General features: G+C 68.1%; 53 protein-coding genes and 2 tRNA genes (2 of these 55 running past the window's edge). 33 read left to right on the top strand and 22 right to left on the bottom strand.

Going from position 1 to position 55,987, the window contains the following annotated elements:
• From BU28_RS0102815 to mdh, 6 genes are all read right to left on the bottom strand, one after another.
• Nucleotides 1–1,334: the start of a 2-oxoglutarate dehydrogenase E1 component gene (locus tag BU28_RS0102815; protein WP_028718096.1), read on the bottom strand. 1,633 nt of this gene lie to the left of the window's left edge; 1,334 of the gene's 2,967 nt are visible here — the first part of the coding sequence; its start codon is at nt 1,332–1,334; the stop codon falls past the left edge of the window.
• Between the two features lie 101 nt (nt 1,335–1,435).
• Nucleotides 1,436–1,816 (bottom strand): hypothetical protein, encoded by a 381-nt coding sequence (locus BU28_RS0102810; protein WP_143809691.1) that lies wholly within the window; start codon nt 1,814–1,816, stop codon nt 1,436–1,438.
• Between the two features lie 103 nt (nt 1,817–1,919).
• Nucleotides 1,920–2,804 carry a succinate--CoA ligase subunit alpha gene (gene sucD / locus BU28_RS0102805; RefSeq protein ID WP_028718094.1) on the bottom strand — a complete coding sequence of 295 codons (885 nt, stop codon included), beginning with the start codon at nt 2,802–2,804 and terminating at the stop codon, nt 1,920–1,922.
• A 58-nt stretch (nt 2,805–2,862) separates the two neighbouring features.
• Entirely contained in the window at nt 2,863–3,363 is a 501-nt protein-coding gene (locus BU28_RS0102800) for a hypothetical protein (RefSeq protein ID WP_028718093.1), read from the bottom strand.
• Between the two features lies 1 nt (nt 3,364).
• A complete protein-coding gene (gene sucC, locus BU28_RS0102795; RefSeq protein ID WP_028718092.1) occupies nt 3,365–4,558 on the bottom strand; it encodes an ADP-forming succinate--CoA ligase subunit beta in 1,194 nt (397 codons plus the stop codon).
• A 250-nt stretch (nt 4,559–4,808) separates the two neighbouring features.
• On the bottom strand, nt 4,809–5,771 hold the full coding sequence (gene mdh, locus BU28_RS0102790; RefSeq protein ID WP_028718091.1) for a malate dehydrogenase: 963 nt from the start codon (nt 5,769–5,771) through the stop codon (nt 4,809–4,811).
• A gap of 224 nt (nt 5,772–5,995) precedes the next feature.
• Here mdh and BU28_RS0102785 point away from each other — a divergent pair, with 224 nt between their 5' ends.
• A complete protein-coding gene (locus BU28_RS0102785; RefSeq protein ID WP_028718090.1) occupies nt 5,996–6,730 on the top strand; it encodes a sulfite exporter TauE/SafE family protein in 735 nt (244 codons plus the stop codon).
• On the opposite strand, the gene BU28_RS0102780 is transcribed toward BU28_RS0102785, so the two are convergent.
• Entirely contained in the window at nt 6,727–7,719 is a 993-nt protein-coding gene (locus BU28_RS0102780) for a glycosyltransferase family 2 protein (protein ID WP_028718089.1), read from the bottom strand. The two genes, BU28_RS0102785 and BU28_RS0102780, sit on opposite strands and share 4 nt — an antisense overlap.
• Before the next feature lie 175 nt (nt 7,720–7,894).
• Here BU28_RS0102780 and BU28_RS0102775 point away from each other — a divergent pair, with 175 nt between their 5' ends.
• From BU28_RS0102775 to BU28_RS0102720, 12 genes are all read left to right on the top strand, one after another.
• A complete protein-coding gene (locus tag BU28_RS0102775; protein ID WP_028718088.1) occupies nt 7,895–8,734 on the top strand; it encodes an HpcH/HpaI aldolase/citrate lyase family protein in 840 nt (279 codons plus the stop codon).
• Between the two features lie 41 nt (nt 8,735–8,775).
• On the top strand, nt 8,776–9,327 hold the full coding sequence (locus BU28_RS0102770) for an NnrU family protein (protein ID WP_028718087.1): 552 nt from the start codon (nt 8,776–8,778) through the stop codon (nt 9,325–9,327).
• A gap of 1 nt (nt 9,328) precedes the next feature.
• Nucleotides 9,329–9,535, top strand: coding sequence for a DUF1737 domain-containing protein (locus tag BU28_RS0102765; RefSeq protein WP_028718086.1), 207 nt, complete (start codon nt 9,329–9,331; stop codon nt 9,533–9,535).
• A complete protein-coding gene (locus BU28_RS0102760; RefSeq protein ID WP_028718085.1) occupies nt 9,532–10,566 on the top strand; it encodes a MaoC family dehydratase in 1,035 nt (344 codons plus the stop codon). Before BU28_RS0102765 ends, BU28_RS0102760 begins: the two co-directional genes overlap by 4 nt.
• Before the next feature lie 275 nt (nt 10,567–10,841).
• Nucleotides 10,842–11,234: a succinate dehydrogenase, cytochrome b556 subunit gene (gene sdhC / locus BU28_RS0102755; RefSeq protein WP_028718084.1), complete on the top strand. Its 393-nt coding sequence runs from the start codon at nt 10,842–10,844 to the stop codon at nt 11,232–11,234.
• A gap of 10 nt (nt 11,235–11,244) precedes the next feature.
• Nucleotides 11,245–11,634: a succinate dehydrogenase, hydrophobic membrane anchor protein gene (locus BU28_RS0102750; protein WP_028718083.1), complete on the top strand. Its 390-nt coding sequence runs from the start codon at nt 11,245–11,247 to the stop codon at nt 11,632–11,634.
• An 8-nt stretch (nt 11,635–11,642) separates the two neighbouring features.
• Nucleotides 11,643–13,445: a succinate dehydrogenase flavoprotein subunit gene (gene sdhA / locus BU28_RS0102745; protein WP_028718082.1), complete on the top strand. Its 1,803-nt coding sequence runs from the start codon at nt 11,643–11,645 to the stop codon at nt 13,443–13,445.
• On the top strand, nt 13,445–13,807 hold the full coding sequence (locus BU28_RS0102740; RefSeq protein WP_223251978.1) for a hypothetical protein: 363 nt from the start codon (nt 13,445–13,447) through the stop codon (nt 13,805–13,807). Before sdhA ends, BU28_RS0102740 begins: the two co-directional genes overlap by 1 nt.
• Nucleotides 13,807–14,112, top strand: coding sequence for a hypothetical protein (locus tag BU28_RS0102735; protein WP_028718080.1), 306 nt, complete (start codon nt 13,807–13,809; stop codon nt 14,110–14,112). The genes BU28_RS0102740 and BU28_RS0102735 overlap by 1 nt, the downstream gene beginning before the upstream one ends.
• Nucleotides 14,113–14,183: 71 nt before the next feature.
• Nucleotides 14,184–14,966 carry a succinate dehydrogenase iron-sulfur subunit gene (locus BU28_RS0102730; RefSeq protein ID WP_028718079.1) on the top strand — a complete coding sequence of 261 codons (783 nt, stop codon included), beginning with the start codon at nt 14,184–14,186 and terminating at the stop codon, nt 14,964–14,966.
• 132 nt (nt 14,967–15,098) lie between these two features.
• Complete coding sequence (locus BU28_RS25230; protein WP_155992515.1) at nt 15,099–15,254, top strand: hypothetical protein; 156 nt, start codon at nt 15,099–15,101, stop codon at nt 15,252–15,254.
• A 159-nt stretch (nt 15,255–15,413) separates the two neighbouring features.
• Nucleotides 15,414–16,247: an urea carboxylase-associated family protein gene (locus tag BU28_RS0102720; protein WP_028718078.1), complete on the top strand. Its 834-nt coding sequence runs from the start codon at nt 15,414–15,416 to the stop codon at nt 16,245–16,247.
• On the opposite strand, the gene BU28_RS0102715 is transcribed toward BU28_RS0102720, so the two are convergent.
• Nucleotides 16,244–16,936: a metal-dependent hydrolase gene (locus tag BU28_RS0102715; protein WP_028718077.1), complete on the bottom strand. Its 693-nt coding sequence runs from the start codon at nt 16,934–16,936 to the stop codon at nt 16,244–16,246. The genes BU28_RS0102720 and BU28_RS0102715 overlap by 4 nt on opposite strands.
• Before the next feature lie 125 nt (nt 16,937–17,061).
• On the opposite strand from BU28_RS0102715, the gene gatC reads away from it, so the two are divergent.
• From gatC to BU28_RS21870, 4 genes are read left to right on the top strand one after another with little or no spacing between them, the layout of a single operon-like run.
• Nucleotides 17,062–17,349, top strand: coding sequence for an Asp-tRNA(Asn)/Glu-tRNA(Gln) amidotransferase subunit GatC (gatC, locus tag BU28_RS0102710; protein WP_028718076.1), 288 nt, complete (start codon nt 17,062–17,064; stop codon nt 17,347–17,349).
• A complete protein-coding gene (gene gatA, locus BU28_RS0102705) occupies nt 17,346–18,830 on the top strand; it encodes an Asp-tRNA(Asn)/Glu-tRNA(Gln) amidotransferase subunit GatA (protein ID WP_028718075.1) in 1,485 nt (494 codons plus the stop codon). The genes gatC and gatA overlap by 4 nt, the downstream gene beginning before the upstream one ends.
• Before the next feature lie 22 nt (nt 18,831–18,852).
• On the top strand, nt 18,853–19,401 hold the full coding sequence (locus tag BU28_RS0102700; protein WP_028718074.1) for a hypothetical protein: 549 nt from the start codon (nt 18,853–18,855) through the stop codon (nt 19,399–19,401).
• A 10-nt stretch (nt 19,402–19,411) separates the two neighbouring features.
• Entirely contained in the window at nt 19,412–20,080 is a 669-nt protein-coding gene (locus BU28_RS21870; protein WP_088239164.1) for an N-acetylmuramoyl-L-alanine amidase, read from the top strand.
• Here BU28_RS21870 and rlmJ read toward each other — a convergent pair.
• Complete coding sequence (rlmJ, locus tag BU28_RS0102690) at nt 20,026–20,802, bottom strand: 23S rRNA (adenine(2030)-N(6))-methyltransferase RlmJ (protein WP_028718073.1); 777 nt, start codon at nt 20,800–20,802, stop codon at nt 20,026–20,028. The genes BU28_RS21870 and rlmJ overlap by 55 nt on opposite strands.
• 620 nt (nt 20,803–21,422) lie before the next feature.
• On the bottom strand, nt 21,423–21,647 hold the full coding sequence (locus BU28_RS0102685) for a DUF1127 domain-containing protein (protein ID WP_080621828.1): 225 nt from the start codon (nt 21,645–21,647) through the stop codon (nt 21,423–21,425).
• A gap of 317 nt (nt 21,648–21,964) precedes the next feature.
• Between BU28_RS0102685 and BU28_RS0102680 the strand changes: the two genes are divergently transcribed.
• The 9 genes from BU28_RS0102680 to murD all read left to right on the top strand — a co-directional run bounded on the left by BU28_RS0102680 (nt 21,965) and on the right by murD (nt 32,824).
• Entirely contained in the window at nt 21,965–23,068 is a 1,104-nt protein-coding gene (locus tag BU28_RS0102680) for an Mrp/NBP35 family ATP-binding protein (protein WP_028718071.1), read from the top strand.
• 650 nt (nt 23,069–23,718) lie between these two features.
• Nucleotides 23,719–24,225 (top strand): division/cell wall cluster transcriptional repressor MraZ, encoded by a 507-nt coding sequence (mraZ, locus tag BU28_RS0102675; protein WP_028718070.1) that lies wholly within the window; start codon nt 23,719–23,721, stop codon nt 24,223–24,225.
• Complete coding sequence (gene rsmH, locus BU28_RS0102670) at nt 24,226–25,197, top strand: 16S rRNA (cytosine(1402)-N(4))-methyltransferase RsmH (RefSeq protein WP_028718069.1); 972 nt, start codon at nt 24,226–24,228, stop codon at nt 25,195–25,197.
• Complete coding sequence (gene ftsL / locus BU28_RS21865) at nt 25,197–25,580, top strand: cell division protein FtsL (RefSeq protein ID WP_036761814.1); 384 nt, start codon at nt 25,197–25,199, stop codon at nt 25,578–25,580. Before rsmH ends, ftsL begins: the two co-directional genes overlap by 1 nt.
• Nucleotides 25,577–27,382 (top strand): peptidoglycan D,D-transpeptidase FtsI family protein, encoded by a 1,806-nt coding sequence (locus tag BU28_RS0102660; RefSeq protein WP_028718068.1) that lies wholly within the window; start codon nt 25,577–25,579, stop codon nt 27,380–27,382. The genes ftsL and BU28_RS0102660 overlap by 4 nt, the downstream gene beginning before the upstream one ends.
• A gap of 29 nt (nt 27,383–27,411) precedes the next feature.
• On the top strand, nt 27,412–28,881 hold the full coding sequence (locus BU28_RS0102655) for a UDP-N-acetylmuramoyl-L-alanyl-D-glutamate--2,6-diaminopimelate ligase (RefSeq protein WP_036761813.1): 1,470 nt from the start codon (nt 27,412–27,414) through the stop codon (nt 28,879–28,881).
• Nucleotides 28,878–30,263: a UDP-N-acetylmuramoyl-tripeptide--D-alanyl-D-alanine ligase gene (locus tag BU28_RS0102650; protein WP_028718066.1), complete on the top strand. Its 1,386-nt coding sequence runs from the start codon at nt 28,878–28,880 to the stop codon at nt 30,261–30,263. Before BU28_RS0102655 ends, BU28_RS0102650 begins: the two co-directional genes overlap by 4 nt.
• Nucleotides 30,263–31,345: a phospho-N-acetylmuramoyl-pentapeptide-transferase gene (mraY, locus tag BU28_RS0102645; RefSeq protein ID WP_028718065.1), complete on the top strand. Its 1,083-nt coding sequence runs from the start codon at nt 30,263–30,265 to the stop codon at nt 31,343–31,345. The genes BU28_RS0102650 and mraY overlap by 1 nt, the downstream gene beginning before the upstream one ends.
• Before the next feature lie 78 nt (nt 31,346–31,423).
• The gene (gene murD, locus BU28_RS0102640; RefSeq protein WP_028718064.1) at nt 31,424–32,824 is read left to right on the top strand and encodes a UDP-N-acetylmuramoyl-L-alanine--D-glutamate ligase; all 1,401 of its coding nucleotides are present in this window, start codon (nt 31,424–31,426) and stop codon (nt 32,822–32,824) included.
• Between the two features lie 133 nt (nt 32,825–32,957).
• On the opposite strand, the gene BU28_RS0102635 is transcribed toward murD, so the two are convergent.
• The 5 genes from BU28_RS0102635 to glgB form a co-directional block, all read right to left on the bottom strand.
• Nucleotides 32,958–35,360: a glycogen/starch/alpha-glucan phosphorylase gene (locus tag BU28_RS0102635; protein ID WP_028718063.1), complete on the bottom strand. Its 2,403-nt coding sequence runs from the start codon at nt 35,358–35,360 to the stop codon at nt 32,958–32,960.
• Nucleotides 35,361–35,533: 173 nt separating this feature from the next.
• On the bottom strand, nt 35,534–37,612 hold the full coding sequence (glgX, locus tag BU28_RS21860; RefSeq protein ID WP_081791257.1) for a glycogen debranching protein GlgX: 2,079 nt from the start codon (nt 37,610–37,612) through the stop codon (nt 35,534–35,536).
• A complete protein-coding gene (gene glgA / locus BU28_RS0102625) occupies nt 37,609–39,039 on the bottom strand; it encodes a glycogen synthase GlgA (protein ID WP_028718062.1) in 1,431 nt (476 codons plus the stop codon). Before glgA ends, glgX begins: the two co-directional genes overlap by 4 nt.
• 88 nt (nt 39,040–39,127) lie before the next feature.
• Nucleotides 39,128–40,387: a glucose-1-phosphate adenylyltransferase gene (gene glgC / locus BU28_RS0102620; protein WP_036761811.1), complete on the bottom strand. Its 1,260-nt coding sequence runs from the start codon at nt 40,385–40,387 to the stop codon at nt 39,128–39,130.
• Between the two features lie 25 nt (nt 40,388–40,412).
• Nucleotides 40,413–42,584: a 1,4-alpha-glucan branching protein GlgB gene (gene glgB, locus BU28_RS0102615; protein ID WP_028718060.1), complete on the bottom strand. Its 2,172-nt coding sequence runs from the start codon at nt 42,582–42,584 to the stop codon at nt 40,413–40,415.
• Nucleotides 42,585–42,724: 140 nt separating this feature from the next.
• On the opposite strand from glgB, the gene BU28_RS0102610 reads away from it, so the two are divergent.
• Nucleotides 42,725–44,326: an alpha-glucosidase family protein gene (locus BU28_RS0102610; protein ID WP_028718059.1), complete on the top strand. Its 1,602-nt coding sequence runs from the start codon at nt 42,725–42,727 to the stop codon at nt 44,324–44,326.
• Nucleotides 44,327–44,584: 258 nt separating this feature from the next.
• On the opposite strand, the gene BU28_RS21855 is transcribed toward BU28_RS0102610, so the two are convergent.
• The 4 genes from BU28_RS21855 to gltX form a co-directional block, all read right to left on the bottom strand.
• Nucleotides 44,585–45,730 (bottom strand): calcium-binding protein, encoded by a 1,146-nt coding sequence (locus tag BU28_RS21855; protein WP_158212775.1) that lies wholly within the window; start codon nt 45,728–45,730, stop codon nt 44,585–44,587.
• Between the two features lie 233 nt (nt 45,731–45,963).
• Nucleotides 45,964–46,040, bottom strand: a tRNA-Met gene (locus tag BU28_RS0102595).
• Between the two features lie 80 nt (nt 46,041–46,120).
• Complete coding sequence (locus BU28_RS0102590; RefSeq protein WP_028718057.1) at nt 46,121–46,678, bottom strand: DUF1003 domain-containing protein; 558 nt, start codon at nt 46,676–46,678, stop codon at nt 46,121–46,123.
• 66 nt (nt 46,679–46,744) lie between these two features.
• Nucleotides 46,745–48,070, bottom strand: a complete 1,326-nt coding sequence (gltX, locus tag BU28_RS0102585) for a glutamate--tRNA ligase (protein WP_028718056.1) — start codon at nt 48,068–48,070, stop codon at nt 46,745–46,747.
• A gap of 78 nt (nt 48,071–48,148) precedes the next feature.
• On the opposite strand from gltX, the gene BU28_RS0102580 reads away from it, so the two are divergent.
• Nucleotides 48,149–48,556, top strand: coding sequence for a metallopeptidase family protein (locus BU28_RS0102580; RefSeq protein WP_028718055.1), 408 nt, complete (start codon nt 48,149–48,151; stop codon nt 48,554–48,556).
• 7 nt (nt 48,557–48,563) lie between these two features.
• On the opposite strand, the gene BU28_RS0102575 is transcribed toward BU28_RS0102580, so the two are convergent.
• A complete protein-coding gene (locus BU28_RS0102575) occupies nt 48,564–50,444 on the bottom strand; it encodes a bifunctional sugar phosphate isomerase/epimerase/4-hydroxyphenylpyruvate dioxygenase family protein (protein WP_028718054.1) in 1,881 nt (626 codons plus the stop codon).
• Nucleotides 50,445–50,566: 122 nt separating this feature from the next.
• On the opposite strand from BU28_RS0102575, the gene BU28_RS0102570 reads away from it, so the two are divergent.
• From BU28_RS0102570 to BU28_RS0102550, 5 genes are all read left to right on the top strand, one after another.
• Nucleotides 50,567–52,258 (top strand): FAD-dependent oxidoreductase, encoded by a 1,692-nt coding sequence (locus BU28_RS0102570; protein ID WP_028718053.1) that lies wholly within the window; start codon nt 50,567–50,569, stop codon nt 52,256–52,258.
• Nucleotides 52,255–53,079 (top strand): sugar phosphate isomerase/epimerase family protein, encoded by an 825-nt coding sequence (locus BU28_RS0102565; RefSeq protein ID WP_028718052.1) that lies wholly within the window; start codon nt 52,255–52,257, stop codon nt 53,077–53,079. The genes BU28_RS0102570 and BU28_RS0102565 overlap by 4 nt, the downstream gene beginning before the upstream one ends.
• 395 nt (nt 53,080–53,474) lie before the next feature.
• Nucleotides 53,475–53,876 (top strand): DUF2946 family protein, encoded by a 402-nt coding sequence (locus BU28_RS24090; RefSeq protein WP_051577687.1) that lies wholly within the window; start codon nt 53,475–53,477, stop codon nt 53,874–53,876.
• Between the two features lie 60 nt (nt 53,877–53,936).
• The gene (locus BU28_RS0102555; RefSeq protein WP_051577686.1) at nt 53,937–54,902 is read left to right on the top strand and encodes a DUF1775 domain-containing protein; all 966 of its coding nucleotides are present in this window, start codon (nt 53,937–53,939) and stop codon (nt 54,900–54,902) included.
• Nucleotides 54,889–55,506 (top strand): SCO family protein, encoded by a 618-nt coding sequence (locus BU28_RS0102550; RefSeq protein ID WP_028718050.1) that lies wholly within the window; start codon nt 54,889–54,891, stop codon nt 55,504–55,506. Before BU28_RS0102555 ends, BU28_RS0102550 begins: the two co-directional genes overlap by 14 nt.
• An 82-nt stretch (nt 55,507–55,588) precedes the next feature.
• Here the strand turns inward: BU28_RS0102550 and BU28_RS0102545 are convergent.
• A tRNA-Arg gene (locus tag BU28_RS0102545) sits at nt 55,589–55,665 on the bottom strand.
• Nucleotides 55,666–55,760: 95 nt separating this feature from the next.
• Nucleotides 55,761–55,987, bottom strand: the 3' end of a protein-coding gene (locus tag BU28_RS0102540) for a sensor histidine kinase (RefSeq protein WP_028718049.1). Its footprint extends 1,210 nt past the window's final position; the window shows 227 of its 1,437 coding nt (coding positions 1,211–1,437); its start codon lies beyond the right edge, outside the window; it ends in the stop codon at nt 55,761–55,763.

Raw genomic sequence — 55,987 nt, 5'->3', positions numbered from 1 at the left:
GGCGAGGTGCGGCTGAAATGCGGCGCCGTGGTAAAGCCGATCTGGTTGTTCACAACGATATGGATGGTGCCGCCGGTGCGGTGGCCGCGGATGCCCGAAAGCTGCAGGCATTCTGCCACGACCCCCTGGCCCGCAAAGGCCGCGTCGCCGTGCAGCAGGATCGGCAGGACCGAGGTGCGGTGCGTCTGGTCGGACAGCTGGTCCTGCTTGGCGCGGACCTTGCCCAGCACGACCGGGTTCACCGCCTCGAGGTGCGAGGGGTTCGCGGTCAGCGACAGGTGCACGGTGTTGTCGTCGAAGGTCCGGTCCGAGGAGGCGCCGAGGTGGTATTTCACGTCGCCCGAGCCGTCCACGTCGTCGGGCTTGTAGCTGCCGCCCTGGAATTCGTGGAAGATCGCCCGATAGGGCTTGTTCAGCACGTTCGCCAGCACCGACAGGCGGCCGCGGTGCGGCATGCCGATCACCACCTCCTTGACGCCAAGCGCGCCGCCACGCTTGATGATCTGCTCCATCGCGGGGATCAGCGCCTCGCCGCCGTCCAGGCCAAAGCGCTTGGTGCCCATGTACTTGACATGCAGGAACTTTTCAAAGCCCTCGGCCTCGACCAGCTTGTTCAGGATGGCGCGGCGCCCCTCGCGGGTGAAGGCGATCTCCTTGCCGTAACCCTCGATCCGCTCCTTCAGCCAGGCCGCTTCCTCGGGGTTCGAGATGTGCATGAACTGGATGGCGAAGGTGCCGCAATAGGTGCGCTTCATCAGATCCACGATCTGGCGGATCGAGGCGACCTGCAGGCCCAGCACGTTGTCGATGAAGATCGGCCGGTCCATGTCGGCGTCGGTGAAGCCGTAGGTTTCGGGCTTCAGTTCGCCGTGGTCGGGGATCTCGCGCATGCCCAGCGGGTCAAGGTCGGCATGCAGGTGGCCGCGGATGCGGAAGGCGCGGATCAGCATGATGGCGCGCACGCTGTCCAGCACCGCGCGCTTCAGCTGGTCGTCGCTCAGGCTGACGCCCTTTTCGGCGGCCTTGCCGGCGATCTTGTCCAGCGCCGCCTTGGCTTCGGCCTTGGGCAGCATCGGCCATTCGCCGGTCAGCGCCGAGGTGGTCTCGTCGCTGGGCGCGGGCGGCCAGTCGGCCCGGCGCCAGCTGGCGCCCTTGGCTTCGCGCGTGACGGTCGTCTCGTCATCGCCCAGGCTGCGGAAGAAGGCATCCCAGGCCGCGTCCACCGCCGAGGGGTCCTTGGCCCACTGGCCATAGAGCTGCTCGACATAGACCGCGTTCTGGCCCTGGAGAAAGCTGGAGTCGTGGAAGGTCGCGTTGGGGGATTGATCGTTCATTTCTGATCGTCCAGTTGCTTGCCGTCGCGCTCTGGCGGCTGGTGAAGGTGCAGAATGGCCATCTGCGGGTCGGCGGGTCGTGCGGGCGGGGTCATGGTCCGTCACGCACAAAGAATATCGATCTTGGCGGCACCCGGGTCGTCGAAGGGCGCATCCAGGGGCAGCCGCACGATCTGCGCGACGGCCCGGCGTTCCAGGGCGCAAAGCGCGCGGGCGGCCTGCTGGTCGGCGTCCGGCGGCGCATTGCCGGGGTGATAGATCAGCCGCCAGCCCGTGTCGTTGCGGTTGACGGTGCGCACCGCGTGCGGCGGCAGGCCGGTGGTCCGGTGCAGGTCGGTGCGGGCCGGCACTCCGCCGCGCAACACGTCCTCAGTCGGGCCACGGCCGCAGGCCGCGACCAGCAGCGCCGTCAGCAAAAGGACGCAAGCCGCGCCCCTGCGGGGGGGCGAGCCAAGGTCCGAACTGGCGATCCTGCGATCCAACACATCACCTGCGGTTGCTCTGTGGCCCCAAGGTAGGCAGGGGCCACAGCTAAGTCAAAAGTCCTACGAAGACGTTACCGTTCCCCCGAAAAGGGGGCGCGGCCTAGCGCCCGATGGCCTTCAGCACCGCTTCGCCCAGACCCGCCGGGCTGTCGGCGACGATGATTCCGGCCGATTTCATGGCCTCGATCTTGCTTTCCGCGTCGCCCTTGCCGCCCGAGACGATGGCGCCGGCATGGCCCATGCGGCGGCCCTTCGGCGCGGTGCGGCCCGCGATGAAGCCGGCGGTCGGCTTCCACTTGCCCTTGCGCTTCTGCTCGGCCAGGAACTCGGCGGCCTCTTCCTCGGCCGAGCCGCCGATCTCGCCGATCATGATGATCGACTCGGTCTCGGGGTCGTCCAGGAACATCTGCAGCACGTCGATATGCTCCATGCCCTTGATCGGGTCGCCGCCGATGCCGACGGCCGAGGACTGGCCCAGGCCCACGTCCGAGGTCTGCTTCACCGCCTCATAGGTCAGGGTGCCGGAACGCGACACGACGCCGACCGAGCCGCGCTTGAAGATGGAGCCCGGCATGATGCCGATCTTGCATTCGTCGGGGGTCATGATGCCGGGACAGTTCGGGCCGATCAGCCGCGACTGGCTGCCCTGCAGGGCGCGCTTGACCTTCATCATGTCAAGGACCGGGATGCCTTCGGTGATGCAGACGATCAGCGGGATTTCCGCGTCGATGGCTTCCAGGATCGAGTCGGCCGCGAAGGGCGGCGGGACATAGATCACGCTGGCGTTGGCGCCGGTTTTCGCCACGGCCTCGTGGACCGAGTTGAACACGGGCAGGCCCAGGTGCTCGGACCCGCCCTTGCCCGGCGTCACGCCGCCGACCATCTGGGTGCCGTAGGCGATCGCCTGTTCGGTGTGGAACGTCCCCTGCGAGCCGGTCAGGCCCTGGCAGATGACTTTGGTGTCTTTGTTGACGAGAACGGCCATAATGGCTCCCTCTAGTTCATATGTCGCATGCTGGTCGCGAGGCTCGCGACCATGGGGCTCAGTCGGCTTTTCTGATCGAGAAAGTGTTCGTTCCGTCGGATCTCGTTCCATAGAAATTCATCTTCACGCCATTGGCGACAAAGCTGAAACTGGACGGATTGCTGCTCGTGTTCTGGTAGCCTGCGGCCTCGAGGGCGCGCACCCAGACCTGGCCGGTCTCTTGCAGGCCGCCCATGGCAACACCGGAGATGCCGTCGTGGTCCGCGAAGCAACCTTTCCCGGGAACCAGCTTGATGCCCTCTTTGCTGAGAAGGCCCTTGCCGGCCGGTGCGAGATAGACTCCGGAACCGATCATGGCATTGCGCTGGGTATAGCCCAGTGCCCGGATCGCCGCGTAATTCGGCTGTTTGCCCGAAGCAGCGGCAATGCATTCCGGAATGAAGGTGTTCACCACCGGACGGTATTCACAGTCAAGCTTGCTGCTTTGCTCGGGAGACAGGCTCATCGAACAGGCGGCAAGCAGGACCGTAAGCGATGCAATGACGGAACGCCCTTTCATCTCAGCCCTTCACCGCCTTGACGATCTTCTGCGCCGCGTCCGACAGGTCGTCCGCCGCGATCACGTTCAGGCCGGATTCACCGATGATCTGTTTGCCCAGATCGACGTTGGTGCCCTCAAGCCGCACGACCAGCGGGACCTGCAGGCCGACTTCCTTCACGGCGGCGATGATGCCTTCCGCGATGATGTCGCAGCGCATGATGCCGCCGAAGATGTTGACCAGGATGCCTTTGACGTTCGGGTCCGAGGTGATGATCTTGAACGCCTCGGTGACCTTTTCCTTGGTGGCGCCGCCACCGACGTCAAGGAAGTTCGCGGGCTCGGCGCCGAACAGCTTGATGATGTCCATGGTCGCCATGGCCAGACCGGCGCCGTTCACCATGCAGCCGATCTCGCCGTCCAGCGCGATGTAGTTCAGGTCGAACTTCGAGGCGGCCAGTTCCTTCGGGTCTTCCTCGGTCTCGTCGCGCAGCGCCATGATGTCGGGCTGGCGATAAAGCGCGTTGTTGTCGAAGCCCATCTTGGCGTCGAGGCACTTGAGGTTGCCTTCCTTGGTCACGATCAGCGGGTTGATCTCCAGCATCTCCATGTCCTTCTCGATGAACATGCGATACAGGTTCTTGATCAGCGCCACGCATTGCTTGACCTGGCCGCCCGTCAGGCCCAGGGCAAAGGCCACGCGGCGGCCGTGGAAATCCGACAGCCCCGAGGCGGGGTCGACGCTGAAGCTGACGATCTTTTCGGGCGTCGAGGCCGCGACTTCCTCGATGTCCATGCCGCCTTCGGTCGAGGCGACGAAGCTGATGCGCGAGGTGCCGCGGTCGACCAGCAGCGCCAGATACAACTCGCGCTCGATGTCGCTGCCGTCCTCGATGTAGATGCGGTTGACCTGCTTGCCGGCCTCGCCGGTCTGGTGCGTGACCAGGGTGCGGCCCAGCATCTGGCGGGTCAGTTCCTCGGCCTCGGCCACGGATTTCGCCAGGCGGACGCCGCCCTTTTCACCGGCTGCGGCTTCCTTGAAATGGCCCTTGCCGCGGCCACCGGCGTGGATCTGCGCCTTGACGACCCAGAGCGGCCCGTCGAGTTCGCCGGCGGCGGACTTCGCCTCGTCGGCCTTGGTCACGACCCGGCCGTCCGAGACCGGCGCGCCGTAGTGACGCAGCAGCGCCTTGGCCTGGTATTCATGGATGTTCATGCTGTATCCCCGCAATTGTCGGTTGGCGGGCTTGTGGCATATCCGGGCGGGGGGCCAAAGCGATAAGCGCCGCAAAATGCATAAAAGGCGCGTGTTTTGCCGCTTTGTGATCACGCCCTTTCAGGCTGTGATCACAAAGCCTCGCACTGTTAACGCAAGCATTCCCGAACCGCGCTGTCCGCCACGAGTCGGCATGAAAAAGGCCCCGCGGCGGATGCCGCGGGGCCCTGTCCCGGAGCGGGTCTTGCGATCAGGCCAGGCTGGCGTCGATGCCCTTGCAGGCCGCGACCAGGCCCTTGACCGCATCGACCGACTTGTCGAACATCGCCTGTTCGTCGTCGTTCAGCGTGATGTCGATGACCTTTTCGATGCCGTTCGCGCCGATCACGGTCGGCACGCCGACATAAAGCCCGTCAAGGCCGTAGGCACCGTCCACATAGGCCGCGCAGGGCAGGACGCGCTTCTGGTCCTTCAGATAGGCCTCCGCCATCTCGATGGCCGAGGTGGCCGGGGCATAGAAGGCCGAGCCGGTCTTCAGCAGGCCGACGATCTCGGCGCCGCCGTCGCGGGTGCGCTGGATGATCGCGTCCAGCTTGTCCTGCGTGGTCCAGCCCATTTTGACCAGGTCGGGCAGCGGGATGCCCGCGACGGTCGAATAGCGGGCCAGCGGCACCATGGTGTCGCCATGGCCGCCCAGCACGAAGGCCGTCACGTCGCGCATCGAGACGCCGAATTCCAGCGACAGGAAATGGCGGAAGCGGGCCGAGTCGAGTACGCCGGCCATGCCGACGACCTTTTCATGCGGCAGGCCGCTGAACTCGCGCAGCGCCCAGACCATGGCGTCCAGCGGGTTGGTGATGCAGATGACAAAGGCGTTCGGGGCGTGCTGCTTGATGCCTTCGCCGACCGATTTCATGACCTTGAGGTTGATGCCCAGAAGATCGTCGCGGCTCATGCCCGGCTTGCGCGGGACGCCGGCGGTCACGATGCAGACGTCGGCGCCGGCGATGTCGGCATAGTCGTTGGCGCCCTTCATCACCGCGTCGAAGCCCTCGGACGGGCCCGATTGCGCGATGTCCAGCGCCTTGCCCTGGGGCGTGCCCTCGGCGATGTCGAACAGGACGACGTCGCCCAGTTCCTTCATCGCAGCCAGATGCGCCAGCGTGCCGCCGATCTGTCCCGCACCGATAAGTGCGATCTTGGGTCGGGCCATGGTCAACCTCCGATTTCCATGATGGTTCGGGCGGTGGGGTAGTCCCTTGGAATGGGAATCGCAAGCCTCGGACGCGGTGCGACGGGCGATTTCGCGGCGCCGCAGCACGGCTTGGCCCGCTTTTCCGGCAGGTTAGCGATAGCAGCCGCCGCTGGCCGATGCGATTGCAACCCGCCCGCCCTTGGCCTAGCCATGCCGCGCAAGGGGCGGGGGGACGCATGGGGCTGGATATCTGGGGCTGGACGCTGGCCATCGTCGCGGCCTTCGCGGTCGGGCTGGCCAAGGGCGGGCTGTCGATGGTGGGCGTGATCGCCGTGCCGCTGATGGCGCTTGTCATGTCACCGGTGCAGGCGGCGGGCATTCTGCTGCCGGTCTATGTCGCTTCGGACATCGGCGGGCTCGTGGCCTTTCGCCGCGACTTCGACCGGCGGGTGCTGGCAACGCTGCTGCCGGGCGCCGTCGCAGGCATCGGGCTGGGCTGGGCCACCGCCCATCTGGTCGAGGAACGCCACGTCGCCCTGATCGTCGGCATCATCGGACTGGCCTTCGCCCTGAACGCCCTGCTGCGGCCGCGCGCCGCCGCCCAGGCGCGGCCGCCCCGCCTGGGGGCAGGCACGTTCTGGGGGCTGGTGTCGGGCTATACCAGCTTTGTCAGCCATTCGGGCGCGCCGCCCTATCAGGTCTATGCCCAGCCGCTCCGGATAGAGCCGTTGACCTTTGCCGGCACCACCACGATCTTTTTCGCCATCTGCAATGCGGTCAAGCTGGTGCCCTATGCGTTGCTGGGCCAGCTTTCGGCGCATAACCTGACGGTCGCGGCGGTGCTGATGGTGCCGGGCGTCGCCGGGGTCGCCTGCGGGCTGTGGCTGATCCGGCGCATGTCCGCCGGGTTCTTCTATGGCTTCATCACCTGGGCCCTGGCGCTGGTGTCGGCCCGGCTGATCTGGTCGGCGCTTTAAAGGCCGGACTCGGGCGGTTCGGCCAGCATCTCCTGGATCCGGGCATTGACGATGCGCTGGGCGTTGAACTCGGCCCGGCCGATGGCGGGGTTCAGCCGCAGCCGCGCGATCCCCGCCGTCACCGCATCCGCAAAGCGCAGGATCGAATCGTCGCGCTCCTCGTTGCGGTTCATCCGGTCGTAGAATTCCTGGTTGTGGCGCTCGGCGCTTGGGCGGTCCGCCGGAGTCCAGCCCCGGCCGCGCAGTTTCTTTAGCGCGAAATGTTCGGGCGTGCGCACGACATAGTGGTTGATCTGCCCCATCCGCCAGCCGAAATCCCGCTGCCCCAGCATGCGGCTGCGGGGAAAGTCCTCGCCATCCAGCCAGCGGCGGGTGGGCGGATAGTCCGAACTCAGCGCCTCGCCCCGGCCGTTCAGGAAGCGGGCGGCGTCGTTGTCGGGCAGGGGCTTCAGCAGGGGCCGGTTGATGCCCACGTCGGCGAACCCCGCGACCCGGTCGGTCACCCGAAACAGCATCTTGATTTCCTGGTTGGGGTCGAAGCCCCGGGCCGAGGCGCCCGTGAAATCGGCCGAGATCAGCCGTCCCGGGAAAAGCCCGTTCCCGTTGTCGCCGAAGACCCGCCATTGCAGCAGGATGCCGTCGTGGTCGCCCACCCGCTCCAGCAGCGCCGGCAGCGTGCCGTCGCCCACGCGGATGTTCAGGAACTCGTCGGCGTCGATCCACAGCACCCAGTCGCCCGGACGCAGCACGCCCGCGCGGTTGGCATGGCGCGCCGCGTTGATCTGCGGCCCCACGCCGGGCGGAACGGTCAGCAGCCTGTGCTCCACCTCGCCGGCATCCGACAGGGCGTCCAGCAGTTCTGTCGTGCCGTCGTCTGAATCGTTGGAATAGATGACGATCCGGTCAAATCCGATCGCCTTGTGATAGGCGACCCACTCCAGCAGAAAGGGCGCCTCGTTCTTCATGGCGCTGAACAGGGTGAAACTCATTACATCGATCCTTGGAAAGCCCCCTCAACGTGACCAAACGGCGCGGCCGCTTGCAAAGTTGCCTTTTGGGTCAGTTCCTGGACCGGATCAGTTTCTTCTGCGCTGCGGCGAAAGGGTGCTTGCGATTCGCGACGTTTCCATGCAGCGTCGCGCAAGAATATTACGCGAGGCCCGCATGACCCGTCCCTATCGTTCCGTTCTGTACATCCCTGCGGCCAATGCCCGCGCCATGGAAAAGGCTCGGTCGCTGCCTGCCGACGCCATCATCTTCGACCTCGAGGACGCGGTGGCGCCTTCGGAAAAGGCTGCGGCGCGCGACCTTCTCAGCCAGGCGCTGCTGTCCGACTATGGGGCCCGGGCGCGGATCGTCCGCATCAACGGGCTGGACACGCAATGGGCCGAAGGCGACGCCCGCGCCTTTGCCCGCGGCGCCGACGCGGTGCTGATCCCCAAGGTCAGCCGCTCGGCCGACCTTGACCGGGTGGCGGACCTGGTGCCCGACACGCCGCTGTGGGCGATGATGGAAACGGCCGAGGGCATGCTGAACGCGGCCGAGATCGCGGCCCATCCCCGGCTGGCCGGCATGGTCATGGGCACCAACGACCTGGCCAAGGAACTGGGCGCGCGCTTTCGTCCCGACCGCCTGCCGATGATGGCCGGGCTGGGCCTGTGCCTGCTGGCCGCGCGGGCGCACAGGCGGGTCATCGTGGACGGGGTGTTCAACGCCTTCAAGGACGATGACGGGCTGCGCGCGGAATGCGAACAGGGCCGCGACATGGGGTTCGACGGCAAGACCCTGATCCACCCCGCCCAGCTTGCCGTGGCCAACGCGGTCTTTGCCCCGACCGAGGCCGAGATCGACCTGGCCCGGCGCCAGATCGCCGCCTTCGACGAGGCCAAGGCCCAGGGCAAGGGCGTCGCCGTGGTCGATGGCCGCATCGTCGAGAACCTGCACGTCGAAACCGCCCGCGCTGCGCTGGCCCGGGCCGAGGCGATTGCGAAGCTGGCCGGTTAGGGGCAGGCTGCCGTCGGAACATCCAGCAAGAGGATAGCCAGATGTTGATCCTGATCCTGGGCCTCGCCTTGTGGTGGGGCGCGCATTTCTTCAAGCGGCTCGCCCCCGCCCGCCGGGCCGAAATGGGCGACAAGGGCAAGGGCCTGGTCGCCGGTGCCCTGGCGGTCGCGGTCCTGCTGATGATCTGGGGCTACCGGATGGCGGACGGGCCCTATTGGTGGGGCGCCTCGGCGCCGCTCAAGGGGATCAACAACCTGCTGGTGCTGGCGGCCTTCTACCTGTTCGCGGCGGACGGGATGAAGACGCGGATCACCGCGCGGGTTCGCCATCCGCAACTGACGGGCTTTGCGCTGTGGGCCTTCGCGCATCTGCTGCCGAACGGCGACCTGCCCAGCTTTGTCCTGTTCGGCGGCCTGCTGGTCTGGGCGCTGGCGGAAATGGCGGTCATCAACCGCGCCCAGCCGCGCTGGACGCCGCCGGCCGGGCCTTTTCCCGTCCGCAAGGAAATCATGGCCGGGGTGGGTGCCGTCGTCCTGATGCTGGTCGTCGGACTGATCCACCGCTGGCTGGGCTACAACCCGTTTGGAGGCTGACATGCCAAGGATCTATCGCCTGCTGTCCGACGACGACACCTCGGCCTTTTGCCACAAGGTCAGCGAGGCGCTGTCCAGGGGCTGGGAACTGCACGGCGGCCCCGCCTATGCCTTCGACGCGGCGCGCGGGGTCATGCGCTGCGCCCAGGCCGTCACCAAGCAGATCGAGACCGACTATCACCCCGACATGAAGCTGGGACGCCAATGACCAAGACCAACGCCGGCCGCTTCTTCGAGGATTACCGCCTGGGCCAGGTGATCCGCCACGCCGTCCCCCGCACCCTGGCCGAGGGCGAGCGCGCGCTGTATCACGCGCTCTATCCGGCCCGGCATGCGCTGTATTCCAGCGATGAATTCGCCGCCGCCTGCGGGCTGGAAAGCAGCCCGATGGACGACCTGCTGGCGTTTCACATGGTCTTTGGCAAGACGGTGCCCGACATCAGCCTGAACGCGGTGGCGAACCTGGGCTATGCGCAGGGGCGCTGGCTGGCGCCGGTCTGGCCGGGCGATACGCTGCGGGCGGAATCGCAGGTGATCGGGCTGCGGCAGAACTCGAACGGCGCATCGGGGGTGGTCTGGGTGCACACCCGCGGCCTGAACCAGATGGACCAGGTGGTTCTGGACTATGTGCGCTGGGTCATGGTGCGCAAGCGCGACCCGGACGCGCCCGCGCCCGACGCCGTGGTGCCGGACCTGGCCCCCGCGGTTCCGCCCGAAGCGCTGATCGTCCCCGAAGGTCTGGACTTTACCGGCTATGACTTCGAACTGGCGGGCGAGCCGCACCGCTGGGGCGACTACGCCTTGGGCGAGATCATCGACCATGTGGACGGCGTCACCATCGAAGAGGCCGAGCACATGCTGGCCACCCGCCTGTGGCAGAACACCGCGAAGGTGCATTTCGACGCCACCTTCCGCGACGACGGCCGCCGGCTGATCTATGGCGGCCATGTCATCAGCATGGCCCGCGCGCTGTCCTTCAATGGCCTCGCCAATGCGCAGATGATCGTCGCGCTGAACGGTGGCGCCCACGCCAACCCCTGTTTCGCGGGCGACACCATCCGCGCCTGGTCCGAGGTGCTGGACAAGGCCCCGACCGGGGCGCCGGGGGTGGGGGCGATCCGGCTGCGACTGGTCGCACACAAGGGCGATGCGGGCGACCGCGCCCTGCGCGACGAGGGCGGCAAATACGCGCCGCAGGTGCTTCTGGACCTGGATTACTGGGCGTTGATGCCGCTTTGACAGCGCATTCGTGACGGAATCGCTTAGGTTTCTGCGTTGCGGCAATGCCATGCCGCGTGATACCGCAAACAGCGGCCAGCCTGTGATCACGGCGCGCGGTAGCGTGATCACAAAGGTCGAATTTTTGTGATATTCCCCCTTTCGTCTCGCCTCGGCCCGTGACAGATGCGACAAAACCACTAGAAGCAGACCCAATTTCTCGGCCAGCCCTCGCCGCCAGCCGCCCCAAGGATCGGGCTGAGCCGCCAGGGCCCCTGAACGCAGGAGAGCGCACCATGGCTGACGTCAACCGGGGCAACCGGCCGCTGTCACCGCATCTGCAGGTCTATCGCCTGCCCCTTGCCGCCGTCACTTCGATCATGACCCGGATCACCGGGCACGCGCTGGTCGCCGGCATCGTGCTGATCGTCTGGTGGCTGGTCGCCGCCGTCTCCTCGGGCGGGGCGTTCGCCGTCGCCGACTGGGTGGTGCGGTCCTGGCTGGGCTTCATCATCCTGACCGGCTCGATGTGGGCGCTGTGGTTCCATCTGCTGGCCGGCGTGCGTCACCTGCTTTACGACGCGGGCCACCTGCTGGGGATCAAGGAATCCGAACGGGCCAGCCAGGTCCTGATCGTGGGCTCGGTCGTGCTGGCGCTGCTGACCCTTGTCATCTTCTTCATGTTCTAAGGGGACCGCCATGCATTACATCACCCCCCGCAAGGCCGCCGAAGGGCTTGGCGCGGCGCATGAGGGCACGCAGGCGCACTGGGCGCTGACCATCTCCTCGGTCGCGCTGCTGATCCTGACGCCGCTGTTCATGATCACCATCGCGCGCGCCATCGGCCTGCCGCGCGAACTGGTGCTGGCCTATTTCGCCCGCCCGCTGCCGGCGCTGATCACGGCGCTGTTCGTCATCGTGGGCATGCTGCACTTCATCCGCGGCACGCGCATCATGATCGACGACTATTTCCGGGATACGACCCGCCGGGTCGCGATCATCCTTTCCGTCATCTTCGGCTGGGCGGTCATCGCCGCCGCCGTCTACGCGCTGGCCCGGATGGGCCTGGGCGCGATCGTCGTTCTCTGAGGTCCGCAATGGCAGCTTATACATACGAAACGCACGACTATGACGTGGTGGTCGTGGGCGCCGGCGGGGCCGGTCTGCGCGCGACGCTGGGCATGGCCGAACAGGGGCTGCGTACGGCCTGCGTGACCAAGGTGTTCCCGACCCGCAGCCACACCGTCGCCGCCCAGGGCGGCATCGCGGCATCGCTGTCGAACATGGGCCCGGACAACTGGCAGTGGCACATGTACGACACCGTCAAGGGCTCGGACTGGCTGGGCGACACCGACGCCATGGAATACCTGGCGCGCGAGGCCCCGAAGGCGGTCTACGAGCTGGAACATTACGGCGTGCCGTTTTCCCGGACCGAGGAGGGCAAGATCTATCAGCGCCCCTTCGGCGGCCATACCACGGAATTCGGAGAGGGCCCGCCGGTGCAGCGCACCTGCGCCGCCGCCGACCGCACCGGCCACGCCATCCTGCACACGCTTTATGGCCAGTCGCTGAAGGAAAAGGCCGAGTTCTTCATCGAATATTTCGCGCTGGACCTGATCGTCACGGACGGCGCCTGCACCGGCGTGGTCTGCTGGAAGCTCGATGACGGCACCATCCACGTCTTCAATGCCAAGATGGTGGTGCTGGCGACGGGCGGCTATGGCCGGGCCTATTTCAGCGCGACCAGCGCCCACACCTGCACCGGCGACGGCGGCGGCATGGTGGCGCGCGCCGGCCTTCCCCTGCAGGACATGGAATTCGTGCAGTTCCACCCGACCGGCATCTATGGCTCGGGCTGCCTGATCACCGAGGGCGCGCGGGGCGAGGGCGGCTACCTGACGAACTCGGAAGGCGAGCGCTTCATGGAGCGCTATGCCCCCACCTACAAGGATCTGGCGTCGCGCGACGTGGTCAGCCGCTGCATCACGCTGGAGATCCGCGAAGGCCGCGGCGTGGGTGAGCACAAGGACCACATGTTCCTGAACCTGCAGCACCTGCCGCCGGAAAGCCTGGCCGAGCGTCTGCCGGGGATTTCGGAATCCGCCCGCATCTTTGCCGGCGTCGATGTCACGCGCGAACCGATCCCGATCCTGCCGACCGTGCATTACAACATGGGCGGCATCCCCACCAACTATTGGGGCGAGGTGCTGAACCCGACCGAGGACGCGCCCGACGCCGTCTTCCCCGGCCTGATGGCGGTGGGCGAGGCGGGCTGCGCCAGCGTGCACGGCGCGAACCGGCTGGGCTCGAACTCGCTGATCGACCTGGTGGTGTTCGGGCGGGCCGCCGCGATCCGCGCCGGCAAGGTGATCGACCGCAAGGCGGCGATCCCCACGACCAACCGGGCCGAGGTGGACAAGGCGCTGGAGCGCTTCGACCGCATCCGCAACGCCAACGGCGGCACCCCCACGGCGGAACTGCGGCTGGAGATGCAGAAGACCATGCAGGCCGATGCCGCCGTCTTCCGCACCGACAAGACCCTGGCCGAGGGAGTCGAGAAGATGGAAGCCATCGCCGCGCGGATGAACGACATCAAGGTCACCGACCGCAGCCTGATCTGGAACAGCGACCTGATGGAGACGCTGGAGCTGACCAACCTGATGCCGAACGCGTTGGCGACCATCGTCGCGGCCGAGGCGCGCAAGGAAAGCCGCGGCGCCCATGCGCACGAGGACTGGCCCGAGCGGGATGACGCCAACTGGCGCAAGCACTCGCTTGCCTGGATCGAAGGCAACGATGTTAAACTGGCCTATCGGCCCGTCCACCTCGAGCCTTTGACCACGCAAGACGAGGGCGGGATCGATCTGAAAAAGATCGCACCCAAAGCGAGGGTTTATTGATGCGCCTTTCCCTGAGCCTGCCCCTGACCCTGACGGTTGCTGCCCTGGCCCTTTCGGGCTGCGTGCAGAACCCCGGCACGATGCCGCCGACGGCGATCGTGCCGCCGGTCGTCACCCCGAACCCCGATGCGGCCGTGCGCAGCTCGGCCCGGGTGGTCGTCAACCGCGAGATGGCCAAGCGCCTGCCGGGGGCGAATGTCGCGCCCTATACCGACTGCGTGCTGCAGAACGCGACCACGGCGGAACTGGCCGACATCGCGCAATCCGCCGACGCGAGCGGCGCCGTCGCCTCGGTCGTGGGCCGGCCGGCCACGACGCAGTGCATCGCCGGAGCCGCTGCAGCGGCCAAGCGGACGGTCTGATGCGGCGCGCGGGCGCCCCGGCGGTGCTGGCCCTGCTGGCGCTGGGGGCCTGCACGCCGCTGACGGTCGAACAGGCCGAACGGGCCTGTCTTGACAGCGCCCGCGACGCCACCGGTCCGCGCACCGAGATGGGCGTGGGCGTTGGCTCGCACGGGGCGCGCGGCGGTTTTGTCCGCGTGGGCGTCTCGTCGGATTATATCATGGGCCGCGATCCGGCCCAGGTGTTCCAGAACTGCGTGAAGCGCCGCTCGGGGCAGATGCCCAACCGACCGCTTTACGACCAACCGGGGTGGAGGGCGCGCTGACGCCCTTTGCCATTCAGCCTGCCGCATGACGGCCGATCGCCCGTGGCGGTCAGACCACCAGGAGTAACCCAATGGTCCAACTCAATCTTCCCAAGAACAGCCGCATGCGGGTCGGCAAGACCTGGCCGATGCCCCAAGGCGCCACGAACGTCCGCCGCTTCAACATCTATCGCTGGGACCCGGACACCGGGGAAAACCCGCGCATCGACACCTATTACGTCGACCTGGACAAGTGCGGGCCGATGGTGCTGGACGCGCTGATCAAGATCAAGAACGAGATCGATCCCACGCTGACCTTCCGCCGGTCCTGCCGCGAGGGGATCTGCGGCTCCTGCGCGATGAACATCGACGGCGGCAACCACCTGGCCTGCATCTTCGGCATCGACGAGGTGAAGGGCAAGGAGGTGAACATCTATCCCCTGCCGCACATGCCGGTGGTCAAGGACCTGATCCCCGACCTGACGCATTTCTATGCCCAGCACGCCAGCGTGAACCCCTATCTGATCACCGAGACGCCCACCCCCGACAAGGAGTGGCGTCAGTCGATCGAGGACCGCAAGAAGCTGGATGGGCTTTACGAATGCATCCTGTGCGCCTCGTGCTCGACATCCTGCCCGAGCTACTGGTGGAACGGCGACCGCTATCTGGGCCCGGCGGCCCTGCTGCACGCCTATCGCTGGCTGATCGACAGCCGCGACGAAGCCACGGGCGAGCGGCTGGACGCGCTGGAGGACCCGTTCAAGCTGTATCGCTGCCACACGATCATGAACTGCACGAACACCTGTCCCAAGGGGCTGAACCCGGCCAAGGCCATCGCCTCGATCAAGCACATGATGGTCGAGCGCATCGCCTGATCGCCGCGTGACCTGCACCGGCGTCATGGCCGGTATACCGTGACATGCCGCGCCGCAGGGTGGAATATTCTGCGGCGCGGCATTATCTTTTCCGCGGGGAGACAAACGACCGTTCCGACCCCGGAGAGAACCATGACGACCCTGAACGCGACCGAAAACCTTGCCGTGCTGAAGCGCTCCGCCGACAAGCCCGCAGCCGAGGCGCTGGCGGTGCTGGAGCAGATGTTCGGCTATTTCAGCTTTGAGCCGATGCCGCTTGAGCGTGCGGAAGAGCGCCTCGCGGCCTGAACCCGGCCTTGCCCCTTCGGGCCTTGCAGCGCGGCTTGACGGCCGCGCTTTCGTTTTTGCGAGAGCGTCCCGTGGCACGGTCGCATGGGTATTTGGGAAAACGGTGAAAGCCCGGCGGGCGCTTGCCGTCCCGCGCCCCTTGCGGCTAGCATTGCCGGCATGACCCATCGCATCCCTGTCGACGCCGCCGAGCGTCGTGCCGTCGCCCCGGTCGTCTGCTATCCGGCCGAGGCGCTTCCCGATCCGCAGCTGTTCCAACTGGCCGAGACCCGGCGCATGGCGCGCAAGACCGGCGAATGCCTGGTGCCGCCGCGCCGCGCCCGGTGTTTCCGCGTTCCCGCCGGGCATTTCTTTCGCATCACCTGCACCGAAGGGCCGCAGGTCGGCGACCTGAACCTGTGGTCCGCACATGATCCGTCCGAGCGGTTCTTTTCCGGCAAGACCCGGGCGCTGCACGGCACGCACCTGACGCGCGGCGACCGGATGTGGTCCTGCCTGCCGTTCCTGCGCCCGATGGCGACGGTGACCGAGGACACGCTGGAATGGTACGGGATCGACGAATACGGCGCCTCGGTCCATGACGTGATCGGCACGCGCTGCGACCCCTATACCCACAAGCTGCTGAGCGGCGGGGATTATCACCACTGCTGCCATTCGAACCTGACCAACGCCCTGGCCGAGGAACTGAACCGTCCCCCGGCCGAGGTCGAGGGGCTGGTCCACGACGTGCTGAACGTCTTCATGTGCACGGGCTTCAGCCGCGACACAGGGCAGTATCTGATGAAGGCGAGCCCGGTGCGGCCGGGCGACTATCTTGAACTGTTCGCCGAGATCGACCTGATCGGCGGGCTTTCGGCCTGCCCGGGCGGCGACTGCGGCGCCGAACATTCCAGCGACGCCGCCCCCTGCCACCCGCTGCTGGTCGAGATCTTTGCGCCCGCGGTCCCGACCGACCGGCCGGTGCCGCAGCCAAGTCCCTATCGCTGGCCCTAGAGCGCGATCGGCACCAGCACCTCGGGTTCGATCACCTGGACCCCGGGCAGGCCGTCCCGCAGCGCCTGGGCATCCTGTTCCAGCAGCGGGAAGGTCTTGTAGTGGCAGGGGATCACGGTCTTGAAATCGAAGTACTTCCGGGCCGCCCATGCCGCGCGCTTCATGTCCATGGTGAAATGGCCGCCGGCCGAGAGGATGCCGATGTCGGGCTGGTGGTATTCGCCCATCCAGCCCATGTCGGCCATGATGTCGGTGTCGCCCGAGACATAGATCACATGGCCTTCGCCCGCGATCATGTAGCCGGATTCGTGGCCGGCATAGATCGGGCCCTCGTTGCCTTCAAAGGACGAGCTGTGGCTGGCGTTCACCATGGTGACGCGCGCGCCGCCCAGGTCCACGGTGCCGCCCTTGTTGAAGCCGATTCCCTCGATCCCCTGGTGGGTCTGCCAGGTCGAGATCAGGTCGTAGATTCCCGCGACCGGGATCTTGAGGTCACGCGCGATGGACAGCGTGTCGCCGGTGTGGTCGCCGTGGCCGTGGGTCAGCAGGATGTGGGTCGCGCCACGGACGGCCTCGTCCCGGCGGTCGTCGGGAAAGACCGGGTTTCCCGACATCCAGGGGTCGATCAGGATCACCGCCTGTTCGATTTCAAGCCGAAAGCCGGAGTGGCCAAGCCACGTCAGTTTCATCGGGGCTCCTTTCCTTGTCGCGGGCATCCTGCCAAGCCGGGCGGCCTGGGTAAAGTTCCGCCGCATCCGCCGCTTGCCCCGCCGGGGCGCGGGCGGTAAACCGCCCCCAAGCGAAAGGAGCCCCCATGGCGATTACTCAGGATGAGGCCCGCAAGGTCGCGCATCTGGCGCGCATCGCGGTCGATGACGCGGACCTGCCGGCGCTGGCGCAGGAGCTGAACGGCATCCTGCACTTCATGGAGCAACTGAACGAGGTCGACGTGACCGGTGTCGAGCCGATGACCGGGGTCGAGCCGATGCGCCTGAAGCGGCGCGAGGATGTCGTGACCGACGGCGACATGCAGGACCTGATCCTGAAGAACGCGCCCGACGCGCGCGAGGGCTTCTTTGCCGTGCCGAAGGTGGTGGAATGAGCGAGCTGAACAGACTGACCATCGCCGAGGCCCGCGACGCGCTGGCGAAAGGCGAGACGACGGCCGTTGAGTTGACCGAGGCCTGCCTGTCGGCCATCGAGGGCTCGGCTGCGCTGAACGCCTTCGTCCACAACACGCCCGACCGGGCGCGCGAAATGGCCAGGGCGGCGGATGCCCGCATCAAGGCGGGCGAGGCCGCGCCGATGACCGGCATTCCGGTCGGCGTCAAGGACCTGTTCTGCGTCCGGGACGTGCCCTCGCAATCGGCCAGCCGCATCCTGGACGGGTTCCGGCCGCAATATGAATCGACCGTGACCGGGAACCTGTGGGGCCAGGGCGCGGTCATGCTGGGCAAGCTGAACCAGGACGAGTTCGGCATGGGGTCGTCGACCGAGAACAGCGTCTATGGCCCGACGGTGAACCCGTGGAAGCTGGACGACGGCGTGAACCGGACGGCGGGCGGTTCCTCGGGCGGGTCTGCGGCCGCGGTGGCGGCGGGCCTGTGCCTTGGGGCGGCGGCGACCGACACCGGCGGCTCGATCCGCCAGCCGGCGGCCTTCACCGGCACGGTGGGGCTGCGCCCGACCTATGGCCGGGTCAGCCGCTGGGGTGTCATCGCCTATGCCAGTTCGCTGGACCAGGCCGGGCCGATCGCCCGGACGGTGCGCGACGCCGCGATCATGCTGGGAGCCATGGCTTCGGTCGATCCCAAGGATTCGACCAGCGCCGACCGCCCGGTGCCGGATTACGAGGCGGCGCTGACCGGCGACATCCGCGGCAAGCGCATCGGCATTCCCAGGGAATACCGCATCGAGGGGCTGTCGGACGAAATCGACGCGCTCTGGTCGCGCACCGCCGACATGCTGCGGGACGCGGGCGCCGAGATCGTCGACATCAGCCTGCCCCATGCGCAATATGCGCTGCCGGCCTATTACGTCATCGCCCCGGCCGAGGCATCCTCGAACCTGGCGCGCTACGACGGCGTGCGCTATGGCCGCCGCGCCAAACTGGGCGCGGGCGACGGCGTGGTCGAGATGTATGAAAAGACCCGCGCCGAGGGCTTTGGCCCCGAGGTCAAGCGCCGCGTGATGATCGGCACCTATGTGCTGTCGGCGGGGTTCTACGACGCCTATTACAACCGCGCCCGCAAGGTCCGCGCCCTGATCAAGCAGGACTTCGACCGCGCCTATGCCGGCGGCATCGACGCGATCCTGGCGCCGACCACCCCCAGCGCCGCCTTTCCTCTGGGGTCGATGGACAAGGGCGATCCGGTCGAGATGTATCTGAACGACGTGTTCACGGTCACGCTGAACCTGGCCGGCTTGCCCGGCATCTCGGTTCCGGTGGCGCTGGACGCGCAGGGGCTGCCTCTTGGCATGCAACTGATCGGCCGCCCGTGGGAAGAGGGGGCGCTGTTGAACCTTGCGCAGGCGGTGGAGTCTGCGGCAGGCTTCGACGCGAAACCGTCGCGCTGGTGGTAGGCGGGCAAGCAGGGGCATGGCGATGCGCAAACTGACGATCCTTTCGGTGCTGGCACCGATCCTGGCCCTGGCCGCCTGTGCCGAGAATACCGGCTGGAATCCCAATTACAGCGCCATGCACAATGGCTCGCCCTATGCGAAATACCTGCAGACCCGGGAAGCGGCGCTGCAGGGGCAGGGCCCGGTGCCGCAGGTGATCCCGGTGCAGCTGCCGGCCGAGGCGCCCCAGGTCGTGCTGCCCAAGCGCCAGACCGGTGCGGTCCGAGTCGTCGCGGCCGAGGTGCCGGCCAATGCCCAGGTCGCGACGACCGGGCCTTATCCGGGCTCGACCCCGGTGCTGGTGCGCTATGCCCATCAGCAGCCGCAGAACCCCGGCGCGACGGTCTATCAGCGCACCGGCGGTTCGATCGCGCAGGCCGCGCACCTGTGCAGCAATTATCCGTCGCGCGATGCGGCGCAGCGGGCCTTCATCGCGTCGGGCGGGCCGCTGATCGACCCGCGCGGCATGGACCCGGACGGCGACGGCTATGTCTGCGGCTGGGATCCCAAGCCCTTCCGCGCGCCGCGCTGAGCCCGCGGCCTTGGGCCCGTCGCCCAATCACGGCGACCGGCGCGGGCAGCGGCCGGCGCTGATCGTGATCCATTATACCGGGATGGCCGATGCCGAATCGGCGCGCGCGCGGCTATGCGACCCCCTGGCCGAGGTCAGCGCGCATTGGCTGATCCGCGAGGACGGCCGCACCGAGGCGCTGGTCCCCGAGGATCGTCGCGCCTGGCACGCCGGCGCGGGGTCCTGGCAGGGGCGCGAGGACGTGAACTCTCGCAGCATCGGCATCGAGCTTGCCAATCCCGGCGACCGGCCCTTTCCCGATCCGCAGATGGCCGCGCTCGAGTCGCTGCTGCGCGGCATCATGGTCCGCTGGGACATCGGCCCGGCCGGGGTGATCGCCCATTCAGACATGGCGCCGGGCCGCAAGACCGATCCGGGGCCGCGATTCGACTGGCGGAGGCTGGCGCTGGGCGGCCTGTCCCTCTGGCCCGAGGGTCTGGGCGAGGACCGGCCGCTGGCTGACAGCCTGCCCCGGATCGGCTATCCCGACAGCCCGGCCGCATTGTCGGCCTTTCGCCTGCGGTTTCGGCCCTGGGCCACGGGGCCCGAGACGGAGGACGACCGCCGGGCCGCCGCCGCCCTGGCCTACAGCCTGGCGAACAGGGCAGAGAGCCTGGCCGCCTCGGCCTCCAGCCCGTAGGGCGGGTTCAGCACCACCATGCCCGAGCCGACCATGCCATGCCCTGGCCGGGCGGGGGGAAAGCGCACCTCGGAAAACAGCGCCTCGGGCTGGGACTGGCGCAGTGCGCGCACCATCGGCGCCTGGCGGTCGTCGGTCAGAACCGGATACCACAGCGCGATGATGCCCACGTTCCACTTCCGCGCCAGCAAGCCGATCTGGCGCGGCAGGGTGTCGTAATCGGCCTTGACCTCATAGCTGGGGTCGATCAGCAGCAGCCCCCGGCGCGGCGTGGGCGGGCAAAGCGCCTGCGCCATCTGCAAGCCGTCCTGCCGGTGCAGATGGGCGAAACCCGCGACACGGGCCAGCGCCTCGTGCTCGGCCGGGTGCAGCTCGGCCAGATGGGCGTTGTCCTCGGGGCGCAGGAAGTAACGGGCGATCAGCGGCGAGCCGGGATAGGCGTCGGGGCCATAAAGGCTGCGCGCCTGGTCCAGGGCGTGGCGGAGGGGATGGTCCGGAGACAGCCAGTCCTGCGCCAGCGCGCGGGTGATGCCGGCCGCCGCCTCGCCGGTCTTGCCGGCCTCGGGGCCGGACAGGTCGTACAGCCCGCGACCGGCGTGGGTTTCCAGATAGGTCAGCGGTTTCGGCTTGGCGGTCAGATAGGCCAGCATCCAGGCAAGCAGCGCGTGCTTGTGCAGGTCGGCCAGGTTTCCGGCGTGATAGGCGTGCTGATAGGACAACATGCCAGCGCCCTACACCGATGCCCCGCGAATGAAAAGCGGCGGCGCCCAGGGAGGAGGGGGGCACCGCCGCGCAACGCCGGCCCAGGGAGGAGGAGAGGCCGCGTATGGGTGCGGCAATGGCAGGGAGGAGGAGGCCATCACCGCAAGCTGACGATCCCGGGGAGGAGGAGAGGGACCGTCGCATTCCGTGCCGCCGCGTGGCGGCTGTTTTAGGCGGCACCCCCAGGGAGGAGGAGGGGGGTGCCGCCCGAACCGCAAGGCCCAGGGAGGAGGAGGGGCCCGGCGTATTGGTGGCGGCATCCCCAGGGAGGAGGAGGGGGAAGCCGCCTGAACTGCAGGACCCAATGGGAGGAGGGGGTCCCGCGGTATGGTTCGGCGGCATCCCGGGAGGAGGGAGGGGGAGCCGCCTGACTGCGTGGCCCAGGGAGGAGGAGGGGCCCCGCGGTATTCTGTCGGCGGCTTCCCCAGGGAGGAGGAGGGGGAAGCCGCCTGAACCGTAAGACCCAGGGAGGAGGAGGGGTCTTACCGTATCTGAGCGGCGGCATCCTCAGGGAGGAGGAGGGAGGATGCCGCCTGAACCCGGACCCCAGGGAGGAGGAGGGGGTCGGGTATTCCGTTCGTTACTTCGTGCCCCAGGCGGCTTCGTAGGCCACGCTGCGGATCATCGAGCGGCTGATGCCCAGGTCGGCCAGTTCGCGGCCGTTCAACTGGTTCAGCTCGCGGACGGTCTGGCGGTACAGCGCCCGGCGTGCGAAGTAGTCGCGCATGCCGGCGACCAGGGTGCCAACGCGGCCTTCGCCGATGTGGTTGCGGGCAGCGCCGTGGTTCAGGTCAAGAACAGCCATTTCATACACTCTTGCGTCTCGGTCAGCTTCGGGATGTCCGTCGCTTTGTTAGGGCCAACATGCGCTTTTCGCCGCAGTCGCACAATAGCGGGGGGCGCGATGCTGCTATGCAGAAACCGAATGGCTTTCTGGGAACCTGTCTCCAAGCCTTTAATAAGTCTTAATTTTTATAGGACCCTTGTAACTGTTCCTGTAAAACCGCGATAATCGGGCAATCTTTACGCGGGGAAACAATACCTTATTGCGCGGCGCGTCCTTTCCCTTGCCGATGCCGGTCTAAGTTGCGATGCTGCCGCGGCTTTGAAGGCGGGGACCAAATGGCGATATCACAGGAAAGTGTTCTTCTTGAACTGCGGCAGATCGCGGTTCCAGGGGGTGGGAATCTGGTCTCGGCGGACATGGTGCGCGCCCTTTCGGTCGAAAACGGCACGGTCCGATTCGTGATCGAGGCGGCCGACGCCGCGACGGCCCGCGCCCTGGCCCCTGTCGAGGCCGAGGCCGAGCGTCGCCTGAAGGCCCTGCCGGGGGTCGAGCGGGTGCAGATCGTGACGACCGCGCCCGCCGGCCCGCGCGGGCCCGCGCCCCAGGTCGCGGCGCGTTCAGGGGGCGATGCGCCCCCCAGCCTCAAGATCGGCCGCCACCCCACGCCGCAGGCGGGGCCGGCGCCGGTCCCGGGCGTGGCGCGGATCATTGCCATCGGCTCGGGCAAGGGAGGCGTCGGCAAGTCCACGCTGACCTCGAACCTGGCGGTGGCGCTGGCGCGGGCCGGGCGGCGGGTCGGGCTGCTGGATGCCGATATCTATGGCCCCTCGCAGCCGCGCATGCTGGGCCTGACCGGGCAGCGGCCCACCAGCGAGGGGCAGATGATCCAGCCCCTGCACGCCCATGGCGTCACCGTCATGTCGCTGGGCCTGATGATGAAGGAAGGCGAGGCGGTGGTGTGGCGCGGGCCCATGCTGATGGGCGCGCTGCAGCAGATGCTGACCCAGGTGAACTGGGGCGAGCTCGACGTGCTGCTGGTGGACCTGCCGCCGGGCACGGGGGACGTGCAGCTGTCGCTGTGCCAGAAGGCCCAGGTATCGGGGGCGATCATCGTGTCGACGCCGCAGGACGTGGCCCTGATCGACGCGCGCCGCGCCATCGACATGTTCGACAAGCTCAAGACCCCGGTGCTGGGCCTGGTTGAAAACATGTCGACCTATATCTGCCCCAACTGCGGGCACGAGGCGCATCTGTTCGGCCATGGCGGCGTCGCGGCCGAGGCGCGCCAGCTGGGCCTGCCGTTCCTGGGCGAGATTCCCCTGAATCTCGAGGTGCGGCTGGCGGGCGATGCCGGAACGCCGGTCGCGGCGCAGGGCGGGCCGGTGGCCGCCGCCTTCGACCGGCTGGCCGACCGCCTGATCGGCGGCGGCATGGCCTGAGGGTGGGATTCGAGGCCGGTTCCGGGAATTCACGGGACTGGCCACGGAACGCTGCGGGAATGGCCGGAATGGGAATCACCGCCGCGTGATCCTGCGTGAGCCTTTGCGCGACTCGAAGCCGAATCCTTTCCTCGAAAAAGCCGTGTGCCGGGGCCCATTGGGGCCCTTTTGCGTTCGCAGCGACGGTTTCAGGGAAAATGTGGGAAATTTGTCCCACCAACGATCACCCACCATATCTTGTGGTTGTGCGCGCCCGAATTCCAATAACTTCCATCAGTTAATGTTTGCTAGCGAAATGTTTCTCCTGTGTTCACGCGCGAAACGCCGCCTGCGCCCCAGGGCTGCGCCAACAAACCCATTGCGTCCCATGAATTCCCATGCCATCCCTTTGCTCACGGAAACGGGCTCAGGGGACGACAAGATCCCAAGGCGACAAGCAGGCTTCATACAGGCACCCGCTTTCCGAAAAATGCTTCTGTTCCGCGCGAGCAGCACCCCCCAGGTGGCGCGGAAACAGGGCCAATGATCCCCGAAACACGGGGCCCAGGAATGGGAACGAGGGCGGCGGATCGGGCAGTGGCAGCAGCCCGATCCGCCCTTTCCTTTTCGGAGAACCGAAAAGGTCGGGACAGTGGAAGGAGAGCGGGCCGTTGGCACGCCGGTTCAGAGGGTCGGAGGAGGTCAAGGTGGACGCGAAGGGTCGCGTTTCCATCCCTGCCAAGTTCCGCCGCGTCTTTGAATCCTGCGATCCCGACTGGGACACCGGCAAGCGCGCGCAACTGGTCATCGTCTACGGCACGCGAGACTGGAACTATCTGCAACTGTTCACCATGACCGCCATGGAAGAGATCGAGGACGGCATCTCGCGCATGCCGCGCGGCAGCGCCGCCCGCAACCTGCTGGAAAACATATACCAGGGCCATGCCGACGAGGCCGAGATCGACGGCGACGGCCGTCTGGTCCTGCCCCAGAAACTGCGGGAAAAGATCGGTCTCACAGACAGCGCCTTCTTCATTTCGGCGGGCGACAGCCTCAAGGTCTGGAACCCGGCCGCCTATGCGGATGAGGAACGCCGGCTAGAGGAACTGGTTCCCGAGTTCGAGCCGGGCGCCGATCCCCTGTCGCTGCTGACCCCTCCGGGCGGAGCCGAGGTCTGAATGGCGGCCGCGTCCGATCCCCATGTTCCCGTCCTGCTGGGCCCGCTGCTGCGGGCCGTCGCGCCTGTCGCGGGCGTCTGGGTGGACGGCACCTTCGGCGCGGGCGGCTATGCCCGGGCTCTGCTGGCGCAAGGCGCGCAGCGCGTCATCGGCATCGACCGCGATCCCAGCGTGTTCCGCATGGCGCGGGACCGGGCCGGAGAGTATGGCGACCGCCTGCGGCTGACCGAGGGGACCTTTTCCGACCTCGACCGCCTGGCCGGAGAGCCGGTCGACGGCGTGGTGCTGGACCTGGGCGTCAGCTCGATGCAGCTGGACCAGGCCGAGCGCGGCTTTTCCTTTCTGCGCGACGGGCCGCTCGACATGCGCATGGGTGGCGACGGTCCGACCGCCGCCGACCTGCTGAACAGTGCCCCCGAGGCGGTCATCGCCGACGTGCTGTATCTGTATGGCGAGGAGCGGGCCTCGCGCCGCATCGCGCGCGCCATCGTCGCCGCGCGCCCGCTGACCCGCACCGGCCAGCTGTCGGACATCGTCGCCGGCTGCCTGCCGCGCCCCAAGCCGGGGCAAAGCCACCCCTCGACCCGCGCCTTCCAGGCAATCCGCATCTGGGTCAATGACGAATTCGGTCAGCTGGTCGCGGGGCTTGCCGCCGCCGAACGCGCGCTGCGCCCGGGCGGCAAGCTGGCGGTCGTCAGCTTCCATTCGCTCGAGGATCGGATCGTCAAGCGCTTCATGCAGGCGCGCTCGAACAGCGCGGGCGGCGGCAGCCGCTATGCCCCCGAGGTCGAGCAGGACCAGCCCGCCTTCACGCTGCCCTTCCGCCGGGCGATCGGGCCGGACGATCAGGAACTGGCGGCGAACCCCCGGGCGCGCTCGGCCCTGCTGCGCGTCGGCATCCGCACCGATGCGCCGGCCGGCCGGGTCGATCCGCAGGCCCTGGGCCTGCCCCGGCTGGACAGGGGGGCGTGATGCGGTCCGTCCTGTACCTGCTGACGACGCTTGCCGTCATGGCCCTGGCCTTCTGGGCCTACCGCGAGAATTACCGCACCCAGGCCGCCCTGTCCGAGATGACCGCCGTGCAGCGCCAGATCGCCAACCTGCGCGAGGATCTGGGCGTCCTGCGCGCCGAATGGGCCTTTCTGAACCGGCCCGAGCGGCTGCGCGAACTGGTCAACCTGAACTTCGACAAGCTGCGGCTGGTGCCGTTCGGCGCAGACCAGTTCGTGGACGTGGGGCAGGTCGCCTTTCCGCCGCCCCGCGCCGCTGCCACCGCCGGGTTTGATCCGGCCAATCCGCCCATCGAACGCCCGGCGGGCTTTCCGCCGCTCAGACCACAGGAGACGACGCCATGATCCGCACCCCGCTGCGCCCGCTGGCCCGCATTCTTCGCGCGCGTGAGAAGGGCGAGAATCCCGATGCCATCGAGGCCGAGAACCGCGCCCAGCGGCATGCCCAGATCCAGGAACGCGCGCGCGGCCATGCCCAGCGTCGGCTGCTGTTCATGTCCTGCGCCTTTGCGGCGGCCTTCGCGGTGGTGGGCGTGCGCATGGGCGCCATGGCCGCCAGCCAGCCGGTCGAGCCGCGCGCCCAGATCAGCCGCGCCCAGATCATCTCGCAGCGCGCCGACATCACCGACCGCGAAGGCCGGGTGCTGGCGACGAACCTGCTGACCCATTCGCTTTATGCCCATCCCCGCCAGATGGTGGACCCCAAGGGCGCGGCCCAGAAGCTGGCGGCGATCTTTCCCGACCTGGACGTCGAGCGGCTGACGGCCGATTTCACCGGCAAGCGCAGCTTCCTGTGGATCAAGAAAAAGATCAGCCCCGAACAGATGCAGGCCGTCCATGACATCGGAGAGCCCGGCCTGCTGTTCGGCCCGCGCGAGATGCGGCTTTACCCCAACGGCCAGATCGCCAGCCACATCCTGGGCGGCGCCACCTTTGGCCGCGAGGATGTCGCCAGCGCCGAGGTGGTGGGTGTCGCGGGCGTCGAGAAGGCCTTCGACCGCTGGCTGCGCGATCCCGCGAACGACGGCGCGCCCCTGACCCTGTCGCTGGACCTGAGCGTTCAGGCCGCGATGGAGGAGGTGCTGTCGAACGGCATGAAGGTGATGAACGCCAAGGGCGCCACCGGCATCCTGATGGAGGTCAAGACCGGCGAGATCCTGGCCATGGCCAGCCTGCCCGATTTCGATCCGAACGACCGGCCGCGGCCGCTGCTCAAGGGCGATCCCTCGGACAGCCCGCTGTTCAACCGCGCGGTGCAGGGGCAGTACGAGCTGGGCTCGACCTTCAAGATCTTCCCGGTGGCGCAGGCCATCGACCTGAAGCTGGTCAGCCCCAACACGCTGATCAACGCCAAGGCGCCGATGAAGATCGGCAAGTATCTGATCAACGAATTCCGCAACCACAACTATGGCACGCTGACCGTCACCGATGTCATCGTGAAATCCTCGAACGTGGGCACGGTGCGGGTTGCGCAGCTGCTGGGGCCCGAACGCCAGCGCGACTTTCTTGAAAAGCTCGGCTTCTTCGAGCCGACCCTGATCGAGATGAGCGAGGCGCCGACCGGCAAGCCCCTGGTGCCGAAACGCTGGCCCGCCGTGACCTCGGCCACCGTGGCCTTCGGTCATGGCCTTGCCGCAAGCCCGCTGCACCTGGCCGCCGCCTATGCCACCGTCGCCAACGGCGGCAAGCGGGTGACGCCCACCCTGATCCACGACCGCGTCCGGCGCGAGGGCGAACAGGTGCTGTCGCCCCAGGCCGCGCGTACCGCCGTGCAACTGCTGCGCCAGGTCGTCGTGCGCGGCAGCGGCCGCAGCGCCAATGTCGAGGGCTACGAGGTCGCGGGCAAGACCGGCACCGCCGACAAGCCGCGCCCCTCGGGCGGGTATTACGGCAACAAGGTGGTGTCGACCTTCGCCTCGGTCTTCCCGGCCAGCGACCCGAAATATGTGCTGGTCCTGTCGCTGGACGAGCCGACCTCGGTCGCGGGCGGGGGGGAAAGCCGCACCGCCGGCATGACCGCCGCGCCCGTCGCGGGCGAAACCATCCGCCGCGTCGCGCCGCTGCTGGGCCTGCGCCCGATCACCGACAAGCCCTTGCCGATGGTTGATCGGCCCGCCGGCGATGCGCTAAAGCTCGTCTCGAACTGAAAAACGGGGTTCGCGTGACTGACAGGGCGATGCGGCTGTCCCTTCTGGGGCTAAGGGGGGACAAGGGGCGCGACCCCGAGGTGACGGGAGTAGCCACCGACTCGCGGCAAGTCCGGCCGGGCCATCTGTTCGCAGCGCTGCCCGGATCGGTCGCGCATGGCGGCGAATTCATCCAGTATGCCCTGCGTCAGGGCGCGGCGGCGGTGCTGACCGACCGCCAGGGGGCCGAGATCGCGGCCGGCGTCCTGGCCGGCTCGGACGCGGCGCTGGTTGTGGCCGAGGACCCGCGCGCGGCGCTTTCCGGCGCGGCGGCCCTCTGGTTTGCCGGCCAGCCCGAGGTGATGGTCGGCGTCACGGGCACGTCGGGCAAGACTTCGGTCGCCAGCTTCACCCGCCAGATCTGGCAGGCGCTGGGGCACAAGGCGATCAGCCTGGGCACCATGGGCGTTCAGGGCGACTATCAGGCGAAGCTGGCCCATACCACGCCCGACCCCCTGACCCTGCACCGCATCCTGGCCGAGGCGGCAAGCGCCGGCGTCACCCATGCGGCAATGGAGGCAAGCTCGCACGGGCTGGACCAGCGCCGGCTGGACGGGGTGCGGCTGCGCGCGGGGGCATTCACCAACTTCAGCCAGGACCACTTGGACTATCACAAGGATTTCGACGCCTATTTCGCGGCCAAGGCGCTGTTGTTCAACCATGTCCTGGACGAAGGCGCGGCCGCCGTCATCAACATCGACGACCCGCGCGGCCGCGAGATGGCGCGCATCGCCCGCGACCGCGGCCTGGTGCTGACCACCATCGGCAAGGCCGAGGGCGCCGACCTGCGCATCCTGGGCCAGCGCTACGACGCGACGGGCCAGGATCTGCGGTTTTCCTGGCAGGGCCAGGCGCATCTGGTCCGGCTGGCGCTGATCGGCGGCTTCCAGGTGGAAAACGTGCTGGCGGCGGCCGGCCTGGCCATCGCGGCTGGCGACCCCGCCGACCGCGTGATCGAGGCGCTGCCCGGCCTGACCACCGTGCGCGGCCGCATGGAGCTGGCCGCCATGCGCGAAAACGGCGCGGCGGTGTTCGTCGACTACAGCCACAAGCCCGGCGCGCTGGCCTCGGCCCTGCAATCGCTGCGCCCGCATGTGATGGGCCGCATCATCGTGGTCTTTGGCGCAGGCGGCGACCGCGACCGGCTGAAGCGCCCCCTGATGGGCGAGGCGGCGCGGCAATTCGCCGATGTCGTCTACGTCACCGACGACAACCCCCGGACCGAGGACCCGGCCGCGATCCGCGCCGAGATCATGGCCGGCGCCGGTCCCGAAGCCCATGAGGTGCCCGACCGGGCCGAGGCGATCCTGCGCGGCGTGGATGCCCTGCAGCCAGGCGACGCGCTGCTGATCGCCGGCAAGGGCCACGAGACCGGCCAGATCATCGGCAGCGATGTCTATCCCTTTGACGACGCGGAGCAAGCCTCGGTCGCCGTCGCCGCGCTGGATGGCAAGATATGACGCTTTGGACCTCGACTGACGCCGCCGCGGCCACGGCCGGGCGGGCGACCCGCGATTTCGCCGTCTCCGGCGTTTCCATCGACACCCGGACGCTGCAACCGGGCGATCTGTTCGTGGCCCTGCAGGCGGCGCGGGACGGGCATGACTTCGTGGCCCAGGCGCTGGACAAGGGCGCCGGCGCCGCCCTGGTCAGCCGCATCCCCGAGGGTGTCGCCCCCGACGCGCCCCTACTGGTCGTCCCCGACGTTCTGGCTGCGCTGGAGGCGCTGGGTCGCGCCGGCCGCGCCCGCATGCGGGGCCGCGTCATCGCCATCACCGGCTCGGTCGGCAAGACCTCGACCAAGGAAATGGCTCGTATCGCGCTGGCCGGGCAGGGCGTGATCCACGCCGCCGAGGCCAGCTACAACAATCATTGGGGCGTGCCGCTGACCCTGGCCCGGATGCCAGCCGACACCGATTTCGCCATCGTCGAGATCGGTATGAACCACCCCGGCGAAATCGAGCCGCTGGCCCGCCTGGCCCGCCCGCAGGTCGCCATGATCACCACCGTCGCCGCCGCCCATCTCGAGGCCTTCGGCGTGATCGAGGGCATCGCCCGCGAAAAGGGCGCGATCTTTGCCGGCCTGACCCAGCCCGGCACCGCCGTCGTCCCCGAGGACCTGCCCGTCACCCAACTGCTGCGCGACTGCGCCGATGCGGCGGGGGCCATCGTCATCGGCTTCGGCCAGCACGGCATGGCGCGGCCCGTCACCGCCGAGACGACCGACGGCGCCACCCGCGTCCGCGCCCGCGTGCTGGGCGAGACGGTGGATTTCACCCTGGCGACCGCTGGCACGCATTTCGTGATGAACGCGGTCGGGATTCTTGCCGCGCTGTCGGCCGCCGGGGCAGACGTGGCCCAGGCGGCGCGCGGCTTGTCCGACTGGCGCCCGCCCCTGGGGCGCGGCGCGGTCGAGGATCTGGGCGGCATCCGGCTGATCGACGACGCGTATAACTCGAACCCCACCTCGCTTGCGGCCGGTCTCGCGACGCTCGCGCGGCTGACCGGCGGGCGCCGTGTCGCCATCCTGGGCGACATGCTGGAACTCGGCCCGGACGAGGCCGCGATGCACGCCGGCATGGCCCAGGACCCGGCGATGGCCCAGGTCGATCTGGTCCACACCGCCGGTCCCCGGATGCGCGCCCTGCACCAGGCGCTGCCGGCCAGCCGGCGCGGCATCCACGCCGACAGCGCCGCCGCGCTTGCGGACCGGGTCGGCAACCTGGTCGCCCCGGGCGATATCGTGCTTGTGAAAGGCTCCAAGGGATCGCGCGTCTCGACCGTGGTTGACGCGCTGCGGCGGACGGGTCAAAGCACGGCGCCTGGCGAAAGGAATGCCTAATGCTCTACTGGCTCACGTCGCTCTCTGACGGCGGCGATTTCTTCAACCTGTTCCGCTACATCACCTTCCGCGCCGGGGGAGCCTTCTTCACCGCGCTGATCTTTGGCTTCTTCTTCGGCCGGCCGTTGATCGACCTGTTGCGCCGCAAGCAGAAAAAGGGCCAGCCGATCCGCGATGACGGGCCGCAGAACCATTTCTCCAAGGCCGGCACGCCGACCATGGGCGGGCTGCTGATCCTGGCCGCGCTGACCATCGGCACGACTCTCTGGGCGCGGCTCGACAACGGCTATGTCTGGATCGTGCTTCTCGTCACGCTGGGCTTTGCCGCGATCGGCTTTGCCGACGACTACGCCAAGGTCACCAAGCAGCACCACGCCGGCCTCTCGGGCCGGGTGCGGCTGCTGATCGGGCTCTGCATCGCGGCGCTTGCCGGGGCGGCGGCCGCCTGGCTGCACCCCGACGCGCTGTCGGGCCAGCTGGCGCTGCCCTTCTTCAAGGACGCGCTGATCAACCTGTCGATCCTCTATATCCCCTTTGCGGTCCTGGTGATCCTCGGCGCGGCCAATGCGGTCAACCTGACGGACGGGCTGGACGGCCTGGCCATCATGCCGGTCATGATCGCCGCCGCCACCTTTGCCGTCATCGCCTATATGGTCGGCAACGCCAATTTCGCGAATTACCTCGGCGTCCACTTCGTCCCCGGCACCGGCGAGCTTGCGGTCTTTGTCGCGGCGCTGATCGGCGGCGGCCTGGGCTTTCTGTGGTACAATGCCCCCCCGGCTGCGGTCTTCATGGGCGACACCGGCAGCCTGGCGCTCGGAGGCGCGCTGGGCGCCATCGCCGTCGTCACCAAGCATGAAATCGTGCTGGCCATCGTCGGCGGCCTCTTCGTGGTCGAGGCGCTTTCGGTCATCATCCAGGTCCTCTACTTCAAGCGCACCGGCAAGCGCGTCTTCCTGATGGCACCCATCCACCACCATTTCGAGAAGAAGGGCTGGGGCGAGGCGCAGATCGTCATCCGCTTCTGGATCATCGCGCTGATCCTGGCGCTGATCGGGCTCGCGACGCTCAAGCTGCGCTGATCCTTCACCGTTTGACAAATACCCTCGGGGGGTCCGGGGGGCGAAGCGCCCCCGGCCTTCCAAACCCAAGGAAGCACCATGATCCCGGTTCAAGGCGTTCAGAACCAGACCATCGCCGTCCTCGGCCTCGGCCGCTCGGGCCGGGCCACAGTGGCGGCGCTCGTCGCCGGGGGCGCTCGGGTCGTGGTCTGGGACGATGGCGCGGACACCCGCGCGCAGGCGGAACAGGACGGCATGACCGTCCTCGACCTGACCCGCGAGGCGCACTGGGACGGCATCGACGCGCTGATCACCAGCCCCGGCATCCCGCACCTTTACCCCCGGCCGCATCCCGTCATCGCCTGCGCCTACGACCTGGGCGTGCCGGTCGACAACGACATCGGGCTGTTCTTTCGCAGCTTCGCCACCCAGGGCTGGGACGCCTTCGACACTCCGCCGCGCGTCATCGCCGTCACCGGCTCGAACGGCAAGTCGACCACCACCGCGCTGATCCACCACATCCTGCAGGAAGCCGGCCGGCCCACACAGATGGGCGGCAACATCGGCACCGGCGTCCTGTCGCTCGACCCGCCCCATGACGGCGAGGTGATCGTCTTGGAACTGTCCAGCTACCAGACCGACCTGGCGCGCGCCCTGACACCCGACGTGGCGGTCTTCACGAACCTCTCGCCCGACCATCTTGACCGCCACGGCGGGCCGGGGGGCTATTTTGCCGCCAAGCGCCGGCTGTTCGCCGAGGGCGGCCCCGACCGCGCCGTGATCGGCGTCGACGAGGTCGAGGGCCGCTCCCTCGCCGGCCAGCTTGGCATGGGCCCCTCGGACGACCGGGTGATCCGCATCTCCTCGGGGCAAAAGCTGGAACGTTTCGGCTGGTCGGTCTTTGCCCGCAAGGGCTTCCTCGCCGAATGGCGCAAGGGCCGCCAGGTCGCCGCGATCGACCTGCGCGAGATCGCCGGCTTGCCGGGCGAGCACAACCACCAGAACGCCTGCGCCGCCTATGCCGCGACCCGCGCCATCGGCATCGCCCCGCGCGAGATCGAGCGCGCCTTCCACAGCTTCCAGGGCCTGCCGCACCGCAGCCAGCGCGTGGCCGAGATCAACGGCGTTGCCTGGGTCAACGACAGCAAGGCCACCAATGTGGACGCAGCCGCCAAGGCGCTGACGGCGTTCAGAAACATCCGCTGGATCGCCGGCGGCATGGGCAAGGAAGGCGGGATCGAGGCGCTGACCCCCTTCCTCGGCGCGGTGGTCAAGGCCTATCTGATCGGCCATTCCGGCCGCGATTTCGCCCTGCAACTGGGCCAGACCCCGCACGAGGTGCTGGAAACGATGGACCAGGCCGTCGCCCGCGCGGCGGCCGAGGCCCAGCCCGGCGAAACCGTCCTGCTGGCCCCCGCCGCCGCCAGCTTCGATCAATACCCGAACTTCGAAAAGCGCGGCGAGCACTTCACGGCGCTGGTCCGCGCGCTGCAGGACTGACGACCGCCGGCAGGGGCGCCTGCGCCCCTGGCGTCCGTCAGGCCGGATGCGCGCGCCGGTCCTTAGCGACTCCATGCCTCCTCGGACTGAGCCAGGCGAACGCCCGCGCTGCGGTCCGAAAGGTGCACCGCCGCTAGCGGATCAGCGATTCGACCTGCCAGATATCCTGCATATAGCCCCGGATCGTGCGGTCGGATGAGAAATAGCCCGACCGGGCGATGTTCAGCGTGGCCATCCGGTCCCAGTCCTCGCGGTCGCGATAGGCGGCGTCCACCCGGCGCTGGCAGGCGAAGTAATCGTCGAAATCCGAAGCCACCAGGAACGGGTCGTCGTTCCAGGTCCGGTCCAGCAGGGTGAAGTAATGCTCGGGCCGCCCGAACCTTCCTTCGGCGATCAGCTGCAGGGCGATCTTCATGTCCTCGCTTTTCTCGATCGCGGCGCGGCCGTGGCCGGGGCGGGCCTTTTCGGCAGCAGCCTCCTCGGTGGTCAGGCCGAACAGGAAGAAGTTCTCGGGCCCGACCAGGTCGCGGATTTCCACATTGGCCCCGTCGAGCGTGCCGATGGTCAGCGCCCCGTTCATCGTGAACTTCATGTTGCCGGTACCCGAGGCCTCTTTCCCCGCGGTCGAGATCTGTTCGGACAGGTCCGCCGCCGGGATCAGCTTTTCGGCCATCGAGACGTTGTAGTTCGGCGGATAGGCGATCTGCAGGTATTTCGCCGTCACCGGGTCCTGGTTGATCGTGGCCGCCACGTCGTTGATCAGGTGGATGACCGATTTCGCCATCCAGTAGCCCGGCGCCGCCTTGCCGCCGAAGATCTTCAGCCGGGGCATCCAGTCGCCGTTCGGTTCCTCATGGATGCGGTGCCACAGCGCGATGGCCTCCAGGATGTTCAGAAGCTGGCGCTTGTATTCGTGCATCCGCTTGACCTGCACGTCAAAGATCGCATCCGGGTCGGCCTTGATGCCCAGGCGCGCCAGCATCCCGTTCGACAGCGCCACCTTGTTCTGGCGCTTGGCGGCGCGCAGCTTGTCGCGAAAGCCCGCGTCCGTGGCATAGGGCGCCAGCATCGCCAGTTGGTCCAGATCGCCCGTCCAGCCGCTGCCGATGGTCTGGTCCAGCAGCCCCGCCAGCGGCGGGTTCGCCAGCCGCAGCCAGCGGCGGGGGGTGACGCCGTTGGTTTCGTTCACGATCCGCTCGGGGTGCAGGCGGTGCAGGTCGGCAAAGACGGTCGAGCGCACCAGGTCCGTGTGCAGCGCCGAGACGCCGTTCACCTTGCCCGCCATGATGAAGGCCAGTTCGCCCATCAGCACCTGGTCGTTCTGGACGATGCCGACATGCGAGGGGCGCGCCGTGTTGGCGCGATGCTCGGCGTCGATCATCTCGATGATCTGCAGGTGGCGCGGCAGCACATGGCCCATCAGCCAGGTCGACCAGCGCTCCAGCGCCTCGGGCAGCAGGGTGTGGTTGGTATAGTTCAGCGTCCGCCGCGCCAGGGCCAGCGCCTCGGGAAAGCCGAAGCCGTGTTCGTCCATCAAAAGCCGGATCAGTTCCGGCCCGGCGATGGCGGGGTGGGTGTCGTTCAACTGGATCGCCACCTTGTCGGGCAGGCTGGCCAGATCCTCTCCGTGTTCGGCGACAAAGCGGCGCAGGATGTCCTGAAGCGCGGCCGAGGTCAGGAAATATTCCTGCTTCAGCCGCAGCTCCTTGCCGCTTTCGGTGGTGTCGTCGGGGTAAAGGACGCGCGACAGGGTGCGGGCCAGCGCCTCGGGCTTGGCGGCCTCGGTGTGGTCGCCCGCGTTGAAGCGGTGCAGGTCGAACAGATGCGTGGGCTGCGCCCCCCACAGCCGCAGCGTGTTCGCCCATTCGCCCTTCCAGCCGATCACCGGCGTGTCATAGGCCCGCGCGATCACGCTTTCGCCCGGGCGCCACAGGCTTTGGCCGTCGACCGTTTCGACATGGCCCTTGAAGCCGATGGTATAGCTGTAGTCGATGCGCACGAATTCCCAGGGGTGGGGCTGGTTCAGCCAGTCCTCGGGCGCCTCGACCTGCTGGCCGCCCTCGAACCGCTGCGAAAACAGCCCGTGCTCATAGCGGATGCCGTAGCCATAGGCCGGCACCCCGAGGCTTGAGAGCGATTCCATGAAACAGGCCGCCAGCCGCCCAAGCCCCCCGTTCCCCAGGGCGGCATCGGGCTCGTCCTCGAGGATCGCCTGCTTGTCGAGCCCGAGGGACGCCAACGCCTCGTCCATCTGGCGGTCGAGGCCCAGATTGATGATCGCGTCGCCCAGGATGCGGCCGATCAGGAACTCCATCGACAGGTAATAGACCCGCTTGGCCTTTTGATCGCGCGAGGCGCGGTGCCCCGCCACCCAAGGCGTCACGATCAGGTCGCGGATCGTATAGCTGACCGCCAGGCGCCAGTCGAAGATGGTGGCGAATTCCGGGCCGCGGCCCTGGGTGTGGGTCAGGTGGTGCAGGATCTGGTCGGTCAGCATCTGCGCCGAAGGCACCGGGGTCGGGTCTGAGGTCATCATGGCTGGAACTCTGAGGATGGGGGCGGGGCGGAGGGGCACGGTTTCGTCATTCTCGGTGGTGCCGGGATTTGGCAGGCTTGGAAAGGCGGGGCATGGCTGGCGGCCCCGGGCGCCTGCCCGGATTTTCGCTCTCCTGCCCAGCGATCAGGCGGGGCGGGCGACAGGTGGGGGGATCAGCTTTCGGACAGGACAAAGACCACCACGCTTTCCGGGGGAATGGTTTCGATGCGGGCTGCGACGCGGTCCAGCACGCCGTCTTGGCTGGTGTCGAACTGGCGCCGCCAGGCGCCGCGGGTGGCCGTGGCGGGCAGGTGCACGCGGGTTTCGGGGCCGGCGTTCAGGACCAGAAACACGGCGCCGCGCAGCGCGGCATAGGCGGGCGTCCCCGAGGCCATGCGCATCTCGGCCGCGACCAGGCGCAGCTGGGGGTCGGTCCAGTCGCGCTCCTGCATGGCCTGGCCGTCGGCGCGGCGCCAGAACAGGTCGGGGATGCCGTCCTGTTCGCGCGGCTGGCTGTGCAGGAAGCGTTTCTGCCGCAGGATCGGATGGGCCTTGCGAAAGGCGATCAGCCGGCGACAGAAATCCAGGAACCCGGCGTCTGCCGCGTCCCAGTCGATCCAGCCGATGGGGTTGTCCTGGCAATAGGCGTTGTTGTTGCCGCCCTGGGAATTGCCCAGCTCGTCCCCCGCAAGGATCATCGGCGTGCCCTGGGACAGAAGCAGCGTGGCCATCAGGTTGCGGCGGCGGCGCGCGCGGCGGGCCAGGATCGCCGGGTCCTCGGTCGGACCCTCGACCCCGCAATTGTCGGACAGGTTGTGGTCGTGGCCGTCCCGGTTGCCCTCAAGGTTGGCGTCATTGTGCTTGCGGCTGTAGCTGACCGTATCCATCAGCGTGAAGCCGTCATGGGCCGAGATGAAGTTGACCGAACTGGTCGCCGCCCGCCCGTCGTGGTCGAAGCGCGCGGCCGAGCCCGCGATACGCTTGGCGATCTTGCCGACCAGCCCGGGATCGCCCCGCCAGAAGCCCCGCACCTGGTCGCGGAAATGGTCGTTCCATTCGGCGAAGGGGGCGGGATAGGCGCCCAGCTGATAGCCCCCCGGGCCCAGGTCCCATGGCTCGGCGATCAGCTTGACGCGGTTCAGCACCGGGTCCTGCCGCAGCGCCCGAAAGAACGAGCCGTCGCTGTCGAACACGCCGCGCGACCGCCCGAGCGCCGAGCACAGGTCGAAGCGGAACCCGTCGACGTGCATCACCTCGACCCAATAGCGCAGGCTGTCCATGACCAGCCGCAGGGTGAAGGGACTGTCCAGGTTCAGCACATTGCCGGTGCCCGCGTCGTTGACGTAGAACCGCCGGTCGTCCTGCAGGCGGTAATAGGCGGCGTTGTCGAGACCGCGAAAGCACAGCGTGGGACCAAGCTCGTTCCCTTCGGCGGTGTGGTTGTAGACCACGTCCAGGATCACCTCGATCCCGGCGCGGTGAAAGCGCGACACCATCTGCTGGAACTCGGCGATGTCGCCGTCGCGCAGATAGCGCGGCTCGGGCGCGAAAAAGCCATAGGACATGTAGCCCCAATAGTTGCGCAGCCGCCGTTCGACCAGGAAGGCGTCGTCGGCAAAGGCGTGGACGGGCAAAAGCTCGATCGCGGTGATGCCCAGCCGGTTCAGGTGATCCAGGATCGGGTCCGAGGCGAGCGCCAGAAAGGTGCCGGCGTCGGGGATGTCGCTGCGGGCGGCGGTCATGCCCTTGACATGCGCCTCATAGATCACGGTGTCGATCATCGGGTGGCGCAGGGGCGCGTCCGCACCCCAGGAAAACGCCGGATCGACCACCACCGAACGCGGCACGAACGGCGCGCTGTCGCGCGGATCGAAGCTGAGGTCGGCGGCAGGGTCGCGGGCGCGATAGCCCAGCAGCGCGTCGTGCTGGACCGGGCTGCCCGTCAGGCGCTTGGCATAGGGGTCGATCAGCAGCTTGTTGGGGTTGAAGCGGTGCCCCTGCGCGGGCACATAGGGCCCATCCACGCGATAGCCGTATTTCTGCCCCGGACGCAGCCCGGGGATATAGCCGTGCCAGACATGGCCGTCGCGTTCGGGCAGGTCCAGCCGGGTTTCCCTGCCGCGCGCGTCGAACAGGCACAGCTGGACCCGGCTGCCGTGCTGGGAAAACAGCGCGAAATTGACCCCCGCGCCATCGAAGCTGGCGCCAAGCGGCGCCGGATGGCCTGCGGTGATGGTGGGGTTGCGGTTCATTCCGGGGCGATCAGCCTGTCGTAAAGCCGGGCGTAGGCCGCGGCCGACTGGTCCCAGCCGACGGGTTGCGCCATGGCGTTGCGCTGAATCCGCGACCACACCCTGGGCTGGCTGTAAAGCCTGCACAGGTTGGCCAGCGCATTGCGCAGCGCCTCTGCCGTCACCGGGGCAAATTGCAGCCCGGTTGCCACGCCGCGCGCCAGGGCGGCGGGCGAGGCGTTGATGACCGTATCGGCCAGCCCCCCGGTCAGCGCGACCAGCGGCACGGTGCCATAGCGCAGCCCGTAAAGCTGGGTCAGGCCGCAGGGTTCGAACCGCGAGGGGACAAGGATCGCGTCGGCGCCCGCCATCATCCGGTGCGACAGCGCCTCGTCATAGCCGATGCGGACGGCGACGTTGGGCTGCTGCCAGGCCAGGTCGCGGAACGCATCCTCGAGCCAGCGCTCGCCCGAGCCCAGCAGCGCCAGCTGCCCGCCCCGTTCCAGAAGCACCGGCAACGCGTCGAGCACGAGGTCCAGCCCCTTCTGATGCGTCATGCGCGAGACGATGATGCACAGCGGGCCTTCGGCCGGGGGCAGGTCCAGTTCGTCCTGCAGCGCGGCCTTGTTCGCGCGCTTGCCCTGGGGCTGCGCATAGGGCTGGATCAGCGGGTCGGCGGCCGGATCCCAGGCCTGGGCGTCGATGCCGTTCAGGATGCCCGTCAGGCTGCCCCGGCGGGCGCGCATCATCCCGTCCATGCCCATGCCGAATTCGGGCGTCATCAGCTCCTCGGCGTAGCGCGGCGAGACGGTGGTCAGCACGTCCGCGCCGACAAGCCCCGCCTTGAGCGCCGAGACCTGGCCCCAGAATTCGTATCCGTCCGGGTGAAAGCGCCAGGGGTCCAGCCGCAGCGACGGGATGCGCTCGGGGCCGGTCGCGCCGTGAAAGGCGATGTTGTGGATGGTCAGCACGCTGCGCACGTCCCGCGTGCCCATGTAGGACAGGTATTCGGTCATGAACCCGGCCTGCCAGTCGTGCCCGTGCAAGACCTGGGGCCGCCAGTCCCCGGCCCCATGGGTCGCCACATGGGCCGCGATCCAGGACAGCGCGGCGAAGCGTTCGGGATTGTCGGGCCAGTCCTGGCCGCTGGGCGCCAGATAGGGCCCGCCGACCCGGTCGTAAAGGTGCGGCGCCTCGATCACCAGCAGGTCGAGCCCCGCCGCCGTACCCGCAAGCAACCGTCCAGGTCCCCCGAACAGGTCGTCGAAATCGGCCACCGGCTCGGCCCCGGACAGGGCGGTCATCACCGCCGGATATCCGGGCAGCAGCGTGCGCATCCGAACCCCTTCGGCCGCCAGCGCCGCGGGCAGGGCGCCTGCCACATCGGCAAGCCCCCCCGTCTTGATCAGGGGTGCGCATTCCGAGGCGACCGAAAGAACCTGCGTCATGAGAAACCCCTTTGTTGAAACACCGACCCGACGCGTCAGAGCAAAGCGCAGAAAGATGAATTCACGGTAAACGGCGATGCGCCGCCGGTTACAACTCTGCGGCGCGCCGGTCCAGCATGTCCTGGGTGATCAGCACGATGCCGCGTTCCGTGACGCGGAACCACTTGGCGTCTTCGGTCGGGTCCTCGCCCACGACCAGACCTTCGGGAATGACGACGCCGCGGTCGATCACCACGTTGCGCAGGTGCGCGCTGCGGTGGACCGTCACATAGGGCAGCACCACCGCGTGATCCAGCACCGCATAGCTGTTGGTGTGGACCTGCGTGAACAGCAGCGAATTGCGGATCTCGGTCCCCGAGACGATGCAGCCCCCCGACACCATGGACGAGATCGCCACCCCGCGCCGGCCCTTTTCGTCATGGATGAACTTGGCGGGGGGCGTCATCACCGCATTGGTCCAGATCGGCCAGTCGTGGTCCCACAGGTTCAGGTCGGGGGTAAAGTCGGTCAGGTCGATGTTGGCCTGCCAGAAGGCATCGACCGTGCCCACGTCCTTCCAATAGGCGGGGCCGCCCTCGGCGCGAACGCAGGAGATGTCGAAGCGGTGCGCCATCGCCTTGCCGTTCCTGACGATGTCCGGGATCAGGTCGTTGCCGAAATCGTGGCTGGAGTTCGGGTCCTGGGCATCCCGTAGCAACAGGTCGCGCAGATACGCCCAGTTGAAGACATAGATCCCCATCGAGGCCAGCGCATGGTCGGGATCGCCCGGCATGGCGGGCGGATCGGCCGGCTTTTCCAGGAACGAGGTGATGCGCCCGGTGTCGTCCACCGCCATCACGCCAAAGGCGGTGGCCTCCATCCGGGGAACGGTCAGGCAGCCGACGGTCACGTCCGCGCCGCTTTCGACATGCTCGCGCAGCATGATTTCGTAATCCATCTTGTAGATGTGATCGCCCGCCAGGATGACGATGTAATCCACGTCATAGCTGTCGACGATGTCGATGTTCTGGGTCACGGCGTCGGCGGTGCCGCGATACCAGTGTTCCTCGGACATGCGCTGGCTGGCAGGCAGGATGTCCAGGAATTCGTTGCGTTCCGGGCGAAAGAAGTTCCAGCCCCGCTGGACGTGCCGGATCAGGCTGTGGGCCTTGTATTGCGTGGCGACCGCGATCTTGCGGATGCCCGAGTTCATCGCGTTCGACAGCGCGAAGTCGATGATCCGCGTCTTGCCGCCGAAATAGACGGCAGGCTTGACCCGCCGGTCGGTCAGTTCGCGCAGGCGCGAGCCGCGCCCCCCGGCCAGCACGAAGGCCATGGCCCTGCGCGTCAGGCGTCGTTGTTCCACCATTGAAAGACCCTCCCTTGAACCCGGATCACCCTGTTTCCCCGGCCACCAGCACCACGACCGACAGCGGCGGCAGGGTCAGCGAGGCCGAGGCGGGCTGCCCGTCGAGCGGTCCGCCCTTTGCCTCGACACCGCCCAGGTTGCCCTGGCCGCTGCCGCCGTAAACGCTGGCGTCGGTGTTGATGGCCTCGCGCCAATGACCCGTGCGGGGCAGGCCGATGCGAAAGCCGTGGCGCGGCACCGGGGTCATGTTGCAGATGACCGCGACCGGGGCATCGCCCGTGTCCCCCAGGCGCAGCCAGGCCAGGATCGACTGGTCGGGATCGTTCCGAAGCCAGGCAAAGCCCTCGGGGTCGGCGTCCCCGACGTGCAGCGCGGGCGTTTCGCGGTAAAGCCGGTTCAGGTCGCGCACCAGGTCGCTGAGGCCGCGGTTCAGCGGCTTTTCGGCCGCCTGCCAGTTCAGCTCGCCATTGTGGTTCCATTCCTCGGGCTGGCCGAATTCGCAGCCCATGAAGATCAGCTTCTTGCCGGGATGGCACCACATGAAACCGTAATAGGCGCGCAGGTTCGCGAATTGCTGCCAGGCGTCGCCGGGCATCTTGCGCAGCATGCTGCCCTTGCCGTGGACCACCTCGTCATGGCTGATCGGCAGGATGAAATTCTCTGAAAACGCATAGACCATGCCAAAGGTCATCAGGTCGTGGTGGTATTTGCGGTGAATGGGCTCGCGCGCCATGTAGCGCAGCGTGTCGTTCATCCAGCCCATGTTCCACTTGTAGCCAAAGCCCAAGCCTCCGGTATCGACGGGGGCCGAGACCTTGGGAAAGCTGGTGCTTTCCTCGGCCACGGTCATGATGCCGGGCACCTCGCCATAGGTGGCGACGTTCATCTGCTGCAGAAAGGCGATCGCCTCGTAGTTCTCGCGGCCGCCGTCCTTGTTGGGCACCCATTCGCCGGCCCGGCGCGAATAGTCGCGATACAGCATCGACGCCACCGCATCCACCCGCAGTCCGTCGATGTGGTATTCCTTGAACCAGTACAGCGCATTGGCGATCAGGAAGTTCTGCACCTCGGTCCGGCCGTAGTTGTAGATCAAGGTGTTCCAGTCCTGGTGGAAGCCCTCGCGCGGGTCGGCATGTTCGTAAAGCGCGGTGCCGTCGAACCGCGCGAGCCCATGCGCGTCGGTCGGGAAATGCCCCGGCACCCAGTCCAGGATCACCCCCAGGCCCGCCCGGTGCGCCGCATCGACCAAGTCGCGGAATTCATGCGGGGGACCGAAGCGGATGGTGGGCGCGTAAAGCCCGACCGGCTGGTAGCCCCAGGACCCATCAAAGGGAAACTCGCTGACCGGCATCAGCTCGATATGGGTGAATCCCAGGTCGCGGACATAGGGGATCAGGTCGCGGGCCAGTTCCTTGTAGGACAGGAAGCGCCCGTCCTGGTCCAGCCGCCGCCGCCAGCTGCCCAGGTGCACCTCGTAAATGGAGACCGGGGCGCGGCGGTCCTGCGCGGCGGCACGGCGCTCGATCCAGTCGTCGTCATGCCAGCCGTAACCGCGGATGTCGCGCACCACGCTGGCCTTCTGCGGCGGGTGCTGGCTGCCGAACCCGACCGGATCGGCCTTGAGGATCACGTCGCCCTGCGCATCCAGGATCTCGTATTTGTAAAGCGCGCCCTCGGCCAGGTCGGGCAGGAAGATCTCCCATACGCCACTGCCGCCCAGACGGCGCATCGGATGCATGCGCCCGTCCCAGCGGTTGAAGTCCCCCACGACCGAAACGCGCCGGGCATTCGGCGCCCAGACCGCGAAATGCGTTCCCGGAACGCCCTGATGGGTCGTCACATGCGCCCCCAGGGCGTCCCACAGGCGGCGGTGCGTGCCTTCGCCGATCAGGTGCAGGTCGATATCGCCCAGGACCGGGCCGAATCGATAGGGGTCCTGGAACTGCCATTCGCGTCCGCTGCCTGCCCGTGCCTTCAGCACATAGTCCCCGGGCGGGATCGGGCCGCCGAACAGGTCGCCGCCCAGCCGGGGCAGGGGCGTCTCGGCCCCGTCCGTCATGGCCCAGAGCGCCGCCAGGTCCGGGTGGAACACCGTCAGCCACCGGCTGTCGCCGCGATCGTGGGGGCCCAGGATCTGGAAGGGTCGGTCGCAGCACCCCGATTGCAGTGCGGCCCGGTCGCTGTCCTTCAGTTGCAAGGCGGGGCTCCTCGTGCCGTTTCCATCACTCTAGCGCAGGTGCAGTTTCAGACAATCTCCGGTGCAACGTTTTACCGGCCTTTGCGGTTCAGGATCGGGCGTGGTTCAGTGAACCCGAATCCGGCGCAAAGGGGATCGGCATGCAGGAGTGGTGGCGCGACGCGGTGATCTATCAGATCTATCCGCGAAGCTTTCAGGACAGCAACGGCGACGGTATCGGGGACCTGCCCGGCATCACGCAACGGCTGGATCATGTGGCCGGGCTGGGGGCGGATGCGATCTGGCTGTCGCCGATCTTCACCTCGCCGATGAAGGACATGGGCTATGACGTGTCGGACTATACCGACATCGACCCGCTGTTCGGCACCCTGGCCGATTTCGACGCGCTGGTCGCGCGGGCCCATGAACTGGGGCTGAAGGTCATCATCGACCAGGTCATCAGCCATTCCAGCGACAAGCACCCGTGGTTCGTCGAAAGCCGGCGCGACCGCACCAACCCGCGCGCCGACTGGTATGTCTGGGCCGATCCCAAGCCCGACGGCACGCCGCCGAACAACTGGCCGTCGGTCTTCGGCGGCCCGGCCTGGGAATGGGAGCCGCGGCGGCGCCAGTATTACCTGCACAACTTCCTGATCGAGCAGCCCGACCTGAATCTGTGGAACCCCGAGGTGCAGGACGCGCTGCTGGCCGCCATGCGCTTCTGGCTGGAGCGCGGGGTGGACGGGTTCCGGCTGGATACGGTGAACTACTACTTCCATGACCGCCACCTGCGCGACAATCCCTTCAACCCCGACCATACGGCGCCGGACACCTACGGCTTCCAGATCCCGCTGTTTTCCAAGAACCAGCCGGAAAACCTGGCGTTCCTGCGGCGGCTGCGGGCCCAGACGGACGAATTCGACGGTCGCATGATGGTGGGCGAGGTCGGCGACGGCGGGCAGTCCGCGATCAACATCATGGCCGCCTATACCGAAGGCGCCGACCGGCTGCACATGTGCTATTCCTTCGAGATGCTCAGCCCCGACTTCACCGCCGGCCATTTCCGCAAGGTGATCGAGGGCGTGCGCGAAGGCGCGCCGCACGGCCACAGTTGCTGGAGCTTTTCCAACCACGACGTGATGCGCCATGTCACCCGCTGGGCGCCCCATGCCAAAAGCCCCGAGGCGCTGGCGCGCCAGGCCATCGCCATGCTTGCGTCCTTTCCCGGCACGGTCTGCCTGTATCAGGGCGAGGAACTGGGCCAGACCCAGACGGAGCTGGTCTATGAGGAACTGACCGACCCGCCTGCGCTGCGCTTCTGGCCCGAGATCAAGGGCCGCGACGGCTGCCGCACTCCCATGGTCTGGGAGGCGGCCGCCGCGAACGCCGGCTTTTCGTCGGGCGCGCCCTGGTTGCCCGTCAAACCCGAGCAGGCCGCCCGGGCGCTGGACGCCCAGGGCAACGACGGCGTGCTGGCCGCCTATCGCGCGACGCTGGCCTTCCGCAAGGGACAGCCCGCGCTGCGCTGGGGTGATGTGACGTTCCTGGACCTGCCCGAGCCCATCCTGGCCTTTCGCCGGATGCTCGATGGGTCCGAGATCACCTGCGTCTTCAACCTGTCCAAGGAACCCGTCTCGCTGCGGGTCAAGGGCAAGCCCAGCCTGATCGGGCCGGGGTCCGGCAGGATCGCGGGCTCGGTCCTGTCGCTGCCTCCGAACGGCTTTGCCTGGCTGGCGGGCGCGGGGGTCGTGCTGTCGGCGTGATGGGAGCGCCTGTTCTTGCCCCGAGGACGCAAGGCAGGCCACACGAGGGCAAGGGCTCTCGGCAGGGCGGGCGTTACGGTGAGACCTGGGGCATGGACCAAGCATTCCCCCGGCGGGGGATCTGGTCGTCCCGGCGTGTGGCGGCCTTGGCGGATGACTGCGGGTGCCGGCGTCCACGAGGCCAGGCGCCTGGACCTGGCGGCTGATGTGTGCTGGCAGGGGAGACCGTGCACGTCGCACGGCCTCCCCTTTGCTGGCTCAGAAGTCGAAGACGTGCGACAGCAGGATGGTGTCGCCGCCGCCAAAGTTCAGCAGCGTGCCCTGGCCGTTTTCAGAGACGGAATAGTGGCGCCCGCCCAGGTCTAGCCGGTCGATGCCGACGTCGAAGCCCAGCACCGTGTCGGCACCGTGGCCCGCGCGGAAAATCAGCGTGTCGGCATCGCCGTCGCCCGGCGCGGACATGCTGAAGAAGTCGCCATTGGCCGAGATCAGGTCGTTGCCACGCCCGCCGGTGATCGTGTCGCGGCCTTCGCCCCCTTCAAGGGTGTCGCGCCCCGCCGAACCGATCAGCACGTCGTTGCCCCAACGCGTGCCGGCATGGAAGCCGGCCGCGTTCAGGCCGATGTCCGCACCCGAGCCGTCGATCGTGTCCCGGCCTTCATGGGTCCAGACGGTTTCGAACGAATTGAAGCGGGCGGTTTCGGTGGTGCCGGTGAAGTCGATCGTGGCAGTGCCGTTCACGGCCGAGGTCATCTTGACCGAAACGCCCGTCCCGTCCCAGTCGTGCGCCCAAAGGTTCACCACGTCCGAGCCCGTGCCGCCATTTAGCACGTCGTTGCCATAGGCCAGGCCCTTGGTGCCCGAGTTGCCTTCGGCCGTGCCCTGACCCCAGCGGATGTTGTCATTGCCGGCGCCGCCGAAGATGGTGTCGTTGCCACGGGACCCGTTGATGAAGTCTTCGCCCGCACCGGCCCAGACGCGGTCGTTGCCTTCGCCGGGGTCAATGAAATCGCCCGCGCGCGTGCCGTTGACCTGATCGTTGCCGCCGCCGGTCCAGATCGAAAGGCCATAGCGGTCCAACGCCGCCTGGCCGGCGCGTACGATGTCGTTGCCATCTCCCAGGACCAGGCGCTCGATCCCGGTGAAGGTCAGGGTTTCGCTGCCGCGCATCACCTTCCCGTCCTCGGTCGAGGTCAGGTGGATGCGGGTTCCGGCATTGCTTTCGATGAACAGGCGGTCGCCGCCTGTCTTGGTGCCATAGACATTGGTGTCATAGGCTTCGCCCGTGTCGCCGCCGTGGATGGTGGCCGAACCGCCGCTGTAGTGGAATTCGTCCGCCCCACCAAGACCCCAGGTCACGAGCCGAGCGGCAATGGTGATGCTGTCATTACGTTCTGTAGGCATGTCGTCTCCAATACACATCCCGCCTTCGCGGGTGGCATTTGTCTAAGACGAGCGGTGTTAAATTACACTTAACGGGTTCCCGGCCCAGGGAGCAAAACTGGCGTGTTTATGCTTAAAATCCCGGATTCCGGCAGGTTCTTGCGCAGCCTCAATCATAGAATACAACAAAATCCGCCGATTGTCGGCAGGTTCCCGCCGGCGGCAATTTGTCTGATAACGCCAAGGAAGGGAGATGGTAGCGGAGGAGGGATTTGAACCCCCGACACAAGGATTATGATTCCTCTGCTCTAACCAGCTGAGCTACTCCGCCACGGGTGCGGGGTAACTACGGCGAGGCGTGGGAGGCGTCAAGGGGGTCTGCTACGCTTTTTCACCTTTCTTGGCCGCGCATCAGGTCCGGTGCTGCAATCGGCGCAGCGTCTCGGCCAGCATGTCCAGTTGCTCTTGCTGCTGTGCGATCAGGCGGGCAAGCTGATCGGTGCGAAGCTGGTCCAGCTTTTCGTGCAGCGCCATGATTTCAAGCTCGGCCTTCAGGTTCACCTCGTAGTCATGCGCGGCGGCGCGGCGGTCCTTTTCGGCCTGCCGGTTCTGGCTCATCATGATGATGGGGGCCTGAAGCGCGGCCAGCATCGACAGCATCAGGTTCAGGAAGATGAACGGATAGGGGTCCAGGGCGTGCCGCCCCATCGTCAGGTTCAGCGCGCACCAGACGGCCAGAAACAGAGCAAACAGGGCGATGAAGGTCCAGGATCCGCCAAAGCTGGCCACGCGGTCGGCCATGCGGGCGCCAAGGTCGTGGTCGCCGCCGTCCTCGGCGCCGACGTCTCGACTGATCGGCCGGCGGCTGCCGAGCCGGTCCAGCACGCGCCGTTCCGTCTCGGCCAGGGTGTCGATGTCGCGGCCAAGCCAGCGCGCGGCTGCGGCGGTGCTGCGGTGCGGGTCCTGCATGACGGGTCTCCTGCATGGTCTGGATGCAGAAGGCCCCGGCGATGCGGCGCTGGCAAGGCCTTGCGGTCAGCCCCGTGCGCGGACCACCTGCAGCAGCGGCATGACGTCGGACATATCGGGACCATGCGCCTGGCCGGTCAGCGCCTTGCGCAGCGGCATGAACAGCGCCTTGCCCTTGCGGCCGGTGGCCTGCTTGACCGCATTGGTGAATTCCCCCCAGGTCGCGTCGCTATAGGGCGGGGGCGGCAGCAGGGTCATCGCCTGGGCGATGAAATCGGCATCCTCGGGGTCGATCTGCGGCTCGGCCCCCTGCGAAAAGATCTGCCACCAGCCCGCAAGGTCGTCAAGCCGGGTGATGTTCTGCGACGCCACCCGCCAGAAGCGCTCGGCCAGGTCTGCAGGCACGCCCAGGGCCGCGATGCGCTCCTTGACCGCGTCGAAGGGCAGGGACTGGTTCGCCTCGCGCGTCAGCGGCCACAGATCCTCGGCGTCGAACTTGGTGGGCGAGGCGCCGAACTGCGACAGCTCGAAACCGGCGGCCAGCTCGTCCAGCGACATCTTCAGCTCGACCGGCTGCGAGGAGCCCAGCCGCGCCATCAGCGACAGCAGCGCCTGCGGGGCCACGCCATTTTCGCGCAGGTCCTTGATCGCCAGCACGCCCAGGCGTTTGGACAGCTCCTCACCCTGTGCGCCGGTCAGCAGGCTGTGGTGGGCAAAGGCCGGCGGCGTGGCGCCCAGCGCGCGGATGATCTGGATTTGCGTCGCGGTGTTCGTCACATGGTCGGCGCCGCGCACGATATGGGTGACGCCCATGTCGGCGTCATCGACCGAAGACGCGAAGGTATAAAGCACCTGCCCGTCGGCGCGGATCAGAACGGGGTCGGACACGGACGCCGCGTCGATGGAAATGTCGCCCAGGATGCCGTCCGGCCACTCGATCCGCTCCTGATCCAGCAGGAAGCGCCAATAGCCGTCCCGGCCCTCGGCCCGCAGACGCGCCTTGTCCTCGTCCGACAGGTTCAGCCCGGCGCGGTCGTAGACCGGCGGCTTGCCCATGTTCAGCTGCTTCTTGCGCTTCAGGTCCAGCTCGGTCGGGGTCTCGAACACCTCGTAAAGCCGGCCGGCGGCACGCAGCCCCTCGGCCGCCTCGGCATAGCGGTCCAGCCGGTCCGACTGGCGTTCGATCCGGTCCCAGGTCAGGCCCAGCCATTCCAGGTCGCGCTGGATGCCGTCCGCATATTCCTGCTTGGACCGCTCGCGGTCCGTATCGTCGAGGCGCAGGATGAAGGTACCGCCCGCCTTGCGCGCGATCAGATAGTTCATCAGCGCCGTGCGCAGGTTGCCGACATGGATGTGGCCGGTGGGCGAGGGGGCAAAGCGGGTGGTGGTCATGGATGGTCTCCTGTCGGCTTCGCTCTTTCACAAACGGCGGTTTTTGTCCATATCGGGGCCTAAGGACGAGGTGATGCGATGCTGGACTGGAAGACTGCCGAGGCACCCGACGCGGCCCTGATCGAGGAAATGGCGCGCGAGGCCATTGCCGCCCTGCCGCCGGAATTCGCCGGCCCCGCCGCGCAGGTCGTGCTGCGGGTCGAGGATTTCGCGGCCGAGGACGTGCTGGACGAGCTGGAGATCGACGACCCGCTGGACCTGACCGGCCTTTACGACGGGGTGCCGATGACCGAGAAATCGGCCAGCGAGCCGCAGCATTTCCCCGACACGGTCTGGTTGTTCCGCCGTGCCATCCTGGACGAATGGGCCGCGCGCGGCGACGTTACCCTGGGCGCGCTGGTGGGCCATGTCGTGGTCCATGAATTCGCCCATCATTTCGGCTGGTCGGACGACGATATCGCCGCCATCGATCGCTGGTGGGAATAACACGCGCCTAGGCGCGCGGCATTCCCGCCGGGCGGGCCGTGCGTTTCTGGGCGGCGATGCGGAAGGGCGCGTTCGGCGCGCCGTATCCCGCGTAATTCCCCTGACGCTGGACGATTTCCAGAAAGAATCCGTCCTCGCGCGGGGTGGAATACAGCTGGAAGAACTGGCCGCCCGCGTCCTCGTCATACATGACGTTGTGGCGGCGCAGCCGCTCGGTCAGCGCCGCGTCAAGGCCGAATCGGGCGGCCACGTCGTCGTAATAATTCGCGCCGATGCGCAGGGCCGGAAAGCCCAGCCCCTCCAGCGCCGCGGCGGTCGTGAAGATGTCGGCGCTGGCGAATGCGATGTGCTGGACCGACGAGCCCAGGCTTTCCTCGATGAAGCGGCCGGCCAGGGTGCGGCGCGCCTCGGCCCCGTTCAGGGTGACGCGCATCCCGCCCGAGCGGATGGCCAGCGACCGCACCAGCCCGTCGGGGTCGATCACGTCCACCATGGGCGATTTCTGCGCGTCGAAGATTTCGGTGTAGAACAGCGACGACGACAGCATCTCGTCATAGGGCATGGTCTGGCCCAGGTGGTCGATGCCGGTGATGCCGGCGCCCGCGACCTGCGGCTGGTCGATGCGGAAATCGACCTGCCAGATGTTGGCGAGGTCCGAGCGGCTGTCCAGGAACCGCATGACGCTGCCCGAGACGCCCCGGATGGCGGGAATCGACAGCTCGCCCGCGCCGACGTCCTGGGCATGGGGCTGTGCCAGCAGCGCGGTCGCGCGGGCATGCGCTGCCTGCGCGTCGGGCAGGTTCAGCCCGATTTCGGAAACGGTCGTGCCATGCGCCACGTAAGAGGTGCGGGCAAAGCCGCGCGGGTCGGTGTTGACCAGCACGTTCGCATCGCCCTGCCGCCACAGCGTCACGGCCTTGGAGACATGGCGCCCGGCGGGCTGGAAGCCCGTCGCGGCCAGCAGCGCACCCAGCGCCGGGGCCTCGTCCTCGCTGGTGGCGAACTCGATGAACTGGATGCCGCCGACCTGCTGAGGGGGCGGGAAATCGGGCAGGTCGGTTTGCAGCGCCGGCTCGGCGCGCCGGGCGCGGTCCTGCACCGCGATCAGGCTGCGGTGCCCGTCCAGCGCCACCAGCCGGGGCAGCCCCGCGCGGAACTGGTCGTTGAAGATTTCCAGGCTGAGCCAGCCGTCATAGCCCGTTGCCATGACCGCGCGCATGAAGCGGGTGACGTCCAGGTCGCCCTCGCCCGGCATGTTGCGGAAGTGGCGCGACCAGTACAGCAGGTCCATGTCGATGGCCGGCGCGTCCGCCATCTGCACGAAAAAGATCTTGTCGGCCGGGATCGCGCGAATGCTGTCGGGGTCGATCCGGCGCGCCAGCGTGTGAAAGCTGTCGAGGATCAGCCCGATGTTCGGATGGTCGGCGCGGCGCACGACCTCCCATGCGTCGCGGTGGTCGTTGACGAAGCGGCCCCAGCACAGCGCCTCGTACCCGACGCGGATGCCGTATTGGCGGGCAAGCTCGCCCAGGTCATGGAAGTCGGCGGCCATGCGGTCGATGCCGCCCATCGCCGCTGGGTGCAGCGAGGAACAGAACAGCACCAGATCGGTGCCCAGCTGGTTCATCAGCTCGAACTTGCGCGCAGCGCGGGCAAAGGCGCGCGAGCGGTGGGGCTCGGGCAGGCCCTCGAAGTCGCGGAAGGGCTGGAACAGGGTGATCTCTAGCCCCTGGTCGCGCACCATGCGCCCGACCTCGGCCGGGCTGAAGTCCGAGGCGATGAAATCCTGTTCGAAAATCTCGATCCCGTCAAAGCCGGCGGCGGCGATGGCGGTCAGCTTCTCGGTCAGGTTGCCCGACAAGGATACCGTTGCGATCGAGGTTTTCATGGGGGTCTCGTGGTCTGAAGATGCGGAGGCGAGAACACCACAGATCGCGGCGCGGGGAAAGATGAGTTGATTTGTTGCCTTTCTTTCAATAATGGAACATCATTCCATTAAATGGAGGCGCAATGCGGCGCGACTGCGATCTTCTGGTGCTGGGCTCGGGCGCGGCGGGGCTGTCGGCGGCGCTGACCGCCGCGCGGCTCGGGCTGCGCGTGGTCTTGGCCGAAAAGGCCGCGGTACTGGGCGGAACCAGCGCCTGGTCGGGCGGCTGGATCTGGTGCCCGGGCAACGCGCTGGCGGCCGAGGCCGGGATCGCCGATCCGCCGGGCGCGGCGCGGCGGTATCTGGCCGCCGCGCTGGGGCCGGATTTCGACGCCGCGCGGGTCGATGCGTTCCTGGAAAACGCGCCGCGCATGGTGGATTTCCTGCGCGATGCGGGGCTGGATTTCGAAAGCGGCAGCCGGATTCCCGACACCTATGGCCATCTGCCGGGGGCGGGGACGGGCGGACGTTCCGTCATCGCGGCGGCCTACGACGGGCGGCGGATGGGGGTGCTGATCGACCTGCTGCGCCCGCCGCTGCGCGAGACGAGCTTCTGGGGCATGACGATCCAGGCGGGGGCGGACCTGCGGGCCTTCCTGACGATGCGCCGCTCGGCCCGGTCGCTGGCGCATGTGACGATGCGCGTGGGGCGGCATCTGTGGGACCTGGCGCGGCATGGGCGGGCGATGCAGCTGCGCAACGGCCAGGCGCTGGTCGCGCGGCTGATGGTGGCGGCGCAGGACGCCGGCGTGGTGTTCCTGACGCAGGCCCCGGGGCAACAGCTTCTGGCCGACGCGGGCCGCGTCGCCGGGGCGGTGCTGGACACGCCCGACGGGCCGGTGCGGGTCCGCGCCGCGCGCGGGGTCGTGCTGGCGACCGGCGGTTGGCCGCATGACGGCGCGCGCCGCGCCGCGCAGTTCCCGCGCAACGACTGCCACGCCACCCTGGCCGTGCCGACCGCGCAGGGCGACGGCGTGCGCCTGGCCGAAGCGCTGGGCGCCGTGCAGGCCCCCGACCTGGCAAGCCCCGCCGCGCTGTGCCCGGTGTCCGAGGTGCCCTGGCCCGACGGCCGGCGCGGCGTCTTTCCCCATATCATCGAACGCGGCAAGCCGGGCCTGATCGCCGTGCTGCAGGACGGCCGGCGCTTTTGCAACGAACGGCTGGGCTATCACGACTATGTCACCGCGCTGCTGCCCGCGGTGCCCAAGGGGGCTGTGCCGCAATCCTGGCTGATCTGCACGCGCGCCTTTCAGCGCCGCTATGGGCTGGGCATCAGCCGGCCCGCGCCGGTCCCGGCCGGGCCCTGGATCCGGCGCGGCTATATCAAGACCGGCGACACGCCCGAGGCGCTGGCGCGGGCCTGCGGCATCGACCCCGCAGGGCTGGCTGCGACGCTTGCGGACTGGAACCGCCATGCGGCGCGGGGCGAGGATCCGGCGTTCGGGCGGGGCAGCACCCCTTACATGCGCCTGCAGGGCGACCCGGACGTGAAGCCCAATCCCTGCGTCGCGCCGATCGACCGCGGGCCCTATTATGCGGTGCGGGTGATCCCCGGCAGCTTCGGCACCTTTGCCGGGCTGCGAACGGATGCGCGCGCCCGGGTGCTGGACGGGCAGGGCGCGCCGATCCCCGGTCTTTATGCCGCAGGCTGCGACATGGCCAGCGTCATGGGCGGGCATTATCCGGCGGGGGGCATCAACCTGGGCCCCGCGCTGACCTTTGGCCATGTCGCCGCAAGGGACGCGGCGGGCCGGCCCGATTCGGAGGACGCATGACACGACCGATCTCGCTTGCCCATCTGACCGCCATCGAACTGTCGCCGCCCGAGCTGATCCACATGGCCGCGCGGCTGGGCTATGATGCCGTGGGGCTGCGGCTGATCCGGGTCACGCCCGATACGCCCGGCTATCCGCTGATGGCGGACCCCGCGCTGATGGCCGCGACGCGCGCGGCGCTGGACCGGACCGGGCTGCGCGTGCAGGACATCGAATTCGTCCGCATCACCCCCGGGCTCGATGTGGCCGCGCTGGGTCCCTTCCTTGAGGCCGGGGCGACCCTGGGGGCGCGGCAGGTGATCTGCGCGCCCTATGATCCCGACCTTGCCCGGCTGGCCGATACGCTCGGCACCCTTTCGGGCGCCTGCCGCGCGCGGGGCTTGCAGGCGGTTCTGGAGTTCTTTCCCTGGACCGCCGTGCCCGACCTCGCGACCGCGCTGCGCGTCGTCGAGGCGGCGGGACCCGAGGCCGGGCTGCTGGTCGATACGCTGCATTTCGACCGCTCGGCCAGCAGCATCGCCGATCTGGGCCGCGCGCTGCCCCGAATGCCCTTCCTGCACCTGTGCGACGCGCCCGTGGCGCCGCCCTACACGACCGAGGCGCTGTTCCACGCCGGCCGGGTCGAGCGCCTGCCCGCCGGCGAGGGCCAGATTCCCCTGTGCCCGATCCTGGACGCGCTGCCCCCGGATCTGCCCGTCGCGCTGGAGGTGCCGATGACCGCCCGCACCCGGGCCGAGGGCATCGAATCGGTCGCCCGCCATGTGCTGGAGCGCACCCGCGCCTTTCTGGCCGGGCTCAAGGAAGCCGCAACTCCCGGCTGAACAGGGCCTCGGGGACTGACGTCACGAAATCGCGTCAAAAAGCTTGCAACCTGCCGGGACTATTGGCTAAACCTGCGACACGTTGCGCATGGCCTTGCATCTATGCGCGGGTTTTGCATCAGGGCTCTGCTGTTCCTGAACCGGTGGCGTGCCTCGGGCATGGCGACGGGTCAGGTCGTGTCGATGCATCACCCTTGCGCAGGGCAGCGCGCTGCTGGCGACGGTTGCAGTGCCCCCGTCGCCAGCCATCCCCTTTTCTTGCCTTGGTCCTGTCCCGCGCCGCCGGATGCTGCATCGTGTCGCGGGCCTTGGGGGTTCCCCCGGACGGGGTTTTCTGGCAGCAGGGACGGGGAAGGGTCGGAGGCCGGGGCGCAGGCATGGCATCGCAGGGCAGAATGAAAATCGGATGCCGGGCGGGGCCGCAGCGTTGGCTGGCCCTGGTGCTGGTGCTGCCCTTTCTGCTGCTTGCCGCCTTCAAGCCGGGGACCATGCTGGCCGCCGATGCGCAGGGCCGGATCATGGTCCTGCTGTGCGGCGGCCACGGCCCGGTCGAGATGGCGGTGGGTCTGGACGGCACGCTGACGCCGGTTTCGGACCTGGGCCACGATCCCACCCCCGCCAAGGCGCCCTGCGGCTGGGCGCTGCACGGCCAGCCCGCGCTGACGGCGTCGGGCCCGGTGCTGCCTGTGCCCGTCCGTCTGTCGATCCGTTTGGCCGAGGCCGCGCCGGTCCTGTCGCCCGCGCTTGTGCACCCGCCCGGCCCCGCCTGGCCCCGGGGTCCGCCGCGCACCGCGTGACGGTTGCGTTCGCGCGCCCTTCGGGCGTGTGCCCCTTGTCCTTGCATGCGGAACGGATTCATGCGGAAACACATGTTCGGCGCCCTGGTGGGTGCCTCGATTGCGGCGATGGCGGGCCCGGCGCTGGCCCATGTCACGCTGGAGCGGGCCGAGGCGCCCGCCGGCTCGACCTACAAGGCGGTGCTGCGCATCGGCCACGGCTGCGACGGCAAGGCCACCCGGACCTTGCGCGTCCAGATCCCGGACGGCTTTTACAACGCCAAGCCGATGCCCAAGCCGGGCTGGCAGCTGGCGACCACGACGGGGCCTTATGCCCGGCCCTACGACAACCACGGCACCGCGATGACCGAGGGGGTGCGCGAGATCACCTGGTCGGGGGGCGAACTGCCCGACGACTGGTATGACGAATTCGTGCTGCGCGGCACCATCGGCCCCGAGGTCGCGCCGGGTGCCACGCTGTATTTCCCGACCGTGCAGGAATGCGACGGCGCCGCGGCGGAATGGACCGATGCCTCGGGCAACGCGGCGGCAGAGAACCCCGCGCCGGCCCTGCAGGTGACCGAGGCGGCGGACCACGGCGACGGGCACGCCCATGGCCATGGCCATGACGCGGCCGGTGCGGCCGTGCTGGGCGATCTGTCCATCGCCGGCGCCTCGGCCCGCGCCACGCCGCCCGGCGCCCCGGTCGGCGGCGTCGTGCTGGACGTGACCAACAAGGGCGCCGCGGACGACCGGCTGGTTTCGGCCAGCACCCCCGTGGCGGGGCGGGTCGAGATCCACGAGATGGCGATGGAGGGTGACATCATGCGGATGCGTCCCTTGCCGGACGGCTGGCCGGTGCCGGCGGGGCAGACAGCCTCGATGCAGGCGGGTGGCCAGCACCTGATGCTGATGGAACTGAAGGGACCGCTCGTCGAGGGCCAGGCGCTGCCCCTGACCCTGCGCTTTGAACACGCGGGCGAGGTTGCGCTGACCGTGCCGGTCGGGCCCGCCGGAGGAAAGGGGGCAAGCCATGCCGGGCACTGAGAACAGGGGCGGGCTGCGCCGCATCCGCTGGGCGCTTTGGGGGCTGGTGGTGCTGGCCGTGCTGGTCGTGGCCTGGATCCAGGTGATCGGCCCCCGGCTGTCGGCACTGCCCGACGCCGGCACGGCAAACCTGGGCCGGGGCGATTACCGGCTGGCCGCGACCGACGGCTCGGCCTTCACGCAGGACAGCCTCAAGGGGGCGCCCTCGGCGGTGTTCTTCGGCTTCACCAATTGCCCCGACGTCTGCCCGACCACCCTGGGCGACATCGCTGGCTGGCAGGAGGAGTTCGCCGCCAAGGGCAAGCCGCTGCGCGCCTATCTGGTGACGGTCGACCCCGAGCGCGACACGCCCGAGCGTCTGCGCGACTATGTCTCCTGGGTGCCCGGGGTGGTGGGCGTGACCGGCGCGCCTGACGAGGTCGCCAAGGCCGTCAAGGCGTTCCGCGTCTATGCCCGCAAGGTCCAGACCGAGGATGGCTACACGATGGACCATTCCGCCATGGTCCTGCTGTTCGACGCCGAGGGGCGCTATGCCGGCCTGGTCGGCTATCAGGAGGACCCCGCCCGCACCCGCGCCACGCTCGAGGCGCTGCTGGGGGCGTGATCCCAGGTGCCCGGGCCAGCCCCGGGCGCCTTCCCATGGGCCAGACATGAAAAAAACCGCCCCGAGGGGCGGTTCTTTTCAATGGCGGACCCGGAGCGATTCGAACGCCCGACCCCCAGATTCGTAGTCTGGTGCTCTATCCAGCTGAGCTACGGGTCCGCTGTGAGGCGGTTATCTAGAGACAGGCGCCGGGGGGTGCAAGGCCAAAAATGAGCCCGCGCGAAGAAAACTGCGCGGGGTCGAATTCCCGGCGGTCAGGCGGCGGGCGCCTCGGCGGGCAGGGGGATGCCGGCCAGTTCGCGCGGCAGGCGCAGGCAGAACTGGGTGCCCTCCTCGTCGCTGCGCAGCAGGTCGAGGCGGCCGCCATGGTTGCGCACCAGGTCCGCCGCGATGGCAAGGCCCAGGCCCGTGCCGCCCTTGCGCGAACCGCCCGAAAAGGGCTGGAACAGATAGTCGCGCGCCTTCTTCGGCAGGCCGGGGC

This window comes from Paracoccus yeei ATCC BAA-599 (genome assembly GCF_000622145.1).
Lineage (GTDB): Bacteria > Pseudomonadota > Alphaproteobacteria > Rhodobacterales > Rhodobacteraceae > Paracoccus > Paracoccus yeei.
Note: the sequence above shows the minus strand (reverse complement) of the source record. Positions and strands in the feature narration are given on the sequence as shown.

Bases quoted from the DNA above. Each gene is read 5' to 3' on its own strand.
- sucD (WP_028718094.1), bottom strand. From the start codon at position 2,804: ATGGCCGTTCTCGTCAACAAAGACACCAAAGTCATCTGCCAGGGCCTG.
- BU28_RS0102800 (WP_028718093.1), bottom strand. From the start codon at position 3,363: ATGAAAGGGCGTTCCGTCATTGCATCGCTTACGGTCCTGCTTGCCGCC.
- sucC (WP_028718092.1), bottom strand. From the start codon at position 4,558: ATGAACATCCATGAATACCAGGCCAAGGCGCTGCTGCGTCACTACGGC.
- mdh (WP_028718091.1), bottom strand. From the start codon at position 5,771: ATGGCCCGACCCAAGATCGCACTTATCGGTGCGGGACAGATCGGCGGC.
- BU28_RS0102780 (WP_028718089.1), bottom strand. From the start codon at position 7,719: ATGAGTTTCACCCTGTTCAGCGCCATGAAGAACGAGGCGCCCTTTCTG.
- BU28_RS0102775 (WP_028718088.1), top strand. From the start codon at position 7,895: ATGACCCGTCCCTATCGTTCCGTTCTGTACATCCCTGCGGCCAATGCC.
- BU28_RS0102770 (WP_028718087.1), top strand. From the start codon at position 8,776: ATGTTGATCCTGATCCTGGGCCTCGCCTTGTGGTGGGGCGCGCATTTC.
- BU28_RS0102765 (WP_028718086.1), top strand. From the start codon at position 9,329: ATGCCAAGGATCTATCGCCTGCTGTCCGACGACGACACCTCGGCCTTT.
- BU28_RS0102760 (WP_028718085.1), top strand. From the start codon at position 9,532: ATGACCAAGACCAACGCCGGCCGCTTCTTCGAGGATTACCGCCTGGGC.
- sdhC (WP_028718084.1), top strand. From the start codon at position 10,842: ATGGCTGACGTCAACCGGGGCAACCGGCCGCTGTCACCGCATCTGCAG.
- BU28_RS0102750 (WP_028718083.1), top strand. From the start codon at position 11,245: ATGCATTACATCACCCCCCGCAAGGCCGCCGAAGGGCTTGGCGCGGCG.
- sdhA (WP_028718082.1), top strand. From the start codon at position 11,643: ATGGCAGCTTATACATACGAAACGCACGACTATGACGTGGTGGTCGTG.
- BU28_RS0102740 (WP_223251978.1), top strand. From the start codon at position 13,445: ATGCGCCTTTCCCTGAGCCTGCCCCTGACCCTGACGGTTGCTGCCCTG.
- BU28_RS0102735 (WP_028718080.1), top strand. From the start codon at position 13,807: ATGCGGCGCGCGGGCGCCCCGGCGGTGCTGGCCCTGCTGGCGCTGGGG.
- BU28_RS0102730 (WP_028718079.1), top strand. From the start codon at position 14,184: ATGGTCCAACTCAATCTTCCCAAGAACAGCCGCATGCGGGTCGGCAAG.
- BU28_RS25230 (WP_155992515.1), top strand. From the start codon at position 15,099: ATGACGACCCTGAACGCGACCGAAAACCTTGCCGTGCTGAAGCGCTCC.
- BU28_RS0102720 (WP_028718078.1), top strand. From the start codon at position 15,414: ATGACCCATCGCATCCCTGTCGACGCCGCCGAGCGTCGTGCCGTCGCC.
- BU28_RS0102715 (WP_028718077.1), bottom strand. From the start codon at position 16,936: ATGAAACTGACGTGGCTTGGCCACTCCGGCTTTCGGCTTGAAATCGAA.
- gatC (WP_028718076.1), top strand. From the start codon at position 17,062: ATGGCGATTACTCAGGATGAGGCCCGCAAGGTCGCGCATCTGGCGCGC.
- gatA (WP_028718075.1), top strand. From the start codon at position 17,346: ATGAGCGAGCTGAACAGACTGACCATCGCCGAGGCCCGCGACGCGCTG.
- BU28_RS0102700 (WP_028718074.1), top strand. From the start codon at position 18,853: ATGCGCAAACTGACGATCCTTTCGGTGCTGGCACCGATCCTGGCCCTG.
- rlmJ (WP_028718073.1), bottom strand. From the start codon at position 20,802: ATGTTGTCCTATCAGCACGCCTATCACGCCGGAAACCTGGCCGACCTG.
- BU28_RS0102685 (WP_080621828.1), bottom strand. From the start codon at position 21,647: ATGGCTGTTCTTGACCTGAACCACGGCGCTGCCCGCAACCACATCGGC.
- BU28_RS0102680 (WP_028718071.1), top strand. From the start codon at position 21,965: ATGGCGATATCACAGGAAAGTGTTCTTCTTGAACTGCGGCAGATCGCG.
- rsmH (WP_028718069.1), top strand. From the start codon at position 24,226: ATGGCGGCCGCGTCCGATCCCCATGTTCCCGTCCTGCTGGGCCCGCTG.
- ftsL (WP_036761814.1), top strand. From the start codon at position 25,197: ATGCGGTCCGTCCTGTACCTGCTGACGACGCTTGCCGTCATGGCCCTG.
- BU28_RS0102660 (WP_028718068.1), top strand. From the start codon at position 25,577: ATGATCCGCACCCCGCTGCGCCCGCTGGCCCGCATTCTTCGCGCGCGT.
- BU28_RS0102655 (WP_036761813.1), top strand. From the start codon at position 27,412: ATGCGGCTGTCCCTTCTGGGGCTAAGGGGGGACAAGGGGCGCGACCCC.
- BU28_RS0102650 (WP_028718066.1), top strand. From the start codon at position 28,878: ATGACGCTTTGGACCTCGACTGACGCCGCCGCGGCCACGGCCGGGCGG.
- mraY (WP_028718065.1), top strand. From the start codon at position 30,263: ATGCTCTACTGGCTCACGTCGCTCTCTGACGGCGGCGATTTCTTCAAC.
- murD (WP_028718064.1), top strand. From the start codon at position 31,424: ATGATCCCGGTTCAAGGCGTTCAGAACCAGACCATCGCCGTCCTCGGC.
- BU28_RS0102635 (WP_028718063.1), bottom strand. From the start codon at position 35,360: ATGATGACCTCAGACCCGACCCCGGTGCCTTCGGCGCAGATGCTGACC.
- glgX (WP_081791257.1), bottom strand. From the start codon at position 37,612: ATGAACCGCAACCCCACCATCACCGCAGGCCATCCGGCGCCGCTTGGC.
- glgA (WP_028718062.1), bottom strand. From the start codon at position 39,039: ATGACGCAGGTTCTTTCGGTCGCCTCGGAATGCGCACCCCTGATCAAG.
- glgC (WP_036761811.1), bottom strand. From the start codon at position 40,387: ATGGTGGAACAACGACGCCTGACGCGCAGGGCCATGGCCTTCGTGCTG.
- BU28_RS0102610 (WP_028718059.1), top strand. From the start codon at position 42,725: ATGCAGGAGTGGTGGCGCGACGCGGTGATCTATCAGATCTATCCGCGA.
- BU28_RS21855 (WP_158212775.1), bottom strand. From the start codon at position 45,730: ATGCCTACAGAACGTAATGACAGCATCACCATTGCCGCTCGGCTCGTG.
- BU28_RS0102590 (WP_028718057.1), bottom strand. From the start codon at position 46,678: ATGCAGGACCCGCACCGCAGCACCGCCGCAGCCGCGCGCTGGCTTGGC.
- gltX (WP_028718056.1), bottom strand. From the start codon at position 48,070: ATGACCACCACCCGCTTTGCCCCCTCGCCCACCGGCCACATCCATGTC.
- BU28_RS0102580 (WP_028718055.1), top strand. From the start codon at position 48,149: ATGCTGGACTGGAAGACTGCCGAGGCACCCGACGCGGCCCTGATCGAG.
- BU28_RS0102575 (WP_028718054.1), bottom strand. From the start codon at position 50,444: ATGAAAACCTCGATCGCAACGGTATCCTTGTCGGGCAACCTGACCGAG.
- BU28_RS0102570 (WP_028718053.1), top strand. From the start codon at position 50,567: ATGCGGCGCGACTGCGATCTTCTGGTGCTGGGCTCGGGCGCGGCGGGG.
- BU28_RS0102565 (WP_028718052.1), top strand. From the start codon at position 52,255: ATGACACGACCGATCTCGCTTGCCCATCTGACCGCCATCGAACTGTCG.
- BU28_RS24090 (WP_051577687.1), top strand. From the start codon at position 53,475: ATGAAAATCGGATGCCGGGCGGGGCCGCAGCGTTGGCTGGCCCTGGTG.
- BU28_RS0102555 (WP_051577686.1), top strand. From the start codon at position 53,937: ATGCGGAAACACATGTTCGGCGCCCTGGTGGGTGCCTCGATTGCGGCG.
- BU28_RS0102550 (WP_028718050.1), top strand. From the start codon at position 54,889: ATGCCGGGCACTGAGAACAGGGGCGGGCTGCGCCGCATCCGCTGGGCG.